This window comes from Nocardioides sp. REDSEA-S30_B4, assembly GCF_001627265.1.
In the GTDB taxonomy this organism is placed as follows: Bacteria; Actinomycetota; Actinomycetes; order Propionibacteriales; family Nocardioidaceae; genus Nocardioides.
In genome coordinates, this window is record NZ_LUPI01000031.1 from 57,672 (window position 1) to 106,075 (window position 48,404).

At 72.3% G+C, this 48,404-nt stretch carries 47 protein-coding genes, 3 tRNA genes and 1 pseudogene (1 of these 51 only partly in view); 17 read left to right on the plus strand and 34 right to left on the minus strand.

Annotation, left to right across the window (positions count from 1 at the left end):
- The 9 genes from A6R01_RS08075 to rplJ all read right to left on the minus strand — a co-directional run.
- Nucleotides 1–583: the 5' portion of an MCE family protein gene (locus A6R01_RS08075; protein ID WP_292604955.1), read on the minus strand. The gene continues 563 nt to the left of window position 1, outside the view; only the first 583 of its 1,146 coding nucleotides appear in the window; its start codon is at nt 581–583; its stop codon lies beyond the left edge, outside the window.
- Entirely contained in the window at nt 580–1,566 is a 987-nt protein-coding gene (locus tag A6R01_RS08080; RefSeq protein WP_292604956.1) for an MCE family protein, read from the minus strand. The genes A6R01_RS08075 and A6R01_RS08080 overlap by 4 nt, the downstream gene beginning before the upstream one ends.
- Nucleotides 1,563–2,597 carry an MlaD family protein gene (locus A6R01_RS08085; protein WP_292604957.1) on the minus strand — a complete coding sequence of 345 codons (1,035 nt, stop codon included), beginning with the start codon at nt 2,595–2,597 and terminating at the stop codon, nt 1,563–1,565. Before A6R01_RS08085 ends, A6R01_RS08080 begins: the two co-directional genes overlap by 4 nt.
- On the minus strand, nt 2,594–3,874 hold the full coding sequence (locus A6R01_RS08090; protein ID WP_292604958.1) for an MCE family protein: 1,281 nt from the start codon (nt 3,872–3,874) through the stop codon (nt 2,594–2,596). Before A6R01_RS08090 ends, A6R01_RS08085 begins: the two co-directional genes overlap by 4 nt.
- Before the next feature lie 4 nt (nt 3,875–3,878).
- The gene (locus A6R01_RS08095; RefSeq protein WP_292604959.1) at nt 3,879–4,706 is read right to left on the minus strand and encodes an ABC transporter permease; all 828 of its coding nucleotides are present in this window, start codon (nt 4,704–4,706) and stop codon (nt 3,879–3,881) included.
- Between the two features lie 4 nt (nt 4,707–4,710).
- Nucleotides 4,711–5,487: an ABC transporter permease gene (locus A6R01_RS08100; protein WP_292604998.1), complete on the minus strand. Its 777-nt coding sequence runs from the start codon at nt 5,485–5,487 to the stop codon at nt 4,711–4,713.
- Between the two features lie 25 nt (nt 5,488–5,512).
- Entirely contained in the window at nt 5,513–6,466 is a 954-nt protein-coding gene (locus A6R01_RS08105) for an ABC transporter ATP-binding protein (protein ID WP_292604960.1), read from the minus strand.
- A gap of 314 nt (nt 6,467–6,780) precedes the next feature.
- On the minus strand, nt 6,781–7,173 hold the full coding sequence (gene rplL / locus A6R01_RS08110; protein WP_292604961.1) for a 50S ribosomal protein L7/L12: 393 nt from the start codon (nt 7,171–7,173) through the stop codon (nt 6,781–6,783).
- An 87-nt stretch (nt 7,174–7,260) separates the two neighbouring features.
- Nucleotides 7,261–7,920 carry a 50S ribosomal protein L10 gene (gene rplJ / locus A6R01_RS08115; RefSeq protein WP_179529851.1) on the minus strand — a complete coding sequence of 220 codons (660 nt, stop codon included), beginning with the start codon at nt 7,918–7,920 and terminating at the stop codon, nt 7,261–7,263.
- A gap of 241 nt (nt 7,921–8,161) precedes the next feature.
- Between rplJ and A6R01_RS08120 the strand changes: the two genes are divergently transcribed.
- Both A6R01_RS08120 and A6R01_RS08125 read left to right on the plus strand, forming a co-directional pair.
- Nucleotides 8,162–8,854 carry a DUF5995 family protein gene (locus tag A6R01_RS08120; RefSeq protein WP_292604962.1) on the plus strand — a complete coding sequence of 231 codons (693 nt, stop codon included), beginning with the start codon at nt 8,162–8,164 and terminating at the stop codon, nt 8,852–8,854.
- A gap of 69 nt (nt 8,855–8,923) precedes the next feature.
- Nucleotides 8,924–10,204, plus strand: a complete 1,281-nt coding sequence (locus A6R01_RS08125) for an aminotransferase class I/II-fold pyridoxal phosphate-dependent enzyme (RefSeq protein ID WP_292604963.1) — start codon at nt 8,924–8,926, stop codon at nt 10,202–10,204.
- A gap of 246 nt (nt 10,205–10,450) precedes the next feature.
- Here A6R01_RS08125 and rplA read toward each other — a convergent pair.
- From rplA to A6R01_RS08150, 5 genes and pseudogenes are all read right to left on the minus strand, one after another.
- Nucleotides 10,451–11,026 (minus strand): annotated as a pseudogene (rplA, locus tag A6R01_RS08130) (50S ribosomal protein L1); the annotation flags it as partial.
- A 127-nt stretch (nt 11,027–11,153) separates the two neighbouring features.
- Nucleotides 11,154–11,582 (minus strand): 50S ribosomal protein L11, encoded by a 429-nt coding sequence (gene rplK / locus A6R01_RS08135; protein WP_292604964.1) that lies wholly within the window; start codon nt 11,580–11,582, stop codon nt 11,154–11,156.
- 152 nt (nt 11,583–11,734) lie between these two features.
- Complete coding sequence (gene nusG, locus A6R01_RS08140) at nt 11,735–12,562, minus strand: transcription termination/antitermination protein NusG (RefSeq protein WP_292604965.1); 828 nt, start codon at nt 12,560–12,562, stop codon at nt 11,735–11,737.
- 98 nt (nt 12,563–12,660) lie between these two features.
- Complete coding sequence (gene secE / locus A6R01_RS08145) at nt 12,661–12,894, minus strand: preprotein translocase subunit SecE (RefSeq protein ID WP_292604966.1); 234 nt, start codon at nt 12,892–12,894, stop codon at nt 12,661–12,663.
- A gap of 65 nt (nt 12,895–12,959) precedes the next feature.
- A tRNA-Trp gene (locus A6R01_RS08150) sits at nt 12,960–13,032 on the minus strand.
- 132 nt (nt 13,033–13,164) lie between these two features.
- On the opposite strand from A6R01_RS08150, the gene A6R01_RS08155 reads away from it, so the two are divergent.
- Nucleotides 13,165–14,193, plus strand: coding sequence for an adenosine deaminase (locus A6R01_RS08155; RefSeq protein WP_292604967.1), 1,029 nt, complete (start codon nt 13,165–13,167; stop codon nt 14,191–14,193).
- 22 nt (nt 14,194–14,215) lie between these two features.
- Complete coding sequence (locus tag A6R01_RS08160) at nt 14,216–14,815, plus strand: DUF4190 domain-containing protein (RefSeq protein ID WP_292604968.1); 600 nt, start codon at nt 14,216–14,218, stop codon at nt 14,813–14,815.
- Nucleotides 14,816–14,824: 9 nt separating this feature from the next.
- Here A6R01_RS08160 and A6R01_RS08165 read toward each other — a convergent pair whose 3' ends face one another.
- From A6R01_RS08165 to A6R01_RS08175, 3 genes are read right to left on the minus strand one after another with little or no spacing between them, the layout of a single operon-like run.
- Nucleotides 14,825–15,871 (minus strand): UDP-N-acetylmuramate dehydrogenase, encoded by a 1,047-nt coding sequence (locus tag A6R01_RS08165; protein WP_292604969.1) that lies wholly within the window; start codon nt 15,869–15,871, stop codon nt 14,825–14,827.
- A 16-nt stretch (nt 15,872–15,887) separates the two neighbouring features.
- Nucleotides 15,888–16,274, minus strand: a complete 387-nt coding sequence (locus tag A6R01_RS08170) for a MaoC/PaaZ C-terminal domain-containing protein (RefSeq protein WP_292604970.1) — start codon at nt 16,272–16,274, stop codon at nt 15,888–15,890.
- Nucleotides 16,271–16,684 carry a MaoC family dehydratase N-terminal domain-containing protein gene (locus tag A6R01_RS08175; RefSeq protein ID WP_292604971.1) on the minus strand — a complete coding sequence of 138 codons (414 nt, stop codon included), beginning with the start codon at nt 16,682–16,684 and terminating at the stop codon, nt 16,271–16,273. The genes A6R01_RS08170 and A6R01_RS08175 overlap by 4 nt, the downstream gene beginning before the upstream one ends.
- Nucleotides 16,685–16,710: 26 nt before the next feature.
- Between A6R01_RS08175 and A6R01_RS08180 the strand changes: the two genes are divergently transcribed.
- A complete protein-coding gene (locus A6R01_RS08180; RefSeq protein ID WP_292604972.1) occupies nt 16,711–17,742 on the plus strand; it encodes a hypothetical protein in 1,032 nt (343 codons plus the stop codon).
- Between the two features lie 113 nt (nt 17,743–17,855).
- Here A6R01_RS08180 and rpmG read toward each other — a convergent pair whose 3' ends face one another.
- The 3 genes from rpmG to A6R01_RS08195 form a co-directional block, all read right to left on the minus strand.
- The gene (gene rpmG / locus A6R01_RS08185; RefSeq protein ID WP_179529838.1) at nt 17,856–18,026 is read right to left on the minus strand and encodes a 50S ribosomal protein L33; all 171 of its coding nucleotides are present in this window, start codon (nt 18,024–18,026) and stop codon (nt 17,856–17,858) included.
- A 40-nt stretch (nt 18,027–18,066) separates the two neighbouring features.
- Nucleotides 18,067–18,143: transfer RNA gene (locus A6R01_RS08190), tRNA-Met, on the minus strand.
- Nucleotides 18,144–18,193: 50 nt separating this feature from the next.
- Nucleotides 18,194–18,266 (minus strand) — tRNA-Thr (locus A6R01_RS08195).
- A 48-nt stretch (nt 18,267–18,314) separates the two neighbouring features.
- On the opposite strand from A6R01_RS08195, the gene A6R01_RS08200 reads away from it, so the two are divergent.
- A complete protein-coding gene (locus tag A6R01_RS08200; RefSeq protein WP_292604973.1) occupies nt 18,315–19,139 on the plus strand; it encodes a thioesterase family protein in 825 nt (274 codons plus the stop codon).
- Nucleotides 19,140–19,304: 165 nt separating this feature from the next.
- On the opposite strand, the gene A6R01_RS08205 is transcribed toward A6R01_RS08200, so the two are convergent.
- Genes A6R01_RS08205 through A6R01_RS08230 form a run of 6 tightly spaced genes read right to left on the minus strand, consistent with a single transcriptional unit; the run spans nt 19,305 to nt 25,818 of the window.
- Nucleotides 19,305–20,702 carry an amidase gene (locus A6R01_RS08205; protein ID WP_292604974.1) on the minus strand — a complete coding sequence of 466 codons (1,398 nt, stop codon included), beginning with the start codon at nt 20,700–20,702 and terminating at the stop codon, nt 19,305–19,307.
- A 27-nt stretch (nt 20,703–20,729) separates the two neighbouring features.
- Nucleotides 20,730–21,422, minus strand: coding sequence for an LrgB family protein (locus A6R01_RS08210; RefSeq protein ID WP_292604975.1), 693 nt, complete (start codon nt 21,420–21,422; stop codon nt 20,730–20,732).
- Nucleotides 21,419–21,793, minus strand: a complete 375-nt coding sequence (locus A6R01_RS08215) for a CidA/LrgA family protein (protein WP_292604976.1) — start codon at nt 21,791–21,793, stop codon at nt 21,419–21,421. Before A6R01_RS08215 ends, A6R01_RS08210 begins: the two co-directional genes overlap by 4 nt.
- A 22-nt stretch (nt 21,794–21,815) precedes the next feature.
- Nucleotides 21,816–22,400, minus strand: a complete 585-nt coding sequence (locus A6R01_RS08220; RefSeq protein ID WP_292604977.1) for a DNA-3-methyladenine glycosylase I — start codon at nt 22,398–22,400, stop codon at nt 21,816–21,818.
- A complete protein-coding gene (locus A6R01_RS08225) occupies nt 22,397–23,392 on the minus strand; it encodes a pirin family protein (protein WP_292604978.1) in 996 nt (331 codons plus the stop codon). The genes A6R01_RS08220 and A6R01_RS08225 overlap by 4 nt, the downstream gene beginning before the upstream one ends.
- The gene (locus A6R01_RS08230) at nt 23,389–25,818 is read right to left on the minus strand and encodes an FdhF/YdeP family oxidoreductase (protein ID WP_292604979.1); all 2,430 of its coding nucleotides are present in this window, start codon (nt 25,816–25,818) and stop codon (nt 23,389–23,391) included. The genes A6R01_RS08225 and A6R01_RS08230 overlap by 4 nt, the downstream gene beginning before the upstream one ends.
- A gap of 139 nt (nt 25,819–25,957) precedes the next feature.
- On the opposite strand from A6R01_RS08230, the gene A6R01_RS08235 reads away from it, so the two are divergent.
- Nucleotides 25,958–26,782 carry a hypothetical protein gene (locus A6R01_RS08235; RefSeq protein ID WP_292604980.1) on the plus strand — a complete coding sequence of 275 codons (825 nt, stop codon included), beginning with the start codon at nt 25,958–25,960 and terminating at the stop codon, nt 26,780–26,782.
- Between the two features lie 75 nt (nt 26,783–26,857).
- Here A6R01_RS08235 and A6R01_RS08240 read toward each other — a convergent pair whose 3' ends face one another.
- On the minus strand, nt 26,858–27,175 hold the full coding sequence (locus tag A6R01_RS08240) for a DUF1905 domain-containing protein (protein WP_292604981.1): 318 nt from the start codon (nt 27,173–27,175) through the stop codon (nt 26,858–26,860).
- A gap of 169 nt (nt 27,176–27,344) precedes the next feature.
- Between A6R01_RS08240 and A6R01_RS08245 the strand changes: the two genes are divergently transcribed.
- Together A6R01_RS08245 and A6R01_RS08250 are read left to right on the plus strand one after the other, a co-directional pair.
- The gene (locus A6R01_RS08245; protein ID WP_292604982.1) at nt 27,345–28,484 is read left to right on the plus strand and encodes a hypothetical protein; all 1,140 of its coding nucleotides are present in this window, start codon (nt 27,345–27,347) and stop codon (nt 28,482–28,484) included.
- A gap of 129 nt (nt 28,485–28,613) precedes the next feature.
- On the plus strand, nt 28,614–29,756 hold the full coding sequence (locus tag A6R01_RS08250) for a glycosyltransferase (RefSeq protein ID WP_292604983.1): 1,143 nt from the start codon (nt 28,614–28,616) through the stop codon (nt 29,754–29,756).
- Nucleotides 29,757–29,828: 72 nt separating this feature from the next.
- Here A6R01_RS08250 and eda read toward each other — a convergent pair whose 3' ends face one another.
- From eda to zwf, 3 genes are read right to left on the minus strand one after another with little or no spacing between them, the layout of a single operon-like run.
- Nucleotides 29,829–30,464: a bifunctional 4-hydroxy-2-oxoglutarate aldolase/2-dehydro-3-deoxy-phosphogluconate aldolase gene (gene eda / locus A6R01_RS08255; RefSeq protein WP_292604984.1), complete on the minus strand. Its 636-nt coding sequence runs from the start codon at nt 30,462–30,464 to the stop codon at nt 29,829–29,831.
- Nucleotides 30,457–32,334, minus strand: a complete 1,878-nt coding sequence (gene edd, locus A6R01_RS08260) for a phosphogluconate dehydratase (RefSeq protein ID WP_366925098.1) — start codon at nt 32,332–32,334, stop codon at nt 30,457–30,459. Before edd ends, eda begins: the two co-directional genes overlap by 8 nt.
- 35 nt (nt 32,335–32,369) lie before the next feature.
- The gene (gene zwf, locus A6R01_RS08265) at nt 32,370–33,878 is read right to left on the minus strand and encodes a glucose-6-phosphate dehydrogenase (protein WP_292604986.1); all 1,509 of its coding nucleotides are present in this window, start codon (nt 33,876–33,878) and stop codon (nt 32,370–32,372) included.
- 83 nt (nt 33,879–33,961) lie between these two features.
- Between zwf and A6R01_RS08270 the strand changes: the two genes are divergently transcribed.
- Nucleotides 33,962–35,131, plus strand: a complete 1,170-nt coding sequence (locus A6R01_RS08270) for an ROK family transcriptional regulator (protein WP_292604987.1) — start codon at nt 33,962–33,964, stop codon at nt 35,129–35,131.
- A gap of 120 nt (nt 35,132–35,251) precedes the next feature.
- Here A6R01_RS08270 and A6R01_RS08275 read toward each other — a convergent pair whose 3' ends face one another.
- A complete protein-coding gene (locus tag A6R01_RS08275) occupies nt 35,252–36,427 on the minus strand; it encodes a homogentisate 1,2-dioxygenase domain-containing protein (protein ID WP_292605000.1) in 1,176 nt (391 codons plus the stop codon).
- A 67-nt stretch (nt 36,428–36,494) separates the two neighbouring features.
- Between A6R01_RS08275 and A6R01_RS08280 the strand changes: the two genes are divergently transcribed.
- Both A6R01_RS08280 and A6R01_RS08285 read left to right on the plus strand, forming a co-directional pair.
- Entirely contained in the window at nt 36,495–37,340 is an 846-nt protein-coding gene (locus A6R01_RS08280) for a hypothetical protein (protein WP_292604988.1), read from the plus strand.
- Nucleotides 37,337–38,482 carry a fumarylacetoacetate hydrolase family protein gene (locus A6R01_RS08285; protein WP_292604989.1) on the plus strand — a complete coding sequence of 382 codons (1,146 nt, stop codon included), beginning with the start codon at nt 37,337–37,339 and terminating at the stop codon, nt 38,480–38,482. Before A6R01_RS08280 ends, A6R01_RS08285 begins: the two co-directional genes overlap by 4 nt.
- On the opposite strand, the gene mptB is transcribed toward A6R01_RS08285, so the two are convergent.
- Complete coding sequence (gene mptB, locus A6R01_RS08290; protein ID WP_292604990.1) at nt 38,454–40,025, minus strand: polyprenol phosphomannose-dependent alpha 1,6 mannosyltransferase MptB; 1,572 nt, start codon at nt 40,023–40,025, stop codon at nt 38,454–38,456. The genes A6R01_RS08285 and mptB overlap by 29 nt on opposite strands.
- Nucleotides 40,026–40,140: 115 nt before the next feature.
- Here mptB and A6R01_RS08295 point away from each other — a divergent pair, with 115 nt between their 5' ends.
- The 3 genes from A6R01_RS08295 to A6R01_RS08305 all read left to right on the plus strand — a co-directional run bounded on the left by A6R01_RS08295 (nt 40,141) and on the right by A6R01_RS08305 (nt 43,265).
- Entirely contained in the window at nt 40,141–40,608 is a 468-nt protein-coding gene (locus A6R01_RS08295) for a nitroreductase family deazaflavin-dependent oxidoreductase (protein WP_292604991.1), read from the plus strand.
- A gap of 91 nt (nt 40,609–40,699) precedes the next feature.
- Nucleotides 40,700–42,421: a sulfatase-like hydrolase/transferase gene (locus A6R01_RS08300; RefSeq protein ID WP_292604992.1), complete on the plus strand. Its 1,722-nt coding sequence runs from the start codon at nt 40,700–40,702 to the stop codon at nt 42,419–42,421.
- A 178-nt stretch (nt 42,422–42,599) separates the two neighbouring features.
- On the plus strand, nt 42,600–43,265 hold the full coding sequence (locus A6R01_RS08305) for a metallophosphoesterase (RefSeq protein WP_292605001.1): 666 nt from the start codon (nt 42,600–42,602) through the stop codon (nt 43,263–43,265).
- A 57-nt stretch (nt 43,266–43,322) separates the two neighbouring features.
- On the opposite strand, the gene A6R01_RS08310 is transcribed toward A6R01_RS08305, so the two are convergent.
- Nucleotides 43,323–43,928: a TetR/AcrR family transcriptional regulator gene (locus A6R01_RS08310; protein ID WP_292604993.1), complete on the minus strand. Its 606-nt coding sequence runs from the start codon at nt 43,926–43,928 to the stop codon at nt 43,323–43,325.
- Between the two features lie 45 nt (nt 43,929–43,973).
- On the opposite strand from A6R01_RS08310, the gene A6R01_RS08315 reads away from it, so the two are divergent.
- Nucleotides 43,974–45,254, plus strand: coding sequence for an oxygenase MpaB family protein (locus A6R01_RS08315; protein ID WP_292604994.1), 1,281 nt, complete (start codon nt 43,974–43,976; stop codon nt 45,252–45,254).
- An 81-nt stretch (nt 45,255–45,335) separates the two neighbouring features.
- Here A6R01_RS08315 and A6R01_RS08320 read toward each other — a convergent pair whose 3' ends face one another.
- Nucleotides 45,336–46,874, minus strand: a complete 1,539-nt coding sequence (locus A6R01_RS08320) for a hypothetical protein (protein ID WP_292604995.1) — start codon at nt 46,872–46,874, stop codon at nt 45,336–45,338.
- Between the two features lie 197 nt (nt 46,875–47,071).
- Between A6R01_RS08320 and urtA the strand changes: the two genes are divergently transcribed.
- A complete protein-coding gene (gene urtA, locus A6R01_RS08325; RefSeq protein WP_292604996.1) occupies nt 47,072–48,322 on the plus strand; it encodes an urea ABC transporter substrate-binding protein in 1,251 nt (416 codons plus the stop codon).
- Nucleotides 48,323–48,404 lie beyond the last annotated feature (82 nt).

Here is a 48,404-nt window from a genome sequence, read left to right on the forward strand (position 1 = left end):
CCTTGTTGTCGTCGAGGGTGGCGCTGAGGTCCCCGAAGTCGGAGATCGTCTGGTTGAACCGGGCTCCCTGGCCACCGAAGTTGTCGGCGGTGACCTCGAGCAGGTCGGTCAGTGCACCGTTCTCGTTGGCGCCGTTGGGACCCAGCGCGACGTTGAGGTGGTCGAGGCTCTCGTAGATGTCGTCGAGCTCCAGCGGGGTGGCGGTGCGGTCGACGCCGATCACCTCGCCGCTGGCCAGCACCTCTCCCCCGGTGTAGGCCGGGGTGAGCTGGATGAAGCGGTCGCCCACGATCGACGGCGCGATGATGACGGCCTTCGCGTCCGCAGGGATCTGCACCTCCGGGTCGTAGCTCATGGTCACCACGACCTCGGTGCCCGAGGGGGTGACCGTGTCGACGGTGCCCACCGGGACGCCGAGGACGCGCACGTCGGAGCCCTCGTAGACCGAGACGGTCCGCGGGAAGCTGGCGGTGAGCGTCTTGCGCTCCTCCTCGCCGAAGAGCGTGAACGCGGCGACGACGACGAGGGCGAGCAGGACCACCGGGACCACGAGGCGGCCCAGGACGCTGGACACGGCGCTCATCCGATCCCACCTCCGTTGGTCAGGTCGGGCAGCGGGGCCAGCGGGAAGTTCTGGATGTAGGTGTCGAACCAGGGTCCGCTGCCCAGGGTGTTGGCGAAGACCCGGTAGAAGGGCGCCATCAGCCGGATGCTGTCGTCGATGTTGTCCTCGTTCTTGTTGAGCACGTCGAGGACCTCCTCGAGGCTCTCCAGCGCCGGCTTGAGGTCAGCGCGGGTGTCGCGCACCAGGGCGGTCAGCTCCTGGGAGAGCTGCGTGGTCGACACCAGGAGCCGGTGCACGGCGTCGCGGCGCGCGACCAGGGCCCGGAAGAGGACGTCGGAGTCCTCCATCAGCTCGATGATGTCCTGGTCACGGTCGTCGAGGACGGTCGAGACGCGACGCAGGTTCTTCAGCAGCGAGTTGATCTCGTCGTTCTTGGCCGCGACGTTGGACGACAGCGCCGAGACACCCTCCAGCGCCCCCTGGAACTCCTCCGGGGTGTTGCGCGAGAGGTCGGCCAGCGTGGTCAGGGACTGCGCCAGCTGGTCGGTGTTGATGTCGCCGGCGGTGTCGGCCAGGCCCTCGAATGCCTGGACGACGTCGTAGGGGGAGCTGGTCCGCTCCACCGGGATCGTGGTGCCCTCGGCCATCTGGCCGGAGCCGGCGGGCTCGATGGCGAGGAACATGTCGCCGAGCAGCGTCTTGACCTTCAGGTCGGCGCGCGAGGTCGGGCCGAACTGGGAGTCGGTCTTGATGCGGAACCCGACGTGGACCTTGTCACCGTCGAGCTCGATGCTCTCGACGGCGCCCACGCGGACACCGGCGATGCGGACCTCGTCGCCGACCTTGATGCCGCCGGCCTCGGAGAAGTTGGCGTAGTAGGTGTCGCCGCCGCCGATCAGCGGGAGGTCCTGGGCCCGGAAGGCCGCGACCAGCGCGATCGCGAGGACCGCGATGCTGATGGCACCCACGACGACGGGGTTGCGCTCACGGAAGGGCTTCATCCGAGGTCACACCTCGCTCCACCCACGTTGTAGTCGACCGGGATCGAGCTGCCGCCGGGCAGGCGGACGCGGCCCTGGAAGTGGCAGAGGTAGAAGTTGAAGTAGGAGCCGTAGATCGCGGTGCGGCCCACCTTCTCCAGCTTGATCGGAAGCACCTGCAGCGCACGGTCGAGCTCACCCTTGTTGCGGTTGACGTTGTCGGCGAAGCGGCGCAGCTGCAAGATGTCGTTGGTGAACGGCTTGCGGATGCCGGTGACCAGCGACGCGGTCTCCTCCGAGAGCGCCGAGATCTGCTCGAGGGAGTCCAGGATGGGCTTGCGGTCCTGCTTGAGGCCCTTGACCAGCTGCTTGAAGCTGATGATCAGGTCGCTGAGCTCGCTGTCGCGGTCGGCGATCCGGTCCAGCACGTCGTCGAGGTTCACGATCAGGTCGGTGATGACCTCGTCGCGGTCGGCGAGCGTCTTGGTCACCGAGGCCGTGTGCCCCAGCAGGCTCTCCAGCGTCCCGCCCTCGCCCTGGAAGACCTGGACGATCTCGAAGGACAACTGGTTGATGTCGTCGGGCGAGAGTGCCTGGAACAGCGGCTTGAAGCCGTTGAAGAGCACCGTCAGGTCCAGGGCCGGGCTGGTGTTGCGGACGTCGATGACGGCGTCCTCCTCCAGCGGCGTGGTGTCGCCCACCTGCTGGCTCAGCGAGATGTAGCGCTGGCCGACGAGGTTGCGGAACCGCAGCTGCGCGATCGTGCCGCGTGGCAGCCGCACCGCGTCCTGCACGGTGAACTCGACGCCGGCGACCCGGTTGTCGTGCACGCGCACGTCGGTGACGGTGCCGACCTTCACGCCGGCCACCCGGACGTCGTCGCCCTTGACCACGCCGGTCGCGTCGACGAACTCGGCCTTGTAGGGCTTGGAGGCCCCGAAGGTCAGGTTGCCGACCATGACGACCAACAGGCCGGTGGCCAGGGTCGTGACCACGATGAAGACCAGGAGCTTGACGAGGTCGGCCGAGGTCTTGGCGTCGAGGAGCTTCATCGCATGCTCACCTCCGCCCCACGGGCCATCGGGCCGATCAGGAGCGGGCCGAGGTCAGAGACGTCCGCGGAGCTGACGCCCAGGCCCGGCGCGAGCAGCTCCTTGAGGAAGGAGGACTCGTTCGCGGTGCCGGTCCAGCCCTCGCTGCTGCGGAACCACGGACCGGGGGCCACGCGCGAGGTGCCCTTGCCGGTCGGCTCGTCCACGCCGTCGTCGAAGTTCGGTTGCGCACGCACGGGGTTGTCCTGGTTCCAGGGCGGGTTGGGCAGGTTCAGGCAGGTGGGGCCGCGGTCCTCGCCGTAGCGGGGCTTGTCGTTGACGTTGTAGCCGCGCGGCTGGTTGGGCAGCGTCTCCAGCACGATGTGGAGGGTGAAGTTGCGGAAGGCCTCGGCCTGCAGCTTGCCGGCGTTGACGATGCCCTTGGTCAGGCAGGAGAACTCCGGGGCGTACTTGGCCAGCATGGTCACCTGCGGCTTGCTGACCTCGCCGAGGCGGATCAGGTTGTCGCCGTTGGTGCGCAGGAAGTCCTCGGCGCTCCCGGAGAACGCCGACACGTCGTTGAACAGGGCGTTGAGGGTGTCCTCGCGGTCCTCGAGCGTGCCCAGCGTGGTGATCTGGTCGCGCAGGATCTGCCCCACCTCGGGCAGCACGTCGGCGTAGATGTCGGAGACCTCGGCGGTGAGGCGGAGGTCCTCGACCAGCGCGGGCAGCTGCGGGTTGAACCGCTTGAGGTAGCGGTCGACCGTCTCGAGGTTGTCGCCGAGCTGGTCGCCGCGGCCCTCGAGCGCCGTCGCCAGCGCGTTGAGCGTCATGTTGAGCTCGGCCGGCTGCACGGTCCGCAGCAGCGGGTAGAGGTCGTTGAGGACGGCCTCGACCTCGGTGGCGGTCTTGGTCTGGTCGATGACGTCGCCGGCCTGCATCGACTCCGAGGCCGGGGCCTCGGGGATCACCAGGGAGACGTACTTCTCGCCGAACAGGGTCTTGGGCACGATCTGGCCGGTGACGTTGGCCGGGACCTGGTCGATCTCCTCGGGGTAGATGCCCAGGGTCACCTCGGCGCCGTCGGCGACCGGCTCGTAGTCGAGCACCTCGCCGATGATCACGCCGCGGATCTTCACGTCGCCGCGGGTCGGCAGCTGCAGGCCGAGGGTCGAGGACTGCAGCGTCACCTCGTCGTACTCGGCGAACTTCTTGGTGAACACGGCATAGGTCAGCCACACGCCGCTGAGGAGCAGCGCGAGGAAGACGATCCCGAGGAGCTTGAACTGCTTCAACATCGGCCTAGCCCGCCAGTCTCACGGTCGTGGTGGTGCCCCAGATCGCCATCGACAAGAACAGGTCGATGACGTTCACGGCCACGATGGACGTCCGCACCGCGCGGCCCACGGCCACGCCCACGCCGGCCGGGCCGCCGGAGGCGGTGTAGCCGTAGTAGCAGTGGATCAGGATGACGGTGACGGCGAAGACCAGCACCTTGCCGAAGGACCACAGCACGTCGCCGGGCGGCAGGAACTGGTTGAAGTAGTGGTCGTAGGTGCCCGCGGACTGGCCGTAGAACTGGATGACCGTCAGGCGGGTCGCGAAGTAGGAGGACAGCAGCCCCACGACGTAGAGCGGGATGATCGCGATGAGGCCGCCCACGATGCGCGTGGAGACGAGGTACTGCATCGACGGGATCGCCATGACCTCGACGGCGTCGATCTCCTCGGAGATCCGCATCGCGCCGAGCTGGGCGGTGAAGCCGCAGCCCACGGTCGCGGCGAGCGCGATGCCGGCCACCAGCGGCGCGATCTCGCGGGTGTTGAAGTACGCCGAGACGAAGCCGGCGAAGGGCGCGGTGCCGATCTGGTCGAGGGCGGCGTAGCCGGACAACCCGACCTGGGCACCGGTGAAGAACGTCATGGAGACGATGACGCCGACGGTGCCGCCGATCACGGCCAGGGATCCGGAGCCGAGGGTGACCTCGGCGAGGATCCGCATGACCTCCTTCTGGTAGCGCACGGCCGCGGCCGGCGCGGCCACCAGGGCACGGATGTAGAAGGCCAGCTGCTGGCCCAGGTCGTCGAGGGACGAGAGGGGCTTGGTGTAGACCGCTTTGAGGTTCGCCATGGGATCAGCCCGTCTTCGGGGGCACGACCTGGAGGTAGATCGCGCTGATGACGAAGTTGACGATGAAGAGCAGGACGAACGTGATGACGACGGACTCGTTCACCGCGTCACCCACGCCCTTGGGACCACCTGCGGCGTTCATGCCCTTGTAGGCGGCGACCACGGCGGCGATGAGACCGAAGATGGTCGCCTTGACCAGGCCGACCCACAGGTCGGGCAGCTGGGCCAGAGCGGTGAAGCTGGCGATGTAGGCGCCTGGTGTGCCGTCCTGGAGGACGACGTTGAAGACGTAGCCGCCGGCGACGCCGACGACGGAGACCAGGCCGTTGAGGAAGACGGCGACGAGCATGGCGGCGAGCACGCGGGGCACGACGAGGCGCTGGATCGGGTCGATGCCCAGCACCATCATGGCGTCGAGCTCCTCGCGGATCTTGCGGGCGCCGAGGTCGGCGGCGATCGCCGAGCCACCGGCGCCGGCGATCAGCAGTGCCGTCGCGATCGGTGCGGCCTGCTGGACCACCGCCAGCACCGAGGCCGAGCCCGTGAAGGACTGGGCACCGAACTGCTTGATCAGGCCACCGACCTGCAGCGCGATCACCGCGCCGAAGGGGATCGCCACGAGGGCGGTCGGGATGATGGTCACCGACGCGATGAACCAGGCCTGCTGGATGAACTCGCGCAGCTGGAAGGGTCGTCGGAACAGGGCCCGTCCCACGTCGAGGCCGAAGGCGAAGAGCTTGCCTGCGGCCCCGACCGGGGCGAGCGCCCTGGTCGCGGTCATGGACGCCACGTGTGTCTCGTACCCCTCAGGCGCCCGTGGTCATGGTCATGTTCTCCTCGAACGAGCCCGGCGGGGGCGTCACGCCGTTCTCCCGGCACCAGGCACCCGGCTCACGCTGGGACCGGCGCGGGATGCCGTTGGAGGGCTCGAGCTGCATCGGGATCGGCGGCAGCGGGGGCAGCTCCTGGTCCGCCTCGGCGGCCAGCTCGTCGGCGTCCTTCTCCTCCGACATGCCGATGGGGCCGACCCGCTGGGCGTTGAGGAACTGCCGCACCACGGGCTCCTCGGAGGACAGGAGCATCTCGCGCGGACCGAACATCGCCAGGTGCTTGTGGTAGAGCAGGCCGATGTTGTCGGGCACCGTGCGCGCGGTGTTGATGTCGTGGGTGACGATGAGGAACGTCGCATCGATCTGGGCGTTCAGGTCGACGATGAGCTGGTTGAGGAACGCCGTGCGCACCGGGTCCAGACCGGAGTCCGGCTCGTCGAAGAGGACGATCTCGGGGTCGAGCACCAGCGCGCGGGCCAGGCCGGCGCGCTTGCGCATGCCGCCGGAGATCTCACCGGGCAGCTTGTCCTCGGCGCCGAGCAGACCGACGAGGTCCATCTTCTCCATCACGATGGAGCGGATCTCGGACTCGGACTTCTTGGTGTGCTCGCGCAGCGGGAAGGCGACGTTGTCGTAGAGGTTCATCGAGCCGAACATCGCGCCGTCCTGGAACAGCACGCCGAACAGCTTGCGGATCTCGTAGAGCTCCTTCTCCGAGCAGGATGCGATGTCGGTGCCCTCGATGATGATCGAGCCCTGGTCGGGCTTGAGCAGCCCGATCAGCGTCTTCAGGAACACCGACTTGCCGGTGCCGGAGGGACCCAGCATCACGCAGATCTCGCCGGCGGGGACGGTCAGCGTCACGTCCCCCCAGATCAGCTGCTTCCCGAAGGACTTGGTCAGGTTCTCGACCTTGATCTCCACGCCCATGTACGTGCTCCCCTTCGTTCTGCGGCTGCAGGCAGCACCTGCCCCACCGGGGGAGGTGACCACACTCACGAGTAACAACGCCGTTACCGCCGCGAGGTTACGTCACTTTGTCACCCACGTCACTCCGACGCCGACGATCGAGACAGGACCGGGACGCGGAACCACCCATCCCCTGCCGGGCACGGTCCGATTCCTCAGCGAGCACGGCGAAGCCGCCCTTCACCTGCGCAAATGCCGGACGGCCCCGTCCCCACGAGGGGAACGGGGCCGTTGGCGCGACCGGGGGCGGCACAGGCCGCCGTCCGGTCAGGGGGTCACTTGACGGTGACGGTGGCGCCGGCGCCCTCCAGGGCCTCCTTGGCCTTGTCAGCAGCGTCCTTGGCGACCTTCTCCAGGACCGGCTTCGGGGCGGCCTCGACCAGCTCCTTGGCCTCCTTCAGACCGAGCGAGGTCAGGGCGCGCACCTCCTTGATGACGTTGATCTTCTTGTCACCAGCGGCCTCGAGGATGACGTCGAACTCGTCCTGCTCGGCGGCGGCGGCCTCGCCACCACCGGCACCGCCGGCGGCGGGAGCGGCGGCCACGGCGACCGGGGCGGCGGCGGTGACGCCGAAGGTGTCCTCGAACTGCTTCACGAACTCGGAGAGCTCGATGAGGGTCATCTCCTTGAACGCGTCGAGGAGCTCGTCAGTGCTCAGCTTCGCCATGATGGCGTTCCTTCCGTTGGTGGCCGCGACGTCTCGGTCGTCGGCCGGGTTTCAGGTGGTGGTGTGCCGGGGTCGGAGCCTGGTGGCTCAGGCCTCGGCGGTGTCGCCCTCGTCAGAGGCCTCGGCGGCGGCCGGGGCCTCGTCGGCGGGGGCCTCGGCCGCGGTGTCCTCCGCGGCGGGGGCCTCCTCGGCGGCGACGGGCGTGCCCGCACCACCTGCGAGGATCGAGGGGTCCTGCTCGGCCTTGGCCTGCAGCGCACCCGCGAGGCGGGCGGCCTGGGCGATCGGCGCGTTGAGCAGGTAGACGGCCTGGCTGAGCGACGCGAGCATCGCGCCGGCCAGCTTGCCCAACAGCACCTCACGGGACTCGAGGTCCGCCAGCTTGGCGATCTCGGCCGCGTCGAGGGGCTGGCCGTCGAGGACGCCACCCTTGATCACGAGGGTGGGGTTGGCCTTGGCAAAGTCACGCAGGCCCTTGGCGGCCTCGACCACGTCGCCGTTGATGAAGGCGATAGCGGTGGGGCCGGTCAGCAGCTCGTCGAAGCCGGAGATCCCGACCTCGTCGGCGGCCAGCTTGGCCAGCGTGTTCTTGACCACGGCGTACGAAGCGTTCTCGCCGAGGGAGCGACGGAGGTCCTGCAGCTCCTTCACGGTGAGACCGCGGTACTCGGTCAGCACGGCACCTGCGGAGGCGTTGAACGACTCAACGATCTCCGCGACGGCCGCCTGCTTGTCTGCCCGCGCCATGGGTCTCCTCACTTCTGCTGGAGAGACCGCGGGCACCCGTGGAATGACGAACGCCCCGAGCGCAGGCGCTCAGGGCGTGGACCGGCGGAACCGGCTTGCTCTGCTCACCTGCGCAGGTCGCCCGCTCTCGCGGGGCCTTCGGACCGACTGCCTGGGCAGCCGGACGACCGGCGGTCTCTGGTTACGAGAAGTAACGATAGGTGTTACCCACAAACGCGCCAAATCGGGCAGGGTCGAGGACGTGACGAGCACCGGCTGGGCCGAGGCCCAGAGCATCGACGACGTCCTGGACCGGATGGAGACCATCTCATCAGCGCTGCCCGCCGAGGACGGCGTGGCCACGTTCAACCGGATGTACCACCAGGTCACCCGCCTCGTGGACGTGGCCATCGACCAGGGCCGCTTCGGCGCCGGGCCCTTCCTCGGGCGGCTCGACGTCCACTTCGCCAACCTGTTCTTCGAGGCCTACGCCGCGGACCTCGACGGCCGCGAGGTCAACGACGCGTGGGCGCCGCTGTTCGACAACCGCCGCAAGCCGCGCACCCACCCGATCCAATTCGCGCTGGCCGGCATGAACGCCCACATCTGCCACGACCTGCCCTCCGCGGTCGTGCTGACCTGCCGCGAGCTCGGCGTCGACCCGGTCGACGACAGCCCCGAGCACGTCGACTTCTCCACCACCAACCACGTGCTGGAGGAGGCGGCCGACGAGATCAAGGGCTGGTTCTCCAACGGTGTCGTGGCGCGCCTCGACGAGATCGGGGGCCGCCTCGACGACGGGTTCGCGATGTTCGGCATCCACGTCGCCCGAGCCGGCGCCTGGCAGGTCGCGCAGATGCTCTGGGACCTCGCCGACAACCCGCGGCTGGACGCGATGTTCCGCGGCAACCTCGGCCGCGGGGTCGGCCTGGCCAGCCGGGGCATCCTCATCTGAGCCCGCCCTGGTGCCGGTCTGGCGGACACCCCCACCGGAACCGTCGGCGGGGCTGGCAGGATCGGGGCCATGACCGAGCGCGCGCCCCTGTCCTCCCTCTCCCCCGACGAGCTGGCTGCCTTCCTCGCCGAGAAGCAGGCGGCGTACGCCGAGCTCAAGGACCGCGGGCTCTCGCTCGACCTCACGCGCGGCAAGCCGGCGAGCGACCAGCTCGACCTCTCCGAGGCCCTGCTCACGCTCCCGACCGGGCACACCGACCGCAGCGGCGCCGACGTCCGCAACTACGGCGGGCTCGAGGGCCTGGCCGAGCTGCGCGAGATGTTCGCCGAGCTGCTCGGCGTCGAGACCGCGCAGGTCATCTGCGGCGGCAACTCCAGCCTCACGATGATGCACCAGACCCTGACCGACCTGCTGCTGTGGGGCGGCCCCGGCTCGGAGCGTCCGTGGAAGGACGAGCCGGTCGTGAAGTTCGTCTGCCCGGTCCCCGGCTACGACCGGCACTTCTCGATGCTCGCCGACTTCGGCATCGAGATGGTGACCGTCCCGATGAACGAGGACGGCCCCGACGTCGAGGCGGTGCGCGCGCTCGTCGCCGACGACCCTGCCGTCAAGGGCCTGTGGATCGTCCCGACGTACGCCAACCCCACCGGCGCCACCTGCTCGGTCGAGGTCGCGACCGCCCTGATGTCGATGCCGACCGCGGCCCCCGACTTCCGCGTCTTCTGGGACAACGCCTACGCGCTGCACCACCTCACCGACACCGAGGTCAAGAGCGCCGACGCCCTCTCGATCGCCGCGGCCAACGGCCACCCCGACCGGCCGATCATGTTCGCCTCGACCTCCAAGATCACCTTCGCCGGCGCCGGCGTCGCGGTGATGGCGATGTCGGAGGCCAACAAGGCGTGGTACCTGTTGCACCTCGGCATGGCCTCCATCGGCCCCGACAAGGTCAACCACCTGCGCCACGTGCAGTTCTTCGGCGACGCCGACGGCGTGCGCGCCCACATGCGCAAGCACCGGGACCTGATCGCGCCGAAGTTCGCCGCGGTCCAGGCCGCCCTGACCGCCGAGCTGGCCGGGCTCGAGGTCGCCGAGTGGACCGAGCCCACCGGCGGCTACTTCGTGAACCTCGACGTCATGGACGGCACCGCCACCCGGGTCGTGCAGCTGGCCAAGGAGGCCGGCATCGCCCTCACCCCCGCCGGCGCGTCCTTCCCGCACGGCCAGGACCCCCGCGACCGCAACATCCGCCTCGCTCCGACCTTCCCGCCCCTGGACCAGGTCGAGACCGCCATGGCCGGCGTCGCCACCTGCGTGGCCCTCGCCGCCGCGGAGGCGCTCAGCAGCTGACGCGTCGTTCGGGTCGGTGATCGGGTGGGCCCTGCCCGACCGGGTGATGAGGGCGGAGTGGTTCCCGGCCGCCCGCCCCCCCGCCGGAGGGATCCACCCCTTCCGCTCCTTCGTCGCTCCAGGGGGGCCAATCCCGCCACCCTCCGGCGGGGGTGCGTCCGTCCGTCCACCACTCCGCCCTCGTGCCCGCCCGCAGGTCCGACCCGCCCGCTCGAGCTCTCCACGGTGCCGGGGTGCCGCGCCGCGTCACCGGCGTCGGCGGGGGGCCCGCCGCACCTCCGGAGGAGGGTGGATGGGCCTGGCCCCCCTCTCGTGAGGGACGAGCGAGAGGTGGACGCCGGGGCCCATGGTGGTCGAGACCGTGATCTTCTTGATGTAGCGACCCTTGGAGCTGGCCGGCTTGAGACGCAGCACCTCCTCGAGGGCGGCGGCGTAGTTCTCGGCCAGGGCGGCCTCGGAGAACGACGCCTTGCCGATGATGAAGTGCAGGTTGGCGTGGCGGTCGACGCGGAACTCGATCTTGCCGCCCTTGATGTCCGTCACGGCCTTGGCCGGGTCGGGCGTCACGGTGCCGGTCTTCGGGTTCGGCATGAGGCCACGGGGACCGAGCACGCGGCCGAGGCGGCCGACCTTGCCCATGAGGTCCGGGGTGGCGACCACGGCGTCGAAGTCGAGGTAGCCGCCGGCCACCTTCTCGATCAGCTCGTCGCCACCGACCTCGTCGGCACCGGCGTCGAGGGCGGCCTGGGCCTTGTCACCGACGGCGAAGACGAGGACCTTGGCGGTCTTGCCGGTGCCGTGGGGCAGGTTGACGGTGCCGCGCCGGCCGCTGCGCGGTAGGTCTTGCTGCGCTGCATGTCTGGGTTCTCTCTTCTCGGTCCAGGTGTGGTCGCTCGGGCCAGCGCGGCCCTGCCACAGGGGTGCGACGTCGGGGCGGGGCCCCGGGACGTCAGTCGGTCGTGATGCCCATCGAGCGGGCGGTGCCCTCGACGATCTTCATCGCGGCGTCGATGTCGTTCGCGTTGAGGTCGGGGAGCTTCGTCTGGGCGATCTCGCGCACCTGGTCCTTGGTCAGCTTGCCGACCTTGTCCTTGTGGGGGACCGAGGAGCCCTTCTTCAGGCCGGCGGCCTTCTTGATGAGCTCGGCGGCCGGCGGCGTCTTCGTGATGAAGTCGAAGGACCGGTCCTCGTAGATCGTGATCTCGACCGGGATGACGTTGCCGCGCATGGACTCGGTCTGGGCGTTGTACGCCTTGCAGAAGTCCATGATGTTCACGCCGTGGGGACCGAGAGCGGTACCGACCGGCGGGGCCGGCGACGCGGAGCCGGCCTGGAGCTGCACCTTGACCAGGGCAGCGATCTTCTTCTTCGGAGGCATGCTGCTTCTCTTTCTTCTCGTGGTCATGTCGAGGCCGCCGTGTGCGGCCTCTGCCACCTGCGCCTGGTTCAGGCGCAGCGATCATTGTGGGACGGAGCCGGGGCTCCGCCCAAATCTGCGGGGCCGGGCGGCGGGGCCGCCCGACCGGTGCGTCAGACGCGCTGGATCTGGCTGAAGGACAGCTCGACCGGGGTCTCCCGGCCGAAGATCTCCACGAGCGCCTTGACGCGCTGGCTCTCGGCGTTGATCTCGGTGATCGTCGCGTGCAGCGTGGCGAACGGGCCGTCGACGACCATGACCGAGTCCGAGACCGCGAAGTCCGCGACCTCGACCGGCTTCTTGGCCGTGGTCGGCGAGCCGACGGGGGCGGTGCCGGCGGCGACGGCCTCGGCCTCGGCGCGGGCCACGACGGCGGGGGCCAGCATGTCCTCGACCTCGCTCATGGTGAGCGGGACGGGCTGGTGGGAGTTGCCCACGAAGCCGGTCACCGAGGGCGTGTGGCGCACGGCCGACCAGGACTCGTCGGTGAGGTCCATGCGGACCAGGACGTAGCCGGGGAGCACGGTGCGCTTGACCATCTTGCGCTGGCCGTTCTTGATCTCCGCGACCTCCTCGGTGGGGACCACGATCTCGTGGATGTAGTCCTCCATGTTCAAGGAGATGGCGCGGTTCTCGAGGTTCTGCTTCACCCGGTTCTCCATGCCGGAGTAGGTGTGCACGACGAACCAGTCACCGGGCTTGGCCCACAGCTCGCGGCGGAACTTCTCGAGCGGGTCGTCCTCGTCGGGCTCCTCGGAGTCGACCTCGGCGTCCTCGACCTCGGCGGTGTCGTCGGCCTCGACGGTCTCCTCGGCGTCGACGGCGTCGTCAGCGACCTCGACGGTCTCCTCGGCGCTCTCGTCGGCGGCGTCGACGACGGCCTCGTCGAGGGTGCCGTCGGTCTCCGCCGGCTCGAACTGCTCAGTCACGTCCTGCTCCATCACGTCGTACGTCGCCCGGCTCGGAGCCGGGCCGGGTGCGGGCGGCCGCCCGCGGGGAGGTGGGCCCCGAGATCGGTCTCGTCGGGCTCACCGTGGCCTCACTGGTCGGCGTTGCCGCCGAACACCTCGAAGGCCAGGCGGCCCAGGCCGAGGTCGAGGGCCGAGATGATCGCCATCATCACGATCACGAACACCATGACCACGAAGAAGTAGGTGACCAGCTGGTCCTGGGTGGGCCAGACGACCTTGCGCAGCTCGGCGACGACCTGACGGTAGAAGGTCACCGGGCTGGTGCGCACGGGCTTGTCGTCGCGGACCGCGTTGTCCGTCACGCCGCCACCTCTCTCGCATCGTTGCTGGTGCTGCTCGCAGCCGACCGTGCGGTCGGTGCGTCCTGCAGGGCACGAGGGACTTGAACCCCCAACCTTCGGTTTTGGAGACCGATGCTCTGCCAGTTGAGCTAGTGCCCTCCGATGGTCACCCCGGGGCATGCCGAAGCATGGGGGAAGACCACCAAGCGGGGAGTCTACGGGTGCCGTCCACGCCGCGTCCAAACGCCCACCGTCCGACCGGCGCGCCGGTGCTGTGCCTAGGGTGGCGCCGTGCGCGACCTCCACACCCTTCCCAAGGCGCACCTGCACCTGCACTTCACCGGCTCGATGCGCCACGCCACCCTGCTCGAGCTCGCCGAGCGCGACGGCATCTCGCTGCCCGACTCGCTGGTCACCGAGTGGCCGCCGCACCTCTCGGCCGCCGACGAGAAGGGGTGGTTCCGCTTCCAGCGGCTCTACGACGTCGCGCGCTCGGTGCTGCGGACCGAGGACGACGTACGCCGTCTGGTGCGCGAGGCCGCCGAGGACGACGTCCGCGACGGGGGTGGGTGGCTGGAGATCCAGGTCGACCCCAGCGGGTACGCCGCGCGCTTCGGCGGCATCACCGCGTTCACCGACCTGGTCCTCGACGCCGTGGCCGAGGCCTCCCGGGAGACCGGCCTGGGCATGGCCGTGGTCATCGCGGCCAATCGGACCCGTCACCCGATGGACGCGCGGACGCTGGCCCGCCTCGCAGCGCAGTACGCCGGCCGCGGCGTCGTGGGGTTCGGGCTGTCCAACGACGAGCGCCGCGGCAGCACCGAGGACTTCGGGCCGGCGTTCGCGATCGCCGAGCGGGCCGGGCTGATGCTGGTCCCGCACGGTGGCGAGCTGCGCGGGCCCGACCACGTCCGCACCTGCCTGGACCACCTGCACGCCGACCGGCTCGGCCACGGGGTGCGCTCCGCGGAGGACCCCGCGCTCCTGGAGCGGGTCGCCTCCTCGGGCGTGGCCCTGGAGGTGTGCCCGGTGTCCAACGTGGCACTGGGCGTCTACTCCGACCTCACCTCGGTGCCGCTGCCCGAGCTGCTCTCGGCCGGCGCGACGATCGCGCTGGGCGCGGACGACCCGCTGCTGTTCGGCTCCCGCTTGGCGGCTCAGTACGCCACGATGCGCGCGGCCCACGACCTCGACGACGCGACGCTCGCCGAGCTGGCCCGGATGTCGGTGCGCGCCTCGCAGGCGCCCTCCGACGTGCGGTCGCGGCTGCTGGCCGGCGTGGACGCGTGGCTCGCCGGGCCGGACGAGCCGCGCTCCTGAACGCCTCTGCGAGGATGGGCACGTGAGCGATCGCGAGCCTGAGGACGACAACACCCCCTGGACCCACGAGCCCTACGGCAGCGGGGCCAACGAGCCGCCTGCGCCGCCGTCGTACCCGACCAACCCCTACGCCGACCCGCAGCAGGCCGCACAGGAGGGCCAGACCGGTCAGCAGGGCCAGCAGGGACAGCCGCAGTGGGGGCAGCCCGGCTACGGCGCCCAGGGCTACCCGCAGCCCTACGGGCAGCCGGGTTACCCGCAGCAGGGGTACGGGCAGGGCTACGGGCAGGGCTACGGCCAGCCCTACGCGCAGGGCTACCCGGGCTACCAGCAGTTCCCCAGCGTGCCGTTCCACCCGCAGGCCAACGCCTCGCTGGTGTGGGGCATCGTCGCGTTGGGTGGCGGCTTCGTGTGCGGCCTGCCGATGTTGCTGGGGCCCTACGCGTGGTACCTCGGGTCGCGGGTGCGTCGCGAGATCGACGAGTCCGGCGGTCAGCAGGGCGGCCGCAGCGAGGCCAGCGCCGGCATGATCCTGGGCGTCATCGCCACCGTGCTGCTGGTGCTCGGCACCCTGGCGGTCGTCGCCATCATCGCGATCGCGGCGGGGACCTCCGGCTACTGACGCTCGCCCTCAGAGGGCGCAGCCGACGAGCACCGGCTCGTTGACCAGGCGTACGCCGAAGCGCTGGTCGACCCGCTCCTGCACGGCCCGCGCGAGACCGAGCAGGTCGGCGGTCGTGGCGTCGCCGCGGTTGGTCAGGGCGAGGGTGTGCTTGGTCGACAGCGTCGCCCGCCCGCCGGTGACCTCGGCTCCCCAGCCCTTGGGGAGCCCGGCGTGCTCGATCAGCCAGGCCGCGCTGGTCTTCACGGTCCCGTCGGGCTGCGGCCACGCCGGCGCCCCCTCGGGCACGTCGGCGGGGTCGAGCACGGGGTTGGTGAAGAACGAGCCCGCGCTCCACGTGTCGTGGTCGGCGTCGTCGAGGACCATCCCCTTGCCACCGCGCAGCGCGAGGACCGCGGCGCGCACCTGCGCCAGCGGCGCCCGCTGACCGGTCTCGACCCCCAGGGCACGGGCGAGCTCGGCGTACGCGACCGGGGCGCCGAGGGTGCCCAGCCGCAGCTGGAAGGTCACCGAGAGCACGACGTGGCGGCCGGGGTCGGCCTTGAAGCGCGAGTGGCGGTAGCCGAAGTCGCAGTCGGCGTGGGCGAAGGTGCGGAAGGTCCGCTCGCGGCGGTCCCAGGTGCGCACCTGCGCGATGGTCTGGGAGACGTCCTGGCCGTAGGCGCCGACGTTCTGGATCGGGGTCGCGCCGACCGACCCGGGGATGCCGGACAGCGCCTCGACGCCGACCCAGCCGCGCTCGACGGCGGTGACGACGAAGCCGTCCCACGACTCCCCCGCCGCGACGGTGACCATGGCGCCGCCGCAGGTCGGGTCGTCGCCCTCGACGTCGCTGGCGACGCCACGGGTCGCGACCTCGACGACGGTGCCGGCGAAGCCCTCGTCGGCGACGACGAGGTTGCTGCCACCACCGAGCACGAGGACCGGCTCGCCGGCCTCGTCCGCAGCGCTGACGACCTCGACGAGCTCGGCCTCGGTGGTCGCGGTGACCCACCGCCGGGCCGGGCCGCCCAGCCGCAGGGTGGTGCGCTCGCGGAGCGTGGGGGCTCCAGTCACGGGCTCAGCCACGGGCTCAGTCACGGGCGGGCCTCAGCACGGCCCTGGGCACGCCGAGCACCTTGGCGCCGTCGCAGGTGACGGTCAGAGCGACGGTGGTGGTGCCGTCGTCGCCGGGCTTCTCCTGGCCCTCGACGAGGACCTCGACGCCGCCCTCGGCGGGGACGACCACGGGGGCGGTGAACTTGCAGCCCAGCGAGACGACCTCGTGCTCGGGGAACCAGTCGGCGACGGCGCGGGCGGCCAGCGCCATGGTGTACATCCCGTGCGCGATGACGCCGGGCAGCCCGACGGCGGTGGCGACGGCCTCGTCCTGGTGGATCGGGTTGTGGTCACCGCTGGCGGCGGCGTACGCGACGAGGTCGGCGCGGGTGACGGTGAAGGTGCGGCTCGGCAGGCTCATGCGTCGCTCCCCGCGGCAGCGCCGCGGTGCACCAGAGTCGCGCCGGTCGTGCAGACCAGGGCGCCGTCGGCGTCGGTCACCTCGCTGGTGGTGCTGATGATGTCGTTGCCGCCGATCTGGCGCAGCCCGGAGACGGTGAGCGTCGCGGTGAGGACGTCGCCCTCCACCACGGGGCGCTCGTAGGTGAAGCGCTGCTCGCCGTGGACGATGCGGTGCAGCTCGACCTGCTCGGCCTCGAGGAAGGCGTTCATGGCCTCGAAGGCCATCACGATCGGGTACGTCGCCGGCGCGGGCCCGCCGCTCCACTCCCCGCCGGTGGCGGCGGCGAAGGCGCGCAGTCCCTCGGCGGTGACGGGATACGGTCGCGTGCGTGGGAAGGACCGACCGACGATCGAGGGGTCGACTGGCATGGGTCCAACCTACGGCCCGATGCACGGTGGCGGCGGTCCCGGCCCTGGTGCTCTTCCTGGCGCTCACCGCCCTCTCGGCCTGTACGACGACGTCGACCGACCCCGAGTCCGACCGTGACTCCGACCGGGCACGCGCCGGCTCACCGACCGATCTGTCCGGCTGCCGACCGGTGGACTCCGACCGGGTCCGGGGCCGCGCTCCGGCGTACCTGCCCGGCGACGAGCCCCTGACGGCCCTCCCGGTCTCCGACGCGGTGTGCGCGGCCGTCTGGGCGCCCCGCGGGACCGGCGCGTTCGTGCCGCAGGGCGTGGCCGTGCGGGGACGCACCGCCTGGCTCACCGGCTACGACGAGGGCCAGCCGGGGGCACTGTGGTGCCGGGTGCTGCGGATGGACCTGCGGACGGGCCGGCTGCTCGCCGACAGGCCGCGGGTGCAGGGCAGTGTGGGCGGCGCGCCGACGGTGGGATGCCGCCACGGTGGTGGCGCGGCCCTGGACCAGCACGGGCTGTGGCTGGCCGAGAGCTCACGGTTGTGGCTGCTGGACCCGGGCTCCCTGGAGGTCCTGCGGGTGTGGCGGCTGGAGGACCCGGTGCAGGGCTCGTTCACGGTGCTGGCGCCCGACGGGCGGATCGGACTGGGCCGCTTCCGGCCCTCGCGGGTGCACCCGGGTCGGGCGGCACTGGACTGGTTCCGCCTCTCCGACGTGCTGGCACCGGGGGTCACCACCCTGGACCTCGGGGACGCGGTGTCCTCGCGAAAGGTGCCCTCGCACGCCCAGGGCGCGGTGTGGGCCCGGATGGGTGGGCGCACCGGAGTGTGGTTCGCCCGGTCGCACACGCGCTGCGGCGTGCTCGAGGGGCCGGGGGGTGTGCAGCGGTCGTTCCTGCCTGGGGCGGAGGGCATGGCCGCCACGAGCGACGGGCTGTGGGTGGTCAGCGAGTCGAGCGCCCGGGCGTTCTGGTCCCAGGGCGGTCGCCCGCTCGTCCCCACGCTCTCGCGGGTGGACACCTCGCGGGTCAGGGACTGGCCCCGACCGGCGTGCGACCCGGCCGGCTGACCTCCTGAGCGACCGGCCGGGTGACCTCCCGGCTCACCGACCGTCGCCGACCCCGGGAACGCCGACGGCCCGCCAGGAGGACCTGGCGGGCCGGTTCGCGGGATGCGCTGAGGTCAGCGGGTCTCGCGGTGGTCGGTGTGGGTGCGGCAACGCGGGCAGAACTTCTTCATCTCCATGCGGTCGGGGTTGTTCCGACGGTTCTTCTTGGTGATGTAGTTCCGCTCCTTGCAGTCCACGCAGGCGAGCGTGATCTTGGGGCGAACGTCAGAGCTCTTGCTGGCCACGGTGGTTCCTTGCTGGATCGGAGATGGTGCGTGCGGGATGTGGTAGCGGGGGCGGGACTCGAACCCGCGACACCACGATTATGAGCCGTGTGCTCTAACCACCTGAGCTACCCCGCCACATGGATGAGGGTCGGCCCCGGTCTTCGACCGGCGCCGACCCGACCCAGAGCCCCTTTACGGAATCGAACCGTAGACCTTCTCCTTACCATGGAGACGCTCTGCCGACTGAGCTAAAGGGGCAACGACGCAGAACCATACAGAGTCTTCCCCGTGGGAGAAAATCGGGGCGTGACCTCCTGCTTCTACACCCCCACCGGCACCCCCGACGACGCTCCCGACAGCACCTGCGGAGACACCTTGGGGCAGTTCTCCGAGGGCTTTCTCGCCACCTCCTCGACCGCTGGTCCGTGGGCCCCCGGAGCCCAGCACGGCGGCCCTCCGGCGGGCCTGCTCCTCCGCGCGATCGAACGGCTTCCCGAGGCCGCCGACCGGGTCGTCGGGCGGTTCACCATGGAGCTGCTCGGGCCGGTCCCCGTCGGGCCGTTGGTCTCCTCCGCGCGCCTCGAGCGCCCCGGACGCTCGGTCGCCATGGCCTCGTCCGTGCTGGACGACCCGGTGGCCGGGCGCGACGTCGCCAGCGCGCGGGCCTGGCTCTTCCCGCGGGGCACCGGCCCCGGTGAGGTCGGGCCGGCCCCGGGTCACGGGCCTGCCTCCGGCGTACGACGGGACACGCCGGGCTCGTGGCTGGGCGGCTACACCGACGCCGTCGAGTGGCGCTGGGTCTCGGGGTCGGGCACCGAGGCCGGCCCGGGCGTGGTGTGGATGCGCGCGCCGGACCTGGTGGAGGGCGAGGAGACCTCGCCGCTGGCCCGGCTGATGACCTGCATCGACTCCGCGTCGGGGGCGAGCGCGGCCCTCGACGTGCGGGAGTGGGGCTTCCTCAACACCGAGCTGTCCGTCCACGTGCTGCGTGAGCCCGTCGGGGAGTGGGTCTGCCTGGACGCCGAGACGCACCTGGGCCCCGGCTCGGTCGGGATCGCGACGTCCACGGCGTACGACGAGCTCGGCCCCGTCGCCCGCAGCAGCCAGGCGCTCCTCGTGGTCCCCCGCTGACCGAGCGTTGGCGGGCCGTGGCCGGCCGTGGCGGGCCGTGGCTCGGGCCGAACCGGCGTATTGATACGCCGGCTCGGCGGGAACAGCAGATCGAACCGGCGTATTGATACGCCGGTTCGGCGGGAACGGCAGATCGAACCGGCGTATTGATACGCCGGCTCGGCGTCAGGTGAGGGTCGGGAAGGGGCGGGCCTGCTCGAGCTCGTAGGACAGCTCCAGGAGGAGCGCCTCGCGACCGGGGGCGGCGGCGAGCATCATGCCGAGCGGCAGCCCCTCGGCGGTGGTGGCCAGCGGCAGGGAGACGGCGGGGGCGCCGGTGGCGTTCTGCCAGGGGGTGAAGACCACCCAGTCCAGCAGCCGCTCCATCACCTGGTCGAAGCCGGGCTCGGGCGAGAGGTGGCCGATCGGGGGCGCGGCGGAGGCCAGGGTGGGCGTGAGCGCGACGTCCCAGCGCTCGTGGAAGCGCTCGGCCTGTCCGGCGGTGCGGCGCAGCCGGGCGATCGCGCCGGGGATGCGGTGGGCCGACCGGGCGGCGTGCCTGGCCAGGCCCATGGTCAGCGGGTCGAGGCGGGACCGGTCGAAGGTGCGGCCGTGGTTGCGGCGTCCGCCCGCGACCAGGGCCCCGGCGAGTGTCGCCCAGTAGAGCAGGAAGTCCTCGGGGAACGAGTCCGGCACGGGCGCCGGGACCTCCTCGACGTGGTGGCCGAGCTCCTCGAGCAGCGTCGCGGTGCGCCACGTCGCCGCGATCGTCTCGGCGTCGGCGCTGCGCCCGGCTCCCCCGGTGTGCACGGCCACCCGGAGCCGCTGCTTCCCCGGCCGGGTGATGTCGCCGATCGGCGGGAGCTTCAAGGGCCGGTAGACCTTCTCCGCCTCGCGGAACAGCGCCGCGGTGTCGCGCACCGAGCGGGTGACGACCCCGTCGCTGACGATGCGCACCGGCTGGCCGCGCAGCATCGCGTCCTGCGCGAGCCGCCCGCGGGTCGGCTTGAGCCCGACGAGCCCGTTGACCGCCGCGGGGATGCGGATCGAGCCGCCGCCGTCGTTGGCGTGGGCGATCGGCACCGCACCGGCGGCCACCAGGGCGGCCGAGCCCGCCGAGGAGGCGCCGGCGGTGCGCGTGGGGTCCCACGGGTTGCGCACGGGACCGAGGCGGGGGTGCTCGCAGGCGGCGTTGAAGCCGTACTCCGAGAGCCGGGTCTTGCCCAGCGCCACCAGGCCGGTGGCGAGGTACATCCGGGCGAAGTCGCCGTCGCGGACGGCCGGCGTGCCGACGTACGCGTCGGTGCCCTGCAGGGTGGGCATGCCGGCGACGTCGACGTTGTCCTTCACGAACGTGGGTACGCCGGCGAAGAACCCGCCCCGCAGCGCGCCCGCCTCGGCGCGCGCACGGTCCCACGACCGCCAGGCGACCGCCCCCAGCTCGGGGTCGACGGCCTCGGTGCGCGCGATCGCCGCGTCCACCACCTCGGGTGCCGACACCTCCCCGGCATGGAGGGCCCGGACCACCCCCACGGCGTCGAGGTCGCGGAGGGCGTCGTCGGTGAAGGCGTGCACGCGCGGCATGACCGGGACGCTATCGGCCGCGGGCGGTCACAGGAGCAGCGCGACGACCAGCGGGATCAGCAGGCTGGTCAGCAGGGCGGTGAGCCCCATCGAGAGCCCCGAGAAGGCGCCCTCGACCGGGTCCTCGGCCAGCGCCCGGGCCGTGCCGATGCCGTGCGAGACACCGCCGAGCGCGACCCCCCGCGACCGCGGCTCCCGCACCCGCAACCGGTCGAGCACCCACGGGCCCGCGACCGCGCCGAGGATGCCGGCGGTGATGGTGAGGACGGCGCTGAGCGCGGGGATGCCGCCGATCTCGGCGGAGAGCGCCAGGGAGACCGGGGTCGTGGTGGCCTTCGGGGCCATGGTGCGGGCCAGCTCCTCGGAGCCCCCCAGCAGTTGCACCAGCAGGATCGCGGAGCCGACCGAGACCAGCACGCCGAGCACCAGCGCGACCATCATCGGCAGCGCGAAGCCGCGCAGGCGGTGCAGCTGGCGGTGCAGCGGGACGGCCAGGGCCACCGTCGCCGGACCGAGCAGGAAGGTCAGCACGGCCGTGCCCTCGGCGTAGGTCGCGATGTCGACGTCGAGCACCAGCAGCGCCGCACCGAGCAGCACGACGGCGACCAGCACCGGCTGCGCGACCGAGAGCCGGGTGCGGTCGAGGAGCCAGACCCCGAGCCGGTAGGCCAGCAAGGTCGCCACCAGCCAGGTCAGGGGCTGCTCGACGAACCACCTCACGCGGCACTCCCACGTGCGCCTCGGCGATCGGTCCACCGGGTCAGGGCCTGCGCGCTGAGCCCCACCGCGGCCAGGCCGAGCACCCAGGAGGCGACCAGGGCCACGACGATCGGCAGCCAGTCGGCGGCGATCACCGAGCCGTAGGCCACGACGCCCACCCCGGGCACGATGAACAGCAGCTGCAGGTGCGGCAGCATCGCGTCGGCCGCCGCGTGCGCGGAGGTGTCGTCGCTGCGCCGGACCAGCAGCACGGCCAGCAGCACGACCATCCCGAGGACGGCGCCGGGGACGGGCGCTCCGGTCACGTGCGCGAGGGTCTCCCCCACCAGCTGGCAGCCCAGCAACCAGGTCAGACCGTGGACGACGCGCACCCGGGGAGTCTCGCAGCCCGGCTCAGTCGCGGCGGTGGCAACCCACGAGGTGCGGGTCGAAGACGCCGGTCGCCTCCATCAGCGCGAACATCGTGGTGGGCCCGACGAAGGTGAACCCCCGCTTCTTCAGCGCCCTGGACAGCGCCAGCGACTCCGGGGAGGTCGTCTGCTGCTGCTCGGTGTCGTGGGGAGCGGGCGGCTCGGCCGGGGCGTGCGCGCGGACCAGGCGCTCGAGGCAGTCGGGCCCGTCGGTCTCCCGCATCGCCACCAGCGCACCGGCGTTGGCGATCGCCGCGAGCACCTTGGCCCGGTTGCGCACGATGCCCGCGTCGGCCATCAGCCGCTCGACGTCGGCGTCGTCGTAGGCGGCGACCCGGTCGGGGTCGAAGCCGTCGAAGGCGGCCCGGAACGCCGGGCGCTTGCGCAGGATCGTCGCCCAGGACAGTCCGGACTGGAACGCCTCGAGGCTCAGCCGCTCGAACCACGCGGCGTCACCCGCGATCGGCCGGCCCCACTCGTGGTCGTGGTAGTCGCGCATGTCGCTCGGCGCCGCCCCTGCCCACGGGCAGCGCGCCACGCCGTCGTCGCCGACGACGGGTCCGGTCACCGGCGCTCCTTGAGCCGGGCGTTGGGGAGCACCGGCGCGGGGATGGGGGCCAGGTGGTCGCCGACCACGGTCCCGAAGCGGCCCTCCGCGACCTCCTGGGAGTCGCCCACGACCTCGCCGTCACGGGTGATCTGGGCCTGCCACTCCGCGCGGTACGCCGCGACCTCGTCGTGGCTGGAGCCGATGAAGTTCCAGAACATCACGATCGCCTCGCCCAGCGGCTCGCCCCCGAGCACCAGCGCCCGGACCGGGTCGTCCCCGGCGACGAGCCTCAGCGTCGTACGACCCAGGGGGACGTGGAGCAGGTCGGAGGGGCCCGCGGTGGCCCCGTCGACCCGCAGCGAGCCCGCGTCGAGGAGCAGCCCGTGCTCGTGGGTCGGGTCGACGTCGAGGTCCAGCGAGGTGCCGGGCTCCAGCAGCAGCTCGGCACCCACCAACGGGGAGAACGTCGGGACCGGCGACGTGCTGCCCAGCAGCGACCCGAGGAAGACCCGCGCCGTCCACCCCGGTCCCTCGACCGGGTCGGGGGCGAAGTGACGGAAGCCCGGGTCGGTGCCGCGCTCGGCCTGCGGCAGCGCCACCCACAGCTGGGCGCCGTGCAGGATCTCGGTGTCGGGAGTGGAGACCTCGGAGTGGGAGATGCCGCGGCCGGCGGTCATCAGGTTCAGCTCGCCGGGTCGCACCATCGCGTGGTTGCCGGCGGAGTCGCGGTGCTCGATCTCACCGGTGAACAGCCACGAGACCGTCTGCAGCCCCGTGTGGGGGTGCGGGGCGACGGTCATGCCGCCGGTCTCGGCGACGGCGTCGGGCCCGTAGTGGTCAACGAAGCACCACGCCCCGATCATGGTGCGCTCGCGCTGGGGGAGGGTACGCCGCACGGTCATCGCCCGCGGGCCGCCCAACGGCACCTCGCGCGCCGTCAGCACCCCGGCCACCGGGTCGGTGCTGCCCCGGCACTCGACCTCGTCGGAGGGCCGGTCGAGCCGCGTCACGAGAGCTGGTCCGGCTCGACGGTGCGCTTGTCCTCGTCGCCGCGACCCGACGGCACGACGTGGCCGGCGTCGCTGGCCCAGCGTCGCGAGGCGTCGTGCGTGGCCGGCTCCAGCCGCACGACCACGGACTTCGAGGTCGGGGTGTTGCTGCCCAGCGCGGTCGAGGCCAGCGGGATGAGCGGGTTGGTCTCCGGGTAGTAGGCGGCGGCGCACCCGCGGGGCTGGTCGTAGGAGACGATCCGGAACGCCGGGGCGCAGCGCTCGACGAGGCCCGCGTCGCCTGCCTCGGCCGCCTCGGAGGCGTCGGGGTCCCGCCACTCGCTGACCAGGTCGACCAGGTCGCCGTCGGTGAAGCCGAGCGCGGTGATGTCCTCGGGGTGGACGAAGACGACGCGGCGGCCGTTGCGCACCCCGCGGTAGCGGTCGTCAAGCCCGTAGATCGTGGTGTTGAACTGGTCGTGGCTGCGCATGGTCTGCAGCAGCAGCCGCCCCTCGGGGACGTGCAGCACGTCGAGGGGGCTCACCGCGAAGACCGCGCGCTCCTGCGGGGTGGGGAAGGTGCGGCTGTCGCGGGGCGGGTGCGGGAGCACGAAGCCACCCGGCTGGTCGACCTTCTCGGCGTACGCCGCCGCGCCGGGCACCACCCGGGCGATCCGGTGCCGGATCTCGGTGTAGTCCGAGCGCAGCTCCTCCCACGGGACGGCATGGTCACGGCCGAGCGTGGCCAGCGCGATCCCGCAGATGATGTCGACCTCCGAGCGCAGGTGCTCCGAGGCGGGCTCGAGCGGCCCGTGGGACGCGTGCACCGCTGACATCGAGTCCTCGACGGTGACCCGCTGCTTCCGGCCGCCGGTCAGGTCGCGCTCGCTGCGACCCAGCGCCGGGAGGATCAGCGCGGTGCGGCCGTGCACCACGTGAGAGCGGTTGAGCTTGGTCGAGACGTGCACGGTGAGCGCGGCCCGGCGGAACGCCTCCTCGGTGACGGAGGTGTCGGAGATCGCGGCCACGAAGTTGCCGCCCATCCCGATGAAGACCGAGGCGTCGCCCTCGTGCAGCGCGGTGACCGAGGCGACGGAGTCGAAGCCGTGGCGGCGCGGCACGGGGATGCCGAACTCGTCCTCGACGGCCTGCAGGAAGTGCTCCGGGGAGCGCTCCCAGATGCCCATGGTGCGGTCGCCCTGGACGTTGGAGTGGCCGCGAACCGGGCACAGCCCCGCGCCCGGCTTGCCGATGTTGCCCTGCAGGAAGGCGACGTTGGCGATCTCCTTGACCGTCGCCACCGCGTTGCGGTGCTGGGTGATGCCCATCGCCCAGCACAGCACCGTCGCCGAGGAGTCGCGGAACATGCCGGCCGCCTCCTCGATCTGCGCGCGCGACAGCCCGGTCGCGGCGAGGACGGCGTCCCAGTCGAGGTCGCGCAGGTGCGCGGCGTACTCCTCGAAGCCGTGGGTGTGCTGCTCGATGAAGTCGTGGTCGAGGGCGTCCCACGCCAGCAGCAGCGCCCCGATCGCCTGGAACAGCGCCAGGTCGCCGTTGACCCGGACCGGCAGGTGCAGGTCGGCGAGGTCGGTGCCGCGCCCGACGACGCCGCGCGGGTTCTGGGGGTTCTTGAACCGGACCAGCCCGGCCTCGCGCAGCGGGTTGATGGCCAGGATGCGGGCGCCGCCGCGCTTGGCCCTCTCCAGCGCCGAGAGCATCCGCGGGTGGTTGGTGCCGGGGTTCTGGCCGGCCACCACGATCAGCTCGGCGGTCTCGACGTCGTGCAGGCTGACCGAGCCCTTGCCGATGCCGATGGACTCGGCCAGGCCGACCGACGTCGACTCGTGGCACATGTTGGAGCAGTCGGGGAGGTTGTTGGTGCCGAACGAGCGGGCCAGCAGCTGGTAGGCGAACGCCGCCTCGTTGGAGGTCTTGCCGGAGGTGTAGAAGATCGCCTCGTCGGGGCTGGCGAGGTCGCGCAGGTGCGAGCCGATCGTCTCGAAGGCCTCCTCCCAGCCGATCGGCTCGTAGTGCGTGCCGCCGGGACGCAGCACCATCGGCTCGGTCAGCCGTCCCTGCTGGCCCAGCCAGAAGTCGGTGCGCTCGGCCAGCTCCGCGACCGGGTGCTCGGCGAAGAAGCGCCGGTCGAGCCGACGCAGCGTGGCCTCCTCGGTGACGGCCTTGGCGCCGTTCTCGCAGAACTCCGCGGTGTGCCGGTGGCCCGCGTCCGGGTCCGGCCAGGCACAGCCCTGGCAGTCGAAGCCGTCGACCTGGTTGAGCTTGAGCAGCGTGCGGGCGGTGCGGACCGGACCCATCTGCTCCACCGCACGCTTCATGGCGACCGCCACCGCGGTCGGGCCCGCGGCGTGGTCCTCGGGCTCGCCGACGTGCAGCTCGCGCTCGTCGAGGTCGTCGCGGGGCGCGGAGCGGTTCCATCGGAGCGGCATGCCCCCATCATGCGCGGCCGGCGGTCGCGCAGGTCCACCCCGTGCGGCGCGCGTCGCGGGCGCGGGTGCCGCGAACACGCGTGCGCGCCGAGGTTCCGGACCGCTAGCGTGGCCGACCACAGACGTCGAGGAGGAACACATGTCGAGCACACCCCCGCCCTACCCGCCCGGTGAGCCCGGTGGCTCCGGCCCCGACTACGGCCAGACCCCGCCTCCCCCGCCGCCCGGCGGTGGGTACGGGGACGGCGGTGGGTACGGCGGTGGCTACGGCACGCCGCCCCCGCCGGGTCCTCCGGCCGGTGGGGGCTACGGCGGCGGGTACGGCGGGGCGCCGGCCCCCGAGTGGCGGGTCGGTGACGCCGTCTCCTTCGGCTGGCGCACCTTCAAGGCCAACCTCGGGCCGATCCTGCTGGCGATGCTGGTCCTCTTCATCGTCAACGGAGCCTTCCAGGGCCTCAGCTCGGTCTTCGGCGACAACGTCGTCCTGACGCTGGTGTTCGGCGTGCTGGGCTGGGTCGTGAGCACCGTGCTCAGCGCCGGCGTCATCCGCGGCGCCCTGGACCTCACCGAGGGCCGCGGCATCCGCTCGGACTTCATCATGGCCCTCTTCCAGCCGCCGAAGCTGCCGCAGGTGCTGCTGCTCGGCCTGATCAACGGTCTCCTCATCACCGTGGGCCTGATCCTGTGCGTGCTGCCGGGACTCGTCGCGATCGTGCTCACCGCGTTCAGCGTCTACTTCCTGGTCGACCGTCCCGAGCTCGACGCCGTCGGGGCGCTGAAGGCCAGCGTCTCGCTGGTCAAGGACAACCTCGGCACCGTGCTGCTGTGGATGCTGACCTGCTTCGGCCTGGCCGTCGCCGGCGCCCTCGCGTGCCTGCTCGGCCTGCTGGTGGCCTTCCCGGTGATCTACCTGGGCACCGCCTTCACCTACAAGCGGCTCACCGGTCAGCCGGTCGTCGGCTGAGGACTCCCTCCACCATGACGGCTGCCGGGTTCACGGCTGCCGGGCTCACAGCAGCCCGGCTCACAGCAGCCCGGCTCACAGCAGCCGCAGCGTGAACCGCGCCGGGCTCCCGACCTCGAGGAGCTCGGCGCGGCGCACCGCCGCCTTGAGCGGCAGCACGAACCCGTCGGCCGAGGGGAACACCGCCGTCGACCAGGTGCTCGAGCCGCAGCTGACCTCCACCCGCACCGAGCCGAAGCCCCGTCGCGGGCCGCCGAGCAGCCGGACCTCCTCGTCGACGTCCTCGGGCAGCGTGACGAAGACCCACGACCCGGTCTCGTAGGGCCAGGGCTCGGCCTCGAACTCCCACGTGCCGACCCCGTCGCGCTCCCCGCCCGCCGCTGCGCTCTCCACCCGGGTCATCGTGACCTGCGCCACCGACAGCCGGCCCCCTCCAGGCGTACGAACGGGGGTATCTGTCCAGACCAGCGGTCCGCGGGGCGAGAACCTGCCCGGGCCCCGCGCCCCTACGGGTGACCATGGACGGACCCCCCCAGCCCCTCCCAGCACCCCAGGAGGTCTGATGACCCCGCACGCCGCCGCCACGGTGCGCCGGACGGCCCTGGCCGTCTCGACCGCGCTGATCACCGCCCTGCCCGTCCTCGCGGCGAGCGGCACCTCCGCCGGTGCCGCCGCGCCGACCGGCCCGGCCGCCACGGCCCCGGTCGCGACCGTCGACGTACCCGCCGCCCGCGCCGGCAAGAAGAAGAACAAGAAGAAGGGCACGCAGAAGTACCACCACCGCGCCAAGGTCGGCGCCCAGGTGCTGCGCGCGATCGTGCTCGACCAGGCCCCCGGCGTCGAGGGCGACAAGGTCATCGACCTGCGCGTCGGTCGCGCCGCGGCGAACATCAACACCCGCAAGGCCTCGAAGGCCGTCTCCACCTCCAAGACGCTCGGCGGCCGCGGCCTCGCCGACACCGATCTCTCCGGCCTCCTCACCGGGATGGTCGCGAAGGCGGGCCCGGAGAAGGGCAAGGAGGAGGTGCCGTCGCAGACGCTCGTGCCGGTGCCGGCCGCGCCGCTGCTGACCCTGGGGGTGTCCACCGGCGAGACGAAGGCGCGCTGGAACGGCCCCAGGACGTGCGTGCCCGGTGGCAAGACCGTCACGTCCTCGAGCTCCTCGACCGCCGACCTGGCCGTGCTGCCCAGCGTGATCCCCGGGTTCGGCGCGCTGCTGGGCCTGGACGGCACCGTCTCGGCGACGCAGAAGACCGCCTACCTGCCCAAGAAGAAGAAGGCCGGGCTCAAGGCCGTCGCCACGACCGGGCTGGCCGACCTGGGGCTCTTCGGCGACATGGTGAGCATCGAGGTCGTGTCCGACCCGAAGATGGTCGCCACCGCGACCGGCCGACCCGGCAAGGCCAAGATCACCTACACCCCCGCCGTGCTGGAGATCACCGGCCCCGACGGCTCGCCCGTCCCGATCCCGACCGACGGCGCCCCCGCCGAGATCGGCATCCCGGCCAACCCGTTGCTGGGGCTCACCATCCAGTTCCCCGGCGTCATCAACGAGAAGGTGAGCGAGAACGGCCGGTTGGCCAAGGCCAAGTCCGTCACGCTGCGCCTGGTCGTCACCCTCGGCGGCGTCACGATCGCCGACGTGGCCGTCGCCCCGCTGCAGACCAAGGTCAAGGTCCCCAAGGGCGGCATCACCTGCTGACCCCCAGCCGGGCCCGCTGATCGGGTCCGGACCCACGGTGCGACGAGCGCTGAGCCTGCGGCTCAGCGCTCGCCGGCCATCCACGGCAGGGTCGCCGTCCGTTCACCCGACGGCGCCAGGGTGTGCGCCGTGCGTATCGCCCAGCTCGCCAACTTCATCGGCCCCGCCTCGGGCGGGGTGAGGACCGCGGTGGCGGCGATGGGACAGGGGTACGCCGACGCCGGCGTCGAGCGCCTGCTGGTCGTCCCCGGTCCGACCGATGCCGTCGAGGAGACCGAGGCGGGCACCGTCGTGTCGGTGCGGGCCCCGCGCGTGGGCGGTGGCTACCGCCTCATCGTCGAGCCCTGGCGCGTCGTCGACGCCCTCGAGCGATTCGCCCCCACCTCGGTCGAGCTGCACGACAAGACGACCCTGCTGCCCGTGGCGATGTGGGCCCGACGCCAGGGCGTCGCGACCGTGCTGCTCTCCCACGAGCGGCTCGGCGACATGCTCGCGATGCGCACCGGGCTCGACACCTCCGCCCGCGCCCCCATCGCCCTGCTCAACCGTGTCGTGGTCCGCTCGGTCGACCGGCTCGTGGTGACCTCGGGGTACGCCGAGCGGGAGTTCCGCTCCGTGGCCGCCTCCGCGCGCTGCCCCGTCACCAGGGTGCCGCTCGGGGTCGACCTGAAAACCTTCCGCCCCGTCCCCTCCCGCCAGCGCGACACCGGCCCCCGCGACGCCGGCGTGCTGCGGCTGGTGCACGTGGGCCGGCTCTCCCGGGAGAAGTCACCGCACCTCGCCGTCGCCACCGCGGTCGAGCTGCACCGGCGCGGCGTCCCCGTCCGGCTCGACGTCTACGGCGAGGGGCCGTACCTCGAGGAGCTGCGCGCCGTCGCCGGGTCGGCCCCGGTGACGTTCCACGGCTTCGTGGCGGGGCGCGATGCCCTGCGCAGACGGATCGCCGAGGCGGACGTCGCCCTGTCGGTCTGCCCGGGCGAGACCTTCGGCCTCGCGGTGCTCGAGGCGCTGGCCTGCGGGACACCCGTCGTGACCGCGGACCGAGGAGGTGCCCGCGAGCTCGTGGACGTCACCTCAGGAGGCTGGGCTGCGCCGTACCCGGTGGCGCTGGCGGACGCCGTCCTCGACCTCACCGCCCGGCCGCGTGACCACCTGCGTGCCGGTGCCCGACGACGGGCCGAGCGCTACCCATGGTCGGCGGCGACCGAGGCCATGCTGGCGGTGCACGCGGAGGTCACCGGCCTCACCGGCCTGGTCCGCGCCTCGGCCTGACCACCGTGCGCCAGCGACCTCTCGGCCGTGCGCCAGCGACCTCTCGGCCGTGCGCCAGCGACCTCTCGGCGGTCAGCGGAGGGCAGCAGCCTCCTGGGCGAGGGTCTCGACGCGGGCCCAGTCACCGGCGGCGAGGGCGTCGGCCGGGGTGAGCCAGGAGCCGCCGACGCAGCCGACGTTCGGCAGCGAGAGGTACGACGCTGCGCTGGTCGCCGTGATGCCGCCGGTCGGGCAGAAGCGGGCGGCTGCCAGCGGCGAGGCCAACGACTTGAGGTAGGCGGCGCCACCGGAGGCCTCGGCGGGGAAGAACTTCATCTCGGTGACCCCGGCCTCGAGGACCGCGAGCACCTCGGAGACCGTGGCGGTGCCGGGGAGGAACGGCAGCCCGGTGCCGAGCATCGCCTCCAGCAGCGTCGGCGTGGTGCCCGGCGAGACCAGGAACCCCGCCCCCGCCTCCGCGGCCTGCTCGGCCTGCGCGGGCGTGCAGACGGTGCCGACGCCGAGGGTGATCTCGGGGACCTCGGCCGCGATCGCGCGCACGGCGTCGAGGGCGACCGGGGTGCGCAGGGTCAGCTCGATGACCGGGAGCCCGCCGGCGACCAGGGCGCGGGCCAGCGGGACCGCGTGGTCGAGGTCGTCGATGACGACGACGGGCACGACCGGCACGAGGTCGAGCAGGGAGCCGGAGGAGGTGGGGGTCTCAGACATGCGCGGCCTCGTTCGTCAGCTGGGGCGTCTGGTCGTGGGTGGCGACGGCGGGGAACACGCTGGCCCCCTGGTCGGCGGGGCCGACGGTGGCGCGGAACGCGGCGAAGAGCTCGCGCCCGGTGCCTGCGAACTCGGCGGCGGTCGGCGCGGCTCCGGTGGAGGGGCGGGCCAGCACGGTCTCGGCGTCCTCGACGGTGAGCACGCCGGTCGTGCCGTCGACGGTGACGACGTCGCCGTCGACGATCTTGGCGATCGCCCCGCCCAGCGCGGCCTCGGGCGTGACGTGGATGGCGGCCGGCACCTTGCCCGACGCGCCGGACATCCGGCCGTCGGTCACGATCGCGACCTTCTGCCCGCGGTCCTGCAGGACCCCGAGCGCCGGGGTGAGCTTGTGCAGCTCGGGCATGCCGTTGGCGGCCGGGCCCTGGTAGCGGATCACGGCCACGAAGTCGCGGCCGTCGAGCTCGTGGGCCGAGAACGCGGCGAGGAAGTCGGCCTGGTCGTCGAAGACCACGGCCGGCGCGGTGACGACGCGGTGCTCGGGGGTGACGGCCGAGGTCTTGATGACCGCCTGGCCCAGCGGGCCGGTCAGCACCCGCAGGCCACCGTCGGGCGCGAACGGGTCGTCGGCGGGGCGCAGCACCTCGGGGTCGAGCGTCGCGGTGGGGCCCTCGACCCACTCCACGCTCATGCGACCGGAGGCGTCCTCGACCAGCCGCGGCTCCTGGGTGTAGCGGCGGAGACCGGGCCCGGCGACGGTCAGCACGTCCTCGTGCAGCAGCCCGGCGTCGAGCAGCGTGCGCACCAGGAAGGCGATGCCGCCGGCGGCCTGGAAGTGGTTCACGTCGGCCGAGCCGTTGGGGTAGATCCGGCACAGCGACGGCACGACCGCCGAGAGGTCGGAGAGGTCCTGCCAGGTCAGCTCGATGCCGGCGGCGCGTGCCATCGCGACCAGGTGCATGGTGTGGTTGGTCGAGCCGCCCGAGGCCAGCAGCGCCACGCAGGCGTTGACCATCGTGCGCTCGTCGACCAGCTCGCCCATGGGTGCGGACTCGATGCCACGGGCCATCTCGGTCACCCGGGCGGCGGCCGCGTCGGTGAGGGCCGCGCGCATCGGCGTACCGGGGTTGACGAAGGAGCTGCCCGGCAGGTGCAGGCCCATGACCTCCATCAGCAGCTGGTTGGAGTTGGCCGTGCCGTAGAACGTGCAGGTGCCCACCGAGTGGTAGGACGCGGCCTCGGCCTCCAGCAGCTCCTCGCGGGTCGCCTTGCCCTCGGCGAAGCGCTGGCGCACCCGCGCCTTCTCCTTGTTGGGCAGCCCGGACTCCATCGGGCCGGCGGGCACCAGGATCGTCGGCAGGTGACCGAAGGACAGCGCCCCGATCACCAGGCCGGGCACGATCTTGTCGCAGACGCCGAGCAGCATCGCGCCGTCGAACATGTCGTGCGAGAGCGCGATCGCCGTCGACATCGCGATGACGTCGCGGGAGTAGAGCGAGAGCTGCATGCCCGCGCGCCCCTGGGTCACGCCGTCGCACATGGCGGGCACGCCGCCCGCGACCTGGGCGATGCCGCCGGCACGGATGACGGCCTTCTTCAGCTGCGGCGGGTAGTCCACGAACGGCTGGTGCGCGGAGAGCATGTCGTTGTAGGAGGTGACGATCGCGAGGTTCGGCTTGACCGTGCCGCGCAGCGCCTCCTTGTCGACCGACTCGGCGGACGCGAAGCCGTGCGCGAGGTTGGCGCAGGCCAGGCGGGTGCGAGCCGGGCCGGTCTCGGCCATCGCGCGGATCTTGTCGAGGTACGCCGCCCGCTGGGTCGCACTGCGCTCGACGACGCGCTCGGTGACGGCCGCGACCACGGGATGCACTGCGGGGGTGCTGGACGTGCTGCTGGGCGTGGTGCTCACTGGTCGGTCTCCTGCCAGGATCGGCCGTCGCGCTCGAGCAGCGCGGCGGCGGCGAACGGGCCGGGGGTGCCGGCGGGGTAGCGGCGGGGCGGGTCGGGCGACTCCACCCAGCGGTCGAGGATCGGCGCCACCCAGGACCAGGCGGCCTCGACCTCGTCGCGGCGCATGAACAGCGTCGGGTTGCCGCGGACGACGTCCATCAGCAACCGCTCGTAGGCCTCCGGACTGCGTTGGTCGAAGGTCGTGGCGTAGCTGAGGTCCAGTGAAACAGGCCGCAGCCGGATCCCGCCAGGGCCCGGCTCCTTGGCCGTGAGGTGCAGCCGCATGCCCTCGTCGGGCTGGACGCAGATGTGCAGCCGGTTGGCGGTGGCCCCGCCCTCGGCGCCGGGGAACATCGCGTGCGGCGGCTCCTTGAACACCACGACGATCTCGCTGACGCGGCGGTCCATCCGCTTGCCGGTGCGCAGGTAGAACGGCACGCCGGCCCAGCGCCAGTTCTGCACCTCGGCCTTCAGCGCCACGAAGGTCTCGGTCTCGGAGCGCTCCTCGACGAGGTCGCCCAGGTCGTCGACGTACGACGCCGCGCGCTCGCCCTCGACCAGCCCGGCGACGTACTGCCCGCGCACGGTGTCGCGGTCGACGTCGGCGGGCGTGAGCGGCTTGAGCGCCTGGAGGACCTTGAGCTTCTCGTCACGGACGTTCTCGCGACCGACGTACGTCGGGGGCTCCATCGCCACGAGGCAGAGCAGCTGCAGCAGGTGGTTCTGCACCATGTCGCGCAGCGCTCCGGCGTGGTCGTAGTAGCCACCCCGCGACCCGACGCCGACGGTCTCGGAGACGGTGATCTGCACGTGGTCGACCCACTGGGAGTTCCACAGCGGCTCGAGGAAGGTGTTGGCGAAGCGCGTGACGAGGAGGTTCTGCACGCTCTCCTTGCCGAGGTAGTGGTCGATGCGGAAGACCTGATGCTCGGCGAAGACCGACCCGACCGCGTCATTGATCGCGCGCGCGGACTCCAGGTCGTGGCCGATCGGCTTCTCCATCACCACGCGGGCGCGCTCGTTGACCACGCCGATCTCGGCGAGCCGCTCGCAGGTGGGGCCGAAGAGCCGCGGGGCGACGGCGAGGTAGAAGACACGGACCGCCTCGTCCTCGCGGGGGCGGTCCTTGAGCAGGCCGTGCAGCAGGTGCCAGCCCTCGGCGGTGTCGGCGTCCAGGCACAGGTGGTGCAGGCGGCCGAGCAGCCGCTCGACGGCGGCGTCCTCGAGCAGCTCGGGCTCGACGAAGCGCTCGAGCGCCGCGCGGACCTCGGTGCGGTAACCCTCGTCGTCGATCTCGGAGCGGGAGACACCGACGATGCGGGTGTCCTCGGGCAGGTGGCCCTCGAGGTCACGGTGGTAGAGCGCGGGCAGCAGCTTGCGCAGGGCGAGGTCGCCGGTGCCGCCGAAGACGGTGAAGTCGCAGACCGGGGGCATGGTGGACGAGACGTCGACCGAGGTGTGCATGCGTCTACGGTCGCAGGACTTTTGGATCGATACAAGCATTCTTTCGCTAGTTTCTGACAAAAGTCTGTGCTTCACTCCCCGACATGAGCGTCGCCGACACCTCCGCGGGCGGCCTGCTGACCCTGGTCCGCACCGGTCGCGCCGACACCCGGTCCGACCTGGCCCGCCTCACCGGCCTGTCCCGGGGCGCGGTGTCCGCACGCCTCACCGCCCTCACCGACGCCGGACTGCTGCTGGAGGGCGGTGACCACGCCTCCACCGGCGGGCGCCCGGCCGGCTCACTGGCGCTCAACCCGGACGCCGCGGTCGTGCTCGCCGTCGCCGTGGGGCGCTCCCGCAGCCAGGTCGGGGTGTTCGACCTCGCCGGCCGGGAGATCAGCGGCGACACCCGCGACCACGAGCCCGGCACCCGCGCCGACGACCTGATGCCGTCGGTGGCCGAGCGGCTCGACGCCCTGCTCTCGGCACTGCCGACGGCCCCGGCGCGCGTCGCGGGGGTCGGGCTCAGCCTGCCGGGCAGCGTCGATCCCGAGAAGTGCTGCAGCGTGGACGCCCCGGTGCTGCGGGGCTGGGACGGCGTCGACCTCTCCGCGTTCCTGCGCCCGGTCACCGAGGCCCCGGTGCACGTCGACAACGACACTGCCGCGCTCACCCGCTCCGAGCTCTTCGGCCAGGTGCCGCCCGCCGAGACGATGCTCGTCGTCAAGGCCTCCACCGGCCTGGCCCTGGGGGTCGTCGCGGACGGACGTCTGGTCGGCGAGGGCCGTGGGACCACCGGCGAGCTCGGCCACACCCGGGTCGACGCCGCGGGCGACCTGCCCTGCCGCTGCGGCGCCACCGGTTGCCTGGAGACGGTGGCCGGGGGCTGGGCCCTGGTCGCCGCCCTGCAGGAGGACGGTCGCTCGGACGTGCGGCACGTGCGCGATCTCGTCGCCACCGCCCTCGCCGGCGACCCGACGGCACGGCGGCTGCTGCGCGGTGCCGGTCGCCAGCTCGGCGAGGTGCTCGCCGTCGCCGTCAACCTGCTGCACCCCGGCGCCGTCGTCGTCGGCGGCGACATGGGCAACGCCTTCGACCTCTACACCGCCGGCGTGCGTGAGTCCCTCTACGCCCGCGCCCACCCCGGGGCCGTGCGCGACCTGCGGTTCCTGCCGGCCACCCACGGCGAGGCCGCCGGTCTGCACGGCTGCGCCGCGCTCGCCATCGACCGCGCCCTGGACCCCGGGGCGGTCAACGCGCTGCTGAGGGGCTGACGCGACGTCGCAGCCGGTCTCGCAGAGCCACGCACCGGTCTCGACCCGCCGTCGCGACCTCGTCCCTCGGTCGCGAACTCGCTCGACGTGCGGGACGACGCGGCCGACCTCGTTCCTCGGTCAGCCGCGGTCCCTTGCCCAGCTGGTGGCGTACGTCGGGTCCTCGACGGCGAGCCCGCCCTCGCCGAGCTCGAGCGGGGCGAAGGTGTCGACCATGACCGCGGTCTCCTCGAAGCGCTCGGCACCCAGGGACGCCTCGATCGCCGACGGCTGCGGGCCGTGGGCATGACCGCCGGGGTGCAGCGAGATGGAGCCGAGCCCGATGCCGGACCCCTTGCGCGCCTCGTAGTCGCCGGCGACGTAGAACATCACCTCGTCGCTGTCGACGTTGGAGTGGTAGTAGGGCACGGGCACGGCCAGCGGGTGGTAGTCGACCTTGCGCGGCAGGAACGCGCAGATGACGAAGTTCCAGCCCTCGAAGACCTGGTGCACCGGCGGCGGCTGGTGCACCTTGCCGGTGATCGGCATGTAGTCGTCGATGTTGAGCGTGTAGGGGTAGAGGCAGCCGTCCCAGCCGACGACGTCCAACGGGTGCGTGGCGTAGACCATCCGGGTGCCGACGCTGCCCGCCGAGGTGCGGTGCTTGACCAGCACCTCCACGTCGTCGCCCTCCTGGAGCAGCGGGGCGGTGGGGCCGTGCAGGTCGCGCTCGCAGTAGGGCGCGTGCTCGAGCAGCTGGCCGAACTTCGAGAGGTAGCGCTTGGGCGGCGCGATGTGGCTGCTGGCCTCGGTGGCGTAGAGCCGCGACGGCTCGGCCGGCACCCACCGGTGGGTGGTCGCGCGCGGGATGACCACGAAGTCCCCGGCCCGGTAGGCCACCACGCCGAAGACGGTCTCGACGACGCCCGAGCCGGACTCGACGAAGACGCACTCGTCACCGATCGCGTCGCGGTAGTAGGCGCTCGGCTCGGTGCCGGTGACGACGTAGGAGATCCGCACGTCGTGGTTGGCCAGCACCACGCGTCGCCCCGTGACCGCGTCGGGGCCCGTCTCGAGGTCGTGCAGCCGCAGGTGTCGCGGGGCGAGCGGGTGGTTGGGGGTGCGCGACTGGTCGGGCAGCTCCCACACCTCGCTCGCCACGATCGCCGAGGGCACCCCGCGGTGGTAGAGCAGCGAGGAGTCGGAGGAGAAGCCCTCCTCCCCCATCAGCTCCTCGCGGTAGAGGCGCTCCTCGGGGTCGCGGTGCTGGGTGTGGCGGGTCGGCGGGACGTCTCCCACACTGCGGTAGTAGGCCATCGCTCCCTCTCCGACGCGTCCGCTTATCGGACGCATCGCCTCACTATGTGACCGTTACAGTAGCCCCGTGAGCACCTTCACGGAACCGTTCTCCGCGTCCTCGGCCGACCCGTTCTGGGTCGGGCTGGTCGACGATGCGGCCACCTTCCCGCCCGGCGACGCGCCCCTCGACGCCGCCCTCACGGCGTACGCCGACCGCGCCGGCCCGGCCGCGCGGCTGGTCCGCTCCCTCGTGGTCCGCGACACCGACCTGCCGCAGGTGCCCGAGGGCACCCCGGTCTCCGTCGTGCTGACCGGGGGCGCCGGCCAGGTCCACGGGCCGGCGCAGCTGTGCCAGCGCCGTGGACTGCCCGTGGCCGGGCTCGAGGTCGCGCTGCGCGACGTCGACGACCCGGCCGGCAACGCCCGTCGCGTCGTGGCGGCCGTCGACGCCGCCCGCGGCGAGGGTGTCCTCGACGAGGACACCCCGGTCTTCGTGGAGCTGCCCGCCGTCGACCCGGCGTACTCCTGGCTGGCCGCCGCCGACGAGGTGGCCGCCGCCGAGCTGCGACTCAAGCTCCGCACCGGCGGGCTCGACCCCGACGCCTTCCCGACCCCCGAGCGGCTGGCCGCCTGGATCGACGCGGCGCTCGACCGCGAGCTGCCCTTCAAGTGCACCGCGGGCCTGCACCGTGCGCTGCCGCACGTCGACGCCGACGGCTGCGCGCACCACGGCTTCCTGACCCTCCTGGCCGCTACCCGGGTCGCCTTCGACGGCGGCTCCCCCGACGACGTGGTGTCCACCCTGCGCCGGGACGACCCCGCTGACCTGCTCACCCTCGACCTCGCCGGCGCCCGGCGGTGGTTCACCTCCTTCGGCTCGTGCAGCGTGGACGAGCCGATGGCCGACCTCCGGGAGCTGGTGTCGCTGTGACCCCCTCGACGCACGAGCACGCTCACGGCTTCGGGCTGGACCACCTGCCCTACGGCGTCTTCTCCGTCGACGGCGGCCCGCGCCGGATCGGGGTGCGCCGCGGCGACGAGGTCCTCGACCTGGCCACCGCAACCGGCCGCCCCGAGCTGGCCGCGACCTCGCTCAACCCGCTGATGGAGCGCGGCCCCTCGACGTGGCGCCAGCTGCGCGAGCAGGTCCTCGACCTGGCCCCCGACCTGCCGGGCATCCCGCTCTCGAACGTGGTGATGCACCTGCCGTTCGAGGTCGCCGACTACGTCGACTTCTACGCCTCCGAGCACCACGCGACCAACCTGGGCCGGATGTTCCGCCCCGACTCCGAGCCGCTGCTGCCGAACTGGAAGCACCTGCCCGTCGGCTACCACGGCCGCGCCGGCACGGTCGTGCCCAGCGGCACCCCGGTGGTGCGCCCGTCCGGCTTGCGCCCGGTCTCGACAGGCTCGACCACCGAGGGTCCGCAACCACCGTCCTTCGGCCCCACCCGCCGCCTCGACATCGAGGCCGAGCTCGGCTTCGTCGTCGGCGCCCCGTCGGCGATCGGCACCCGGGTGCCCGCCGCCGGGCTGGCCGACCACGTCTTCGGCGTCGTCGGCCTCAACGACTGGTCGGCGCGCGACGTGCAGGCCTACGAGTACGTCCCGCTCGGGCCCTTCCTCGGCAAGTCCTTCGCCACCTCGATCAGCTGCTGGGTCACCCCGCTCGCCGCGCTGGACGCGGCATGGTGCGACCTGCCCGGTCAGGACCCGGAGCCCGCGGCCTACCTCGAGCCGGGCCGCACGCGCGGCCTCGACATCGACGTGGAGGTCGAGCTCAACGGCGAGGTCGTCAGCCGGCCGACGTACTCCTCGACCTACTGGTCTCCCGGCCAGATGCTCGCGCACATGACCGTCAACGGCGCCAGCGTGCGCACCGGGGACCTGTTCGCCAGCGGCACGATCAGCGGCCCCGAGCACGGGCAGGAGGGGTCGTTCATCGAGCTGTGGAAGGGCGAGCGGTTCCTCGAGGACGGCGACGAGGTGGTGCTGCGCTACTCCGCCCCGTCCACGTCCGGGGGACGACTGAGCCTGGGCGAGGTCACCGGAAGGATCGAAGCAGCCCGCTGAGCTCGGCGGCCTGGAGCGGCCGGCGGGGCACGGGCACCTGCGCCGGCACCCGGGCCGACGCCGGGGTGGCGCGCGGCGGCTCCGGCACCAGGTCGGCCAGGCCCGGCAGGTGGGCGGCCGCGATCCGCTCCACCCGCTCGCGGGCGCCCCTGGTCCACAGCAGCACCGGCGCGAGGATCGCCACGATCATCGAGCCGAGCACGATCGCGTAGTAGGCGCCGTGCAGCGAGGAGTCCATCGGGGCGACCAGCCCGGCGATCACGCTGACCGCGACCAGCGCCGTGACGGCGAGGCGCGAGAGCCGCAGGGTGGCGACGAACGGCACCACCCACAGCAGGTACCACAGGTGCACCACCGGGCTGAGCACCACGAGCCCGCCCATCAGCAGGGCGGCGGTGCCGACCGCGGAGGCCCGGTCGCCGGTGGGTCGGCGCAGCGCGGCCCAGACCAGCAGGCCGAGCATCACCCCCGACCCCAGGGTGCGTACGACGCCGAGCAGCGTGGCCGGGGCCAGGCCGAGCCCCAGCAGGCCAGCGACCCAGTCGAGGGTGCCGCCGGTCAGCGTGGTGACCGAGAGCGGCGTGTTGACCGTGCCGGGGACGGCCAGGCCGGCGACCCAGCCGGCACCGACCCCGGTGACCAGGCCGAGCCCCACGAGCCACCCGAGGCTGACCCCGGCCACGCCGGCCAACCGGCGTACCCGATCGGTGAAGGTGGCCGCGGCCGGGAGCCCCACGAGGGCCACGGCGACGCAGACAAGGCCGCCGGGCGCCTTGACGGCGGCGGCGGTGCCCCCGAGCACGGCGCCCCAGGCCCAGCCGTGCTCGACGGCGACCACGAGCGCGGCCGCCATCAGGCCGGCCATCAGCAGGTCGTTGTGCAGCCCGCCGACGCCGTTGGCGAGCATCAACGGGGAGGCGACGACCAGGGCGGAGGCGAGCGCGGGATCGACGCCGGTCCAGGTGGCGAGCCGGGGCACGGCCCAGGCGAGCAGCGCGAGACCGACCAGGGCCAGCACCCGGTGCCCGATCACGAGCATCCAGGGGTTGCCGGTGAGGCCGGCCAGCTGGTCGCCCACCACGAGCGGCACCGGGCCGTAGGGCGTGATGGTGTCCATCCAGCGCGGGTCGACGGCCTGGACCACGGGGCCGGAGAGGACCGACGGCCCGTGCTCGTAGGGCGAGATCCCCAGGTGCGTCATCGCCCCCTGGGCGGCGTAGGACCAGCCGTCGCGGGAGAACAGCGGCGGCGCGAGCACCAGGGGCGCCGACCACAGCACCGTGGCGAACCGGACCAGCCCGACGGCCTCCTCACGCTCGGCGCCCCGCGCGGTCCCGACCTCGCGGCACAGCCGCAGCCAGGCCGCGGCCAGCAGGCCGAGCCCGGTCAGGACGACGGCGAGCCCGAGCATCCGCCCCGCCTCGGCGCCCCGCAGGTCCGCGAGCGCCTCCACCTCCAGGATCGGCGCGCTGCGCGGGAGCGTCGAGACGACCAGGCCCCCGAGGAGGACCAGGACGCTTCCGAGCAGGCCGCGAGACAGCACGAGCGGAACCTAGGCCGGCCCGTCGGCGTACCGAGGGCGAGCAGGCGGCAGGTCGACGGCGTCCGGATGAACGGGCGGTGAGCACGCGCGGCGGAACCTGTTCTAGATTTCGGCCATGGGCCTGCTGACTCCCCTTGCCGTGAAGATCGGCTCCATCGAGTGGATGCCGAAGCTGCTGCCGCAGATCGTCTGGGTCGACACCAACCTGCAGAAGGCCTCACGCGGCCGGGTCAGCGTGCTCGACATCGCCGGGCTCCCAAACCTGATGCTCACCGTCGTGGGCCGCAAGAGCGGCATCCCGCGCAGCACGCCGCTGCTGTGCGTGCCCGACGGCGACACCTGGCTGATCGCGGGCTCCTACTTCGGCGGCCCGAAGATGCCGGTGTGGGTGTTCAACCTGCGTGCGGCCGACACCGCGCACATCCGCTACGGGAAGCTCGAGACCGCGGTCCGCGCCGAGGAGCTCGAGGGCGACGCGCGCGCCGCAGCGTGGCGGACGATGCTGCGCACCTGGCCCAACTACGCCAAGTACGAGGAGCGCACCGACCGGCTGATCCCCGTCTTCCGCTTGACCCGGGTCTGAGGCGGCTCCCGGCCGCTGCATGGGTCGCGCCGAATTCGCTCGCGTCGGCCGGGTCGCCCTCCGAGGTGAAGAACCGGGTTAGCGTGCGGTCGTGCCCCGTCCGCGCGCGCTCGCCGCTCCCCTGCTCCTGGCCGCCTGCCTGACCCTCTGGTCCGCGCCGGCGACGCCGGCCGGCCCGGCGCCGCGCGCGGCCGCTGCGGCACCTGCGGCGTTCCCGGGTCTTGCGGGCCGGGCGCCAGAACGGGACGAGCGTCCCAACATCGTGGTCGTGATGGCCGACGACCTGCGCGTCGACGACCTGCAGTGGATGCCACGCACGCGGCGGATGTTCGCCCGCACCGGGATCTCCTTCGAGAACTCCTTCGCGCCGTACCCGCTGTGCTGCCCGGCGCGCGCCACCTTCCTGACCGGCCAGCACGCCCACAACCACGGGGTCTACTGGCACGAGCCGCCCTACGGCTACGGCGCCTTCGACGACTCGCGGACGGTGGCGACGTCCCTGCAGGCAGCCGGCTACCGCACGGGCTTCCTCGGCAAGTACCTCAACCGCTACGGCCTGGACCGGTCGAAGGTCAGCGGCCAGCCCTCGCACCGCTACGTGCCCCGGGGCTGGGACGAGTGGCGCGGTGCGGTGGAGAACCCCGGGAACGCCGGCTTCCACGGCGGGACCTACGTCTACACCGACATCGCGTTCAACCACGACGGGCGCATCGACAACCGCTACCGCGGTCAGTACTCCACCGAGGTCATCGGCTCCCTCTCCGCGCAGATGGCCGGCCGGTTCGCCGAGCGGCGGGCACGCAGCGGTCGCCCCTTCCTCCTCTACGTCAACCACATCGCCCCCCACCACGGGGCGCCCCGCGACGACGACGACCCGGCCTCCTGGCGCGACGCCGACGGCTTCGAGCACCGCTTCCCGACGCCGTACGTCCCACCGCGCCACCGTGGCCGCTTCGACGACGTGATCGACCGGGCACCCGGCATCGCCAGGACCGGGTCGCCGACGGAGGGCGACGTCTCCGACAAGCCCAGGGCCGTGCGACGCATGCCGGCGATGACCGGCCGCGACCTCGCGGCCATGCGCGAGGCGGCCCGGCAGCGCGCGGAGTCGGTGTGGGTGATGGACAAGGAGGTCTCGCGCCTGGTCCGTCGGCTCAAGGCGGACGACGAGTGGGAGCGGACCGTCCTGGTCTTCACCTCCGACAACGGCCTGCTGCAGGGCGAGCACCGCTTCCGCACCGGCAAGGTATGGGCCTACGAGCCCTCGCTGCGCGTCCCGCTCCTGGTCACCGGTCCCGGCATGCGCGGTCGCGGCGACGGCGGTCACCGCCGTTACGACCCGGTCGACACCCCCGACCTGACGGCGACGATCCTCGACCTCGCCGACGCGAAGGCGCCGCGGAAGGCGGACGGCGCGTCCTTCCTGGCGTCTCTGGTCGACGGGGACACCGGGTGGTCCGTCCCGGTCCTCACCGAGGCCACGCACACCGCCGGCGGTCGCAGTGCCGCCTTCGGGAAGCGCTCCTCGATCGGCCTGCGCACGGCGAGGTGGTCGATGACGCTGTACCGCGACGGCTTCGGGGAGCTCTACGACCTGGTCGAGGACCCCCTGCAGCACCACAACCTCTGGCGCTCGAAGCAGCACCGCCAGGTGCGCGAGGACCTCGAGAAGGCCTGGCAGCGACTGCGCGACTGCTCCGGTGCGGGATGCCAGGAGCCGGCCCCCGCCGCCCACCAGGCCGACGCCGCCACCGTGGCGGACTGGACGCGCGGCTACTGGGAGCAGATCGACCGCACCTACGGCTACCGCTGACTAGGGTTGACGAGGTGACGGTCCCGCTCGGTCAGCACCCCGACCCCACCCACGTCGTCGCCCACCTCAGCGACCCGCACCTGCTCGCCGCCGGGCAGCTGCAGTACGGCGTCGTCGACCCGGAGGCCGGGCTCGTGGCCGCCCTGGAGCGGCTCGGCCGCGTCGACCCGTGTGGACGATGGGCAACCACGACGAGCGCGAGCCCTACGCCCGCGGCCTCTTCGGTCCCGACGCCGACCCCTCGGCCCCGCAGGACCGCGTCCACGAGGTCGCCGGCCTGCGGATCGTCGCCCTCGACACCACCGTGCCCGGCTACCACCACGGCGAGGTGACGCCCGAGCAGCTGACCTGGCTCGCCGACGTGCTGGCCGAGCCAGCGCCGCACGGCACCATCCTGGCGATGCACCACCCGCCGATCCCGGTGCCGATGCTGCCGCCGGCGCAGATCATCGAGCTCGACGACCAGCAGCCCCTGGCCGAGGTGCTGGCCGGCACCGACGTGCGGGCGATCCTCGGCGGCCACTTCCACTTCACCAGCCACAGCCTCTTCGCCGGCATCCCGGTCTCGGTGGCCTCGGCCACCTGCTACGCCTCCGACCTCACCCCCGCCGACCGCTACCTCGCCGCCGCCGACGGCCACCAGGCGGTCAACATGGTCCACGTCTACGACGACCGCGTGGTCCACACGGTCGTGCCGGTGACCGACGCCCCCGAGATCGACGGCTACCCGCTCTCGGTGGCCCCGCAGGTCCAGGCCCTCACCCCCGAGGACCGACGTGAGCTGCTGTCGAAGAAGGGCGTGGACCTCGCCGCGCTCGTGAGGTCGCTGGGACTCGAGATCTAGCGGGCCGGGCCTGCCGAGAGGTCGCTCGCGCACGGCCGAGAGGTCGCTCGCGCACGGTCAGCCGGGGCGAGGGGCCGACAGGTAGCCGGTCACCAGCGCGACCAGCTCCTCGACCAGCCGCTCGCGCGGCACCGGCGGGGAGTCGAGCACCCACCGCACCGCGAGGTTCTCCAGGGCCAGGACCAGCACCCACGCGCTCACGGCCGGGTCCGGCGCGGTCGAGGCCCCAGGCCGGACGGCCAGCCAGGTCGCGGTCAGCTCGCGGACGCGCCGCTCCAGCGCCGTACGACGTTCCTTGTGCTGCGCCATCGGCAGCTCCTCGCTCACCACGCGCAGCAGCTCGGGGTCGGCCTCGAGCGCGGAGAGCAGCGCCTCGATCGTCGCCCGGACCATGCCGATGCCGCCGGGCTCCCCCACGCGGTCGGCGAGGGAGGCCGCGACCCGCTCGGCGGTCTCGTCGGACCAGCCCTCGATGACCGCGGCCACGATGGCGGCCTTGTCGGGGAAGTACTGGTAGACCGACCCCGGGCTCACCCCGGCCCGGGCGGCGATGCGGTTGGTCGAGCAGGCGTCGTACCCCTCCTCGGCGAGCACCGCGCGACCGGCCTCGACGATCCGCTCGACCATCTCCCGGGATCGTCTCTGCTGCGGCACCTTCCTCATGGACGCGAATTGTATGCGAGTGATCACTCGCGTCAGGATCGTGGCATGACGAGTGCTCCCGTCCAGCCCGGCTCCGCCTCAGCGACCACGCCCGCCCCCGCCCCCGAGATCACCGCCGGCCAGCCGTTCCCGACCCGCTACCGCGAGGGCGAGGCCCGTGCCACGAAGATGGGCACGCTGCTCAAGCGGATCGCCGGCGTCGAGGAGATCGACGAGGAGCAGATGCTGCGCATCGGCGCGGCGCTGCGACGTCGCGACGAGCTCGGCCGGCGGCTCGCGGAGGCGATCCGGACGCGAGCGGGCGAGCCCGGCCGGGTCTCGATGTCCGACCTCGACACCGCCCTGCACCACGGCCTGGACGCGGTGGACGACCCCGCGCCCGCGCTCGTGGACTTCATGACGACCGTCGAGCAGGTGCCCGAGTGGGTCGACTGGGACCTCGTCGAGGCCGGCGCCCGCGCCTACCGGCGCTTCGGGCGGGCCGCCGCCGACGTCGGGCTCCAGCTCTCGCTGCTCGGCGGATACCGGTTCGGCGGCCCCACCGACCTGCTCGTGCAGACGGGCGCGCTCACCGGCGGGCAGTCGCGACGACGCCTCGGGGAGACCCAGCGCTGGGTGACATCACTGACCCAACCGGGCGGCATGCGTCCGCACGCCGAGGGGTGGCGGCTGACGCTGCACGTGCGCGCCATGCACGCGCTGGTCAACCACGGGTTCGAGGCGCGCTGGGACGTCGACCGCTGGGGCCTGCCGATCAACCAGGCCGACCAGGCCTCGACGCTCGGGCTCTTCGACGGGGTCGTCCTCATCGGCGTACGCGCCCTCGGCGTGCCGGTCAGCCGGCACGAGTCCGCCGCGGTCATGCACCTGTGGCGCTACGTCGGCTGGCTGATGGGCGTCGACGACGAGTTCCTCGTCGAGACCGAGCGCGAGCGGCACCGCCTGAACTACCACGTCCTGATCAGCCAGGGACCGCTCACCGAGGCCGGCGGCCAGCTCACCCGCTCGGCCGTGGACGCCCAGCTCGAGCTCGACTTCCGGAAGTGGGGCCCCCTCGCGCCGCTGCGCGCGCGCTATGAGCGGGAGCGGCTGCTCTCGATGCTCACCGTCTTCCTGGGCCCCACCAGCATGAAGGAGCTCGGCCTGCCGCTGCGCCCACCGTGGGCACACCCGCTGGTCATCGCCGGTCACACGGTGCGCCACCAGGTGCTGCGTCGCCTCCCCGGTGGCCGCCGCGTCCTGGAGCGCTGGGGCGACCGCGTCGTCGCCGACCTGATGGTCCGCTACTTCGGCGACGACGCCCCCGAGGTCGCCGCCCTCCGCTGACGCAGACCCCTGCTCGACACCGAACCGGCGCGAACTTCCGGAAGGTCGCGCCGGTTCGGCTCGGCATGGAGCGTCGCTGGATCAGGCGGTACGCCGGCGGCGAGCACCGAGCCGGTGGAGCACCAGCCCGCCGAGTGCCGCCGGGACCAGCAGCGCCAGGCTGGCCGAGCGGCCGGAGCCCTCGACGCGGGCGGAGGCCTTGGGTTTGAGGTTCTTCGGCTTCAGCGGCTTGACCGTGCCGATGGTGCTGCCGTCGTACTTGAACACGTCGAAGCCGCGGACCAGGTCGTTGCTGTAGCCGTAGAAGGAGCCGTTGCGCTTGATCTTGTTGGTCTTGAACGACCAGGAGTCGCTGTCGGGCATCGTGTAGTAGCCGACCTCGGTCATGCCGACGCCGTCGCCGAAGGCGATCGAGAGCGGGTTCGCGAGCGGGTCCGCCGCGACGTCGGCGAGACCCGAGAGGTCGATGACGCGCACGCCCTGGGCGTACCAGGCGATGGTCATCAGCTTCTGGCGCGGGTAGATCCGCAGCACGTGCGAGGTGCAGGTCGCACCGTCCTGGACCGAGAACGCAGGCGCGAACCACGCGCCGATCTTGGCCGGGGCGGTCTCGAGGTCGCCGGTGATGTCGTAGAGGTGCAGGCCGCCGCCGGGGCACTCGACCGAGGCCGCCGCGCCGGCGCGCTCGTCGGTGACGACGAGGATGGTGCGCTCGACACCGTCGGAGTCCTTCATGGTGATCGGGTCGGCCTGGTGCGCCACGTTGACCGTGGGGTCGACGATCTGACCGATGATCTCGGGGTCGGCGGGGTCGGTGGTGTCCAGCACCAGCGTCTGCGAGAGCGCCGCGGAGTAGGCGCGGGTGCCGTCGGCGCTGAAGGTGATGTCGTGGGACTCCGAGCCCAGCGAGGTCGGGACGAACGGGATCCCGAAGTCCTGGACGAAGCGCGGCTTGGTGGGCGCGCTGATGTCGTAGATCGTGATGAAGGGCGAGACGCCGGCGGTCAGCAGGTCGGAGTTGGAGTTGTAGAGGTACTTCCCGCTCGGGTGGATCGTCATGTTGTGCGACCCCGCACCGACGGGCAGGAAGCTCACGCTCTGCGGCTTCCGCGGCTTGGTGAGGTCGACGATCACGGTGCCGGCGTCGTCGGCGGACAGGTCCAGGTCACGACCGCACTGCGAGGCTGCGCCGGCCGCACCGACGCTGCCGTCGGCGGTGTAGCTGGCGAGCACCCGCCCGCGACGGGTCCACACCTGGATGTCGCCCTGGGAGATCGCGCAGTCGTAGACGGCGACCCGCGTGGGCTTGCGGGGCTTGGTGATGTCGATGATCTGCAGACCCTCTCGCAGGGTGCCGGCCAGGGCGTACTCCTTCTTGCCCAGCCGCATGAACTCGATGTCCGAGCCGTTCTGGGCCTCGCCGGAGTCGTTGTACTGCAGGTTGGCGACGAACTCCATCGCCATCCCCTCCCCCTCGGTCGCCACCTGGACTCCGCGGGTGTTGGTCGGCAGGTCGCCGGCCTGGTGAGCGGAGACGGCGGGAACTGCCAGCACGGGGGCGACGGCGGCGAGGCCGAGGGCGAGCAGGGCCCGCAGGGCGGGGTGTCCGGCGCGAGACATGGATGGTCCTTCGCTCAGGGGAGTCGGGGTTGCAGCCTCAACGGCCCATCAGCGCCCGGGGTTACGGCGCGGCCCGGGGTGTGCGAGACCCGTAACACCGAATTAATTCCATTTGGTAGTAACCCGAAATCCGGCGTTCCTAGGTTTCACGGCACACCACGCACAGCCCCACCCGCACCCCCACCGAGAGGTCTGCCGTGTTCACCACCCGTACCCGCGGCCGCGCTGCCGGAGGCGCAGCGCTCGCCGTCCTCACCGCACTCAGCCTGGCTGCCTGCGGCAACAAGTCCGACGAGGGCACCACCGCCGCCGAGAGCTGCGTCGACACCTCCGGCGACACCATCAAGCTCGGGTTCCTCAACTCCACCTCGGGCGCGATGTCGATCAGCGAGCAGACCGTCCGCGACTCCCTCGGCCTGGCCATGGAGGAGATCAACGCCGACGGCGGCATCCTCGGCAAGCAGATCGAGGCCGTCGAGGAGGACGGCGCCAGCGACCCCGCGATCTTCGCCGAGAAGATCGAGAAGCTGCTGACCGGCGACTGCGTCGCGGCGGTCTTCGGCGGCTGGACCTCCGCGTCGCGCAAGGCGATGCTCCCGGTCGTCGAGGCCAACAACGGGCTGCTGTTCTACCCGGTGCAGTACGAGGGCCTCGAGGCCTCGGAGAACATCTACTACACCGGCGCCACGACCAACCAGCAGATCATCCCCGCGATGGACTTCCTGGCCTCCGAGGGCGTGGAGACGCTGTTCCTCGCGGGCTCGGACTACGTCTTCCCGCGCACGGCCAACAAGATCATCAAGCAGTACGCCGCCGAGCTGGGCATCGAGATCGTCGGTGAGGAGTACGTCCCGCTCGACGACGACGACTGGACCACGCAGGTCGCCAAGATCGTGAAGGCGAAGCCGGACTTCGTGTTCAACACGATCAACGGCTCCTCCAACGTCGGCTTCATCAAGGCCTACTACGAGCAGGGCCTCTCCGCGGAGACCTCGCCGATCATCTCGGTCTCGATCGCCGAGGAGGAGGCGCCGGCCATGGGCCACAGCGTCACCGGCCAGTACGCCGCGTGGAACTACTTCCAGTCCGTCGACAGCCCGGAGAACGCCGCGTTCATCGACGCCTTCCAGGCCAAGTACGGGTCCGACCGTCCGACATCGGACCCGATGGAAGCCGCCTACACCTCGCTGTACCTCTACAAGGTCATCGTCGAGAAGGCCGAGTCCTTCGACGTCGACGACGTCAACGCCGCCTCCGACGGGGTCAGCTTCGACGCCCCCGAGGGCACCGTCACGATCGACGGCGAGAACCACCACATCGCCAAGACCGCGCTGATCGGTCAGATCAACGAGGACAACCAGTTCGACGTCGTCTGGTCCTCCGGTTCGCCGATCGAGCCCGACCCGTTCCTGGAGGGCTACTCCTGGTGGGACCCGAGCGCGGAGTGATCGCCGCCTGACCCCGCCCCACCCGGTCCGGGGCCACCGCCGACGCGGTGGCCCCGGAACCGGCCCCCGACCAGCCCCCGAC

Excerpts from the sequence above, each read along its gene's own strand:
- A6R01_RS08080 (WP_292604956.1), bottom strand. The coding sequence starts at position 1,566 with ATGAAGCCCTTCCGTGAGCGCAACCCCGTCGTCGTGGGTGCCATCAGC.
- A6R01_RS08275 (WP_292605000.1), bottom strand. The coding sequence starts at position 36,427 with ATGGCCTACTACCGCAGTGTGGGAGACGTCCCGCCGACCCGCCACACC.
- A6R01_RS08205 (WP_292604974.1), bottom strand. The coding sequence starts at position 20,702 with ATGCCGCGCGTGCACGCCTTCACCGACGACGCCCTCCGCGACCTCGAC.
- rplJ (WP_179529851.1), bottom strand. The coding sequence starts at position 7,920 with ATGGCGCGGGCAGACAAGCAGGCGGCCGTCGCGGAGATCGTTGAGTCG.
- A6R01_RS08245 (WP_292604982.1), top strand. The coding sequence starts at position 27,345 with ATGACCCCGCACGCCGCCGCCACGGTGCGCCGGACGGCCCTGGCCGTC.
- A6R01_RS08295 (WP_292604991.1), top strand. The coding sequence starts at position 40,141 with ATGGGCCTGCTGACTCCCCTTGCCGTGAAGATCGGCTCCATCGAGTGG.
- A6R01_RS08105 (WP_292604960.1), bottom strand. The coding sequence starts at position 6,466 with ATGGGCGTGGAGATCAAGGTCGAGAACCTGACCAAGTCCTTCGGGAAG.
- nusG (WP_292604965.1), bottom strand. The coding sequence starts at position 12,562 with ATGGAGCAGGACGTGACTGAGCAGTTCGAGCCGGCGGAGACCGACGGC.
- A6R01_RS08125 (WP_292604963.1), top strand. The coding sequence starts at position 8,924 with ATGACCGAGCGCGCGCCCCTGTCCTCCCTCTCCCCCGACGAGCTGGCT.
- A6R01_RS08230 (WP_292604979.1), bottom strand. The coding sequence starts at position 25,818 with ATGCCGCTCCGATGGAACCGCTCCGCGCCCCGCGACGACCTCGACGAG.
- A6R01_RS08310 (WP_292604993.1), bottom strand. The coding sequence starts at position 43,928 with ATGAGGAAGGTGCCGCAGCAGAGACGATCCCGGGAGATGGTCGAGCGG.
- A6R01_RS08320 (WP_292604995.1), bottom strand. The coding sequence starts at position 46,874 with ATGTCTCGCGCCGGACACCCCGCCCTGCGGGCCCTGCTCGCCCTCGGC.
- zwf (WP_292604986.1), bottom strand. The coding sequence starts at position 33,878 with ATGCACACCTCGGTCGACGTCTCGTCCACCATGCCCCCGGTCTGCGAC.
- A6R01_RS08085 (WP_292604957.1), bottom strand. The coding sequence starts at position 2,597 with ATGAAGCTCCTCGACGCCAAGACCTCGGCCGACCTCGTCAAGCTCCTG.
- eda (WP_292604984.1), bottom strand. The coding sequence starts at position 30,464 with ATGTCTGAGACCCCCACCTCCTCCGGCTCCCTGCTCGACCTCGTGCCG.
- A6R01_RS08100 (WP_292604998.1), bottom strand. The coding sequence starts at position 5,487 with ATGACCGCGACCAGGGCGCTCGCCCCGGTCGGGGCCGCAGGCAAGCTC.
- A6R01_RS08090 (WP_292604958.1), bottom strand. The coding sequence starts at position 3,874 with ATGTTGAAGCAGTTCAAGCTCCTCGGGATCGTCTTCCTCGCGCTGCTC.
- A6R01_RS08095 (WP_292604959.1), bottom strand. The coding sequence starts at position 4,706 with ATGGCGAACCTCAAAGCGGTCTACACCAAGCCCCTCTCGTCCCTCGAC.
- A6R01_RS08270 (WP_292604987.1), top strand. The coding sequence starts at position 33,962 with ATGAGCGTCGCCGACACCTCCGCGGGCGGCCTGCTGACCCTGGTCCGC.
- rplK (WP_292604964.1), bottom strand. The coding sequence starts at position 11,582 with ATGCCTCCGAAGAAGAAGATCGCTGCCCTGGTCAAGGTGCAGCTCCAG.
- A6R01_RS08235 (WP_292604980.1), top strand. The coding sequence starts at position 25,958 with ATGTCGAGCACACCCCCGCCCTACCCGCCCGGTGAGCCCGGTGGCTCC.
- rplL (WP_292604961.1), bottom strand. The coding sequence starts at position 7,173 with ATGGCGAAGCTGAGCACTGACGAGCTCCTCGACGCGTTCAAGGAGATG.
- A6R01_RS08315 (WP_292604994.1), top strand. The coding sequence starts at position 43,974 with ATGACGAGTGCTCCCGTCCAGCCCGGCTCCGCCTCAGCGACCACGCCC.
- A6R01_RS08305 (WP_292605001.1), top strand. The coding sequence starts at position 42,600 with ATGGGCAACCACGACGAGCGCGAGCCCTACGCCCGCGGCCTCTTCGGT.
- A6R01_RS08170 (WP_292604970.1), bottom strand. The coding sequence starts at position 16,274 with ATGAGCCTGCCGAGCCGCACCTTCACCGTCACCCGCGCCGACCTCGTC.
- A6R01_RS08175 (WP_292604971.1), bottom strand. The coding sequence starts at position 16,684 with ATGCCAGTCGACCCCTCGATCGTCGGTCGGTCCTTCCCACGCACGCGA.